General features: G+C 65.5%; 51 protein-coding genes and 1 pseudogene (1 of these 52 running past the window's edge). 19 read left to right on the top strand and 33 right to left on the bottom strand.

The window, feature by feature from the left end:
* The 3 genes from SPR01S_RS09445 to SPR01S_RS09435 form a co-directional block, all read right to left on the bottom strand.
* On the bottom strand, window positions 1-173 hold the 5' portion of the coding sequence (locus tag SPR01S_RS09445) for a GMC family oxidoreductase (RefSeq protein WP_066588520.1). The gene continues 1,420 nt to the left of window position 1, outside the view; the window shows 173 of its 1,593 coding nt (coding positions 1-173); it begins with the start codon at window positions 171-173; its stop codon lies off the left edge, out of view.
* Window positions 174-283: 110 nt separating this feature from the next.
* The gene (locus SPR01S_RS09440; protein ID WP_066588514.1) at window positions 284-1,285 is read right to left on the bottom strand and encodes a catalase; all 1,002 of its coding nucleotides are present in this window, start codon (window positions 1,283-1,285) and stop codon (window positions 284-286) included.
* Window positions 1,286-1,437: 152 nt separating this feature from the next.
* A complete protein-coding gene (locus SPR01S_RS09435; RefSeq protein WP_066588512.1) occupies window positions 1,438-1,797 on the bottom strand; it encodes a hypothetical protein in 360 nt (119 codons plus the stop codon).
* Between the two features lie 167 nt (window positions 1,798-1,964).
* Between SPR01S_RS09435 and SPR01S_RS09430 the strand changes: the two genes are divergently transcribed.
* Window positions 1,965-4,991, top strand: coding sequence for a sensor histidine kinase (locus SPR01S_RS09430; protein WP_157082120.1), 3,027 nt, complete (start codon window positions 1,965-1,967; stop codon window positions 4,989-4,991).
* Window positions 4,984-5,616, top strand: a complete 633-nt coding sequence (locus SPR01S_RS09425) for a response regulator (RefSeq protein ID WP_066588506.1) — start codon at window positions 4,984-4,986, stop codon at window positions 5,614-5,616. Before SPR01S_RS09430 ends, SPR01S_RS09425 begins: the two co-directional genes overlap by 8 nt.
* Window positions 5,617-5,721: 105 nt before the next feature.
* Here SPR01S_RS09425 and SPR01S_RS09420 read toward each other — a convergent pair whose 3' ends face one another.
* From SPR01S_RS09420 to SPR01S_RS09405, 4 genes are read right to left on the bottom strand one after another with little or no spacing between them, the layout of a single operon-like run.
* Window positions 5,722-6,582, bottom strand: coding sequence for an NmrA family NAD(P)-binding protein (locus SPR01S_RS09420; protein ID WP_066588504.1), 861 nt, complete (start codon window positions 6,580-6,582; stop codon window positions 5,722-5,724).
* 21 nt (window positions 6,583-6,603) lie between these two features.
* Window positions 6,604-7,167, bottom strand: coding sequence for an O-methyltransferase (locus tag SPR01S_RS09415; protein ID WP_066588502.1), 564 nt, complete (start codon window positions 7,165-7,167; stop codon window positions 6,604-6,606).
* Complete coding sequence (locus SPR01S_RS09410; RefSeq protein WP_066588500.1) at window positions 7,164-7,670, bottom strand: ester cyclase; 507 nt, start codon at window positions 7,668-7,670, stop codon at window positions 7,164-7,166. The genes SPR01S_RS09415 and SPR01S_RS09410 overlap by 4 nt, the downstream gene beginning before the upstream one ends.
* A 13-nt stretch (window positions 7,671-7,683) precedes the next feature.
* On the bottom strand, window positions 7,684-8,637 hold the full coding sequence (locus SPR01S_RS09405; RefSeq protein WP_169803410.1) for an alpha/beta hydrolase: 954 nt from the start codon (window positions 8,635-8,637) through the stop codon (window positions 7,684-7,686).
* Window positions 8,638-8,866: 229 nt separating this feature from the next.
* Here SPR01S_RS09405 and SPR01S_RS09400 point away from each other — a divergent pair, with 229 nt between their 5' ends.
* The 4 genes from SPR01S_RS09400 (at window position 8,867) to SPR01S_RS09385 (ending at window position 11,868) form a co-directional block, all read left to right on the top strand.
* Complete coding sequence (locus tag SPR01S_RS09400; RefSeq protein WP_066588495.1) at window positions 8,867-9,799, top strand: LysR family transcriptional regulator; 933 nt, start codon at window positions 8,867-8,869, stop codon at window positions 9,797-9,799.
* A gap of 217 nt (window positions 9,800-10,016) precedes the next feature.
* Window positions 10,017-10,799, top strand: coding sequence for an SDR family oxidoreductase (locus SPR01S_RS09395; protein ID WP_066588493.1), 783 nt, complete (start codon window positions 10,017-10,019; stop codon window positions 10,797-10,799).
* A complete protein-coding gene (gene gstA, locus SPR01S_RS09390) occupies window positions 10,799-11,404 on the top strand; it encodes a glutathione transferase GstA (RefSeq protein ID WP_066588492.1) in 606 nt (201 codons plus the stop codon). Before SPR01S_RS09395 ends, gstA begins: the two co-directional genes overlap by 1 nt.
* Complete coding sequence (locus SPR01S_RS09385) at window positions 11,401-11,868, top strand: SRPBCC family protein (RefSeq protein WP_066588489.1); 468 nt, start codon at window positions 11,401-11,403, stop codon at window positions 11,866-11,868. Before gstA ends, SPR01S_RS09385 begins: the two co-directional genes overlap by 4 nt.
* Here SPR01S_RS09385 and SPR01S_RS09380 read toward each other — a convergent pair.
* From SPR01S_RS09380 to SPR01S_RS09335, 10 genes are all read right to left on the bottom strand, one after another.
* Window positions 11,848-13,008 carry an iron-containing alcohol dehydrogenase gene (locus SPR01S_RS09380; RefSeq protein ID WP_066588487.1) on the bottom strand — a complete coding sequence of 387 codons (1,161 nt, stop codon included), beginning with the start codon at window positions 13,006-13,008 and terminating at the stop codon, window positions 11,848-11,850. The two genes, SPR01S_RS09385 and SPR01S_RS09380, sit on opposite strands and share 21 nt — an antisense overlap.
* On the bottom strand, window positions 13,005-14,078 hold the full coding sequence (locus SPR01S_RS09375) for a CaiB/BaiF CoA transferase family protein (RefSeq protein ID WP_066588486.1): 1,074 nt from the start codon (window positions 14,076-14,078) through the stop codon (window positions 13,005-13,007). Before SPR01S_RS09375 ends, SPR01S_RS09380 begins: the two co-directional genes overlap by 4 nt.
* Complete coding sequence (locus tag SPR01S_RS09370) at window positions 14,075-14,857, bottom strand: citryl-CoA lyase (protein ID WP_066588483.1); 783 nt, start codon at window positions 14,855-14,857, stop codon at window positions 14,075-14,077. The genes SPR01S_RS09375 and SPR01S_RS09370 overlap by 4 nt, the downstream gene beginning before the upstream one ends.
* Complete coding sequence (locus SPR01S_RS09365; RefSeq protein WP_066588529.1) at window positions 14,854-16,977, bottom strand: acetate--CoA ligase family protein; 2,124 nt, start codon at window positions 16,975-16,977, stop codon at window positions 14,854-14,856. Before SPR01S_RS09365 ends, SPR01S_RS09370 begins: the two co-directional genes overlap by 4 nt.
* Complete coding sequence (locus tag SPR01S_RS09360) at window positions 16,974-17,468, bottom strand: MaoC family dehydratase (RefSeq protein ID WP_218016734.1); 495 nt, start codon at window positions 17,466-17,468, stop codon at window positions 16,974-16,976. The genes SPR01S_RS09365 and SPR01S_RS09360 overlap by 4 nt, the downstream gene beginning before the upstream one ends.
* Window positions 17,465-18,616 (bottom strand): acyl-CoA dehydrogenase family protein, encoded by a 1,152-nt coding sequence (locus SPR01S_RS09355; RefSeq protein WP_066588481.1) that lies wholly within the window; start codon window positions 18,614-18,616, stop codon window positions 17,465-17,467. Before SPR01S_RS09355 ends, SPR01S_RS09360 begins: the two co-directional genes overlap by 4 nt.
* Complete coding sequence (locus SPR01S_RS09350) at window positions 18,613-19,332, bottom strand: SDR family NAD(P)-dependent oxidoreductase (RefSeq protein ID WP_218016733.1); 720 nt, start codon at window positions 19,330-19,332, stop codon at window positions 18,613-18,615. The genes SPR01S_RS09355 and SPR01S_RS09350 overlap by 4 nt, the downstream gene beginning before the upstream one ends.
* 131 nt (window positions 19,333-19,463) lie before the next feature.
* Window positions 19,464-20,594 (bottom strand): AraC family transcriptional regulator, encoded by a 1,131-nt coding sequence (locus SPR01S_RS09345; protein WP_066588475.1) that lies wholly within the window; start codon window positions 20,592-20,594, stop codon window positions 19,464-19,466.
* A 9-nt stretch (window positions 20,595-20,603) separates the two neighbouring features.
* Window positions 20,604-21,530, bottom strand: a complete 927-nt coding sequence (locus SPR01S_RS09340; protein ID WP_066588474.1) for an alpha/beta hydrolase — start codon at window positions 21,528-21,530, stop codon at window positions 20,604-20,606.
* Entirely contained in the window at window positions 21,517-23,742 is a 2,226-nt protein-coding gene (locus tag SPR01S_RS09335; RefSeq protein ID WP_084251070.1) for a TonB-dependent receptor, read from the bottom strand. Before SPR01S_RS09335 ends, SPR01S_RS09340 begins: the two co-directional genes overlap by 14 nt.
* Before the next feature lie 742 nt (window positions 23,743-24,484).
* On the opposite strand from SPR01S_RS09335, the gene SPR01S_RS09330 reads away from it, so the two are divergent.
* The 3 genes from SPR01S_RS09330 (at window position 24,485) to SPR01S_RS09320 (ending at window position 27,215) form a co-directional block, all read left to right on the top strand.
* Window positions 24,485-25,390 carry a HEPN domain-containing protein gene (locus tag SPR01S_RS09330; protein ID WP_066588526.1) on the top strand — a complete coding sequence of 302 codons (906 nt, stop codon included), beginning with the start codon at window positions 24,485-24,487 and terminating at the stop codon, window positions 25,388-25,390.
* 308 nt (window positions 25,391-25,698) lie between these two features.
* Complete coding sequence (locus SPR01S_RS09325) at window positions 25,699-26,274, top strand: RNA polymerase sigma factor (RefSeq protein ID WP_169803409.1); 576 nt, start codon at window positions 25,699-25,701, stop codon at window positions 26,272-26,274.
* Window positions 26,271-27,215, top strand: coding sequence for a FecR family protein (locus SPR01S_RS09320; protein WP_066588465.1), 945 nt, complete (start codon window positions 26,271-26,273; stop codon window positions 27,213-27,215). Before SPR01S_RS09325 ends, SPR01S_RS09320 begins: the two co-directional genes overlap by 4 nt.
* A gap of 217 nt (window positions 27,216-27,432) precedes the next feature.
* Here the strand turns inward: SPR01S_RS09320 and SPR01S_RS09315 are convergent, their stop codons facing one another.
* From SPR01S_RS09315 to SPR01S_RS09300, 4 genes are all read right to left on the bottom strand, one after another.
* Complete coding sequence (locus SPR01S_RS09315; protein ID WP_066588462.1) at window positions 27,433-29,943, bottom strand: AAA family ATPase; 2,511 nt, start codon at window positions 29,941-29,943, stop codon at window positions 27,433-27,435.
* Window positions 29,936-30,220 carry a hypothetical protein gene (locus SPR01S_RS09310; protein WP_157082118.1) on the bottom strand — a complete coding sequence of 95 codons (285 nt, stop codon included), beginning with the start codon at window positions 30,218-30,220 and terminating at the stop codon, window positions 29,936-29,938. Before SPR01S_RS09310 ends, SPR01S_RS09315 begins: the two co-directional genes overlap by 8 nt.
* Window positions 30,221-30,400: 180 nt before the next feature.
* A complete protein-coding gene (locus tag SPR01S_RS09305; RefSeq protein WP_066588455.1) occupies window positions 30,401-31,321 on the bottom strand; it encodes a hypothetical protein in 921 nt (306 codons plus the stop codon).
* Between the two features lie 68 nt (window positions 31,322-31,389).
* A complete protein-coding gene (locus SPR01S_RS09300) occupies window positions 31,390-32,001 on the bottom strand; it encodes a hypothetical protein (RefSeq protein WP_066588453.1) in 612 nt (203 codons plus the stop codon).
* 95 nt (window positions 32,002-32,096) lie between these two features.
* Here SPR01S_RS09300 and SPR01S_RS09295 point away from each other — a divergent pair, with 95 nt between their 5' ends.
* Window positions 32,097-34,442: an nSTAND3 domain-containing NTPase gene (locus SPR01S_RS09295; protein ID WP_066588451.1), complete on the top strand. Its 2,346-nt coding sequence runs from the start codon at window positions 32,097-32,099 to the stop codon at window positions 34,440-34,442.
* A 362-nt stretch (window positions 34,443-34,804) separates the two neighbouring features.
* Here SPR01S_RS09295 and SPR01S_RS09290 read toward each other — a convergent pair whose 3' ends face one another.
* From SPR01S_RS09290 to SPR01S_RS09280, 3 genes are all read right to left on the bottom strand, one after another.
* A complete protein-coding gene (locus SPR01S_RS09290) occupies window positions 34,805-35,341 on the bottom strand; it encodes a hypothetical protein (RefSeq protein ID WP_066588448.1) in 537 nt (178 codons plus the stop codon).
* A 92-nt stretch (window positions 35,342-35,433) separates the two neighbouring features.
* The gene (locus SPR01S_RS09285; protein ID WP_157082114.1) at window positions 35,434-35,694 is read right to left on the bottom strand and encodes a hypothetical protein; all 261 of its coding nucleotides are present in this window, start codon (window positions 35,692-35,694) and stop codon (window positions 35,434-35,436) included.
* Window positions 35,695-35,740: 46 nt separating this feature from the next.
* Complete coding sequence (locus SPR01S_RS09280; protein ID WP_066588442.1) at window positions 35,741-39,076, bottom strand: TM0106 family RecB-like putative nuclease; 3,336 nt, start codon at window positions 39,074-39,076, stop codon at window positions 35,741-35,743.
* Window positions 39,077-39,141: 65 nt separating this feature from the next.
* Between SPR01S_RS09280 and SPR01S_RS09275 the strand changes: the two genes are divergently transcribed.
* Window positions 39,142-40,134 carry a helix-turn-helix transcriptional regulator gene (locus tag SPR01S_RS09275; protein ID WP_066588439.1) on the top strand — a complete coding sequence of 331 codons (993 nt, stop codon included), beginning with the start codon at window positions 39,142-39,144 and terminating at the stop codon, window positions 40,132-40,134.
* Here SPR01S_RS09275 and SPR01S_RS09270 read toward each other — a convergent pair whose 3' ends face one another.
* Window positions 40,135-40,620 carry a hypothetical protein gene (locus SPR01S_RS09270; protein WP_066588437.1) on the bottom strand — a complete coding sequence of 162 codons (486 nt, stop codon included), beginning with the start codon at window positions 40,618-40,620 and terminating at the stop codon, window positions 40,135-40,137. It lies immediately after the preceding gene.
* A gap of 153 nt (window positions 40,621-40,773) precedes the next feature.
* Here SPR01S_RS09270 and SPR01S_RS09265 point away from each other — a divergent pair, with 153 nt between their 5' ends.
* The 4 genes from SPR01S_RS09265 to SPR01S_RS09250 all read left to right on the top strand — a co-directional run bounded on the left by SPR01S_RS09265 (window position 40,774) and on the right by SPR01S_RS09250 (window position 49,523).
* Entirely contained in the window at window positions 40,774-41,901 is a 1,128-nt protein-coding gene (locus tag SPR01S_RS09265; protein WP_245661932.1) for a metallophosphoesterase family protein, read from the top strand.
* Complete coding sequence (locus tag SPR01S_RS09260) at window positions 41,898-44,525, top strand: AAA family ATPase (RefSeq protein ID WP_066588434.1); 2,628 nt, start codon at window positions 41,898-41,900, stop codon at window positions 44,523-44,525. The genes SPR01S_RS09265 and SPR01S_RS09260 overlap by 4 nt, the downstream gene beginning before the upstream one ends.
* 319 nt (window positions 44,526-44,844) lie before the next feature.
* The gene (locus SPR01S_RS09255) at window positions 44,845-47,418 is read left to right on the top strand and encodes a TonB-dependent receptor (RefSeq protein ID WP_066588432.1); all 2,574 of its coding nucleotides are present in this window, start codon (window positions 44,845-44,847) and stop codon (window positions 47,416-47,418) included.
* Window positions 47,412-49,523 (top strand): Atxe2 family lasso peptide isopeptidase, encoded by a 2,112-nt coding sequence (locus tag SPR01S_RS09250; protein ID WP_066588431.1) that lies wholly within the window; start codon window positions 47,412-47,414, stop codon window positions 49,521-49,523. The genes SPR01S_RS09255 and SPR01S_RS09250 overlap by 7 nt, the downstream gene beginning before the upstream one ends.
* An 8-nt stretch (window positions 49,524-49,531) precedes the next feature.
* On the opposite strand, the gene SPR01S_RS09245 is transcribed toward SPR01S_RS09250, so the two are convergent.
* The 7 genes from SPR01S_RS09245 to SPR01S_RS09220 all read right to left on the bottom strand — a co-directional run bounded on the left by SPR01S_RS09245 (window position 49,532) and on the right by SPR01S_RS09220 (window position 55,165).
* Entirely contained in the window at window positions 49,532-51,271 is a 1,740-nt protein-coding gene (locus SPR01S_RS09245; protein WP_066588429.1) for an asparagine synthase-related protein, read from the bottom strand.
* Entirely contained in the window at window positions 51,271-51,882 is a 612-nt protein-coding gene (locus SPR01S_RS09240; protein ID WP_066588427.1) for a lasso peptide biosynthesis B2 protein, read from the bottom strand. The genes SPR01S_RS09245 and SPR01S_RS09240 overlap by 1 nt, the downstream gene beginning before the upstream one ends.
* A gap of 103 nt (window positions 51,883-51,985) precedes the next feature.
* Window positions 51,986-52,102 carry a benenodin family lasso peptide gene (locus SPR01S_RS21530; RefSeq protein ID WP_157082112.1) on the bottom strand — a complete coding sequence of 39 codons (117 nt, stop codon included), beginning with the start codon at window positions 52,100-52,102 and terminating at the stop codon, window positions 51,986-51,988.
* Window positions 52,103-52,212: 110 nt separating this feature from the next.
* Entirely contained in the window at window positions 52,213-52,782 is a 570-nt protein-coding gene (locus SPR01S_RS09235; protein ID WP_066588425.1) for a GntR family transcriptional regulator, read from the bottom strand.
* Between the two features lie 23 nt (window positions 52,783-52,805).
* Window positions 52,806-53,678, bottom strand: coding sequence for a phytanoyl-CoA dioxygenase family protein (locus tag SPR01S_RS09230; RefSeq protein ID WP_084251073.1), 873 nt, complete (start codon window positions 53,676-53,678; stop codon window positions 52,806-52,808).
* A gap of 11 nt (window positions 53,679-53,689) precedes the next feature.
* A complete protein-coding gene (locus tag SPR01S_RS09225; protein WP_066588419.1) occupies window positions 53,690-54,310 on the bottom strand; it encodes an acyl-homoserine-lactone synthase in 621 nt (206 codons plus the stop codon).
* A gap of 72 nt (window positions 54,311-54,382) precedes the next feature.
* The gene (locus SPR01S_RS09220) at window positions 54,383-55,165 is read right to left on the bottom strand and encodes a LuxR family transcriptional regulator (RefSeq protein ID WP_245661931.1); all 783 of its coding nucleotides are present in this window, start codon (window positions 55,163-55,165) and stop codon (window positions 54,383-54,385) included.
* A gap of 242 nt (window positions 55,166-55,407) precedes the next feature.
* Here SPR01S_RS09220 and SPR01S_RS22185 point away from each other — a divergent pair.
* From SPR01S_RS22185 to SPR01S_RS09210, 3 genes and pseudogenes are all read left to right on the top strand, one after another.
* Window positions 55,408-55,596 (top strand): annotated as a pseudogene (locus SPR01S_RS22185) (transcriptional regulator domain-containing protein); the annotation flags it as partial.
* 160 nt (window positions 55,597-55,756) lie between these two features.
* Window positions 55,757-56,200 (top strand): DNA -binding domain-containing protein, encoded by a 444-nt coding sequence (locus SPR01S_RS09215; protein ID WP_169803408.1) that lies wholly within the window; start codon window positions 55,757-55,759, stop codon window positions 56,198-56,200.
* A 110-nt stretch (window positions 56,201-56,310) separates the two neighbouring features.
* On the top strand, window positions 56,311-56,676 hold the full coding sequence (locus SPR01S_RS09210; RefSeq protein WP_066588409.1) for a hypothetical protein: 366 nt from the start codon (window positions 56,311-56,313) through the stop codon (window positions 56,674-56,676).
* A 605-nt stretch (window positions 56,677-57,281) separates the two neighbouring features.
* Here SPR01S_RS09210 and SPR01S_RS22180 read toward each other — a convergent pair.
* The gene (locus SPR01S_RS22180) at window positions 57,282-57,521 is read right to left on the bottom strand and encodes a barstar family protein (RefSeq protein WP_369405265.1); all 240 of its coding nucleotides are present in this window, start codon (window positions 57,519-57,521) and stop codon (window positions 57,282-57,284) included.
* Between SPR01S_RS22180 and SPR01S_RS22035 the strand changes: the two genes are divergently transcribed.
* Window positions 57,432-57,671, top strand: a 240-nt coding sequence (locus tag SPR01S_RS22035; protein ID WP_245661930.1) for a hypothetical protein, incomplete at its 3' end; no start/stop codon positions are given. The two genes, SPR01S_RS22180 and SPR01S_RS22035, sit on opposite strands and share 90 nt — an antisense overlap.

Genomic DNA, 57,671 nt, shown 5'->3' with positions numbered 1-57,671 from the left:
GCCGATGGGCCGGTGACCTCGGCGACCAGATCGCTGCCGCCGGCTTCGATGAGGAGCACGCGCACGCCGTCCTGTTCCGCGAGCCGGCGCGCCACCACGGAACCCGATGAACCGGCGCCGCACACGATATAATCGTAGGTCGATGACAAGGGATCGGTTGTACGAAGGATCATGGTCACAAACTCCTGCGAGAAGCGCCGGGCGGCGGAGGGGGCGGGTCGGCCGCCCGGCGCAGGCTGCGTCCGGTTTCGGAGAGGGGGGGCTTCCGGACGCGCCTAGGGTTTCATTGCCGACCGCCGAGCGAGATCGGATAGGCGGTGTTGCGCATCACCAGCATCGGATCGGCGACTTCCACCCCCGGGTGGGGCTGGCCGGGCAGGAACAGCAAGGTCTTGGCGACCGCAACGGGATCGCTCGGCTGGCGCGTCAGCCGGAACGTACCGAGCTTCACCATCCGCCTCGTCTCGGGCCAGGCGACCGACGGATCGTCGATCTTGTCGCCGGGGCCAGCAATCTGCGCATAGAGGTCGAAGACGACGGGGGCTGCCGCAACACGCTTGACGATCTCGTCGCCGAGATAGGTCGGCGTCTGTGCCTTGCGCTCGGGGGCGGTGAGGTAACGCTCGCCGGCGCGCGGCACGAAACGATAGCGGATGTAGCTCGCCTTACCCTGCGCGTTGATGAATTTGAGCGCGTTGATCCCGAAGAACGTCGCGGTCGCGTAGGAGGCCGGATAGGTCCGGCTGGCAAGGAACGCCCGCGATTCGGGGTGCGCGGCGAGAAACGCCTCGAGCGGGGCCTTGTCGCCTTTGCCGGCGCTGCCGACGGCGCGCAGGAAAACAGCGAACTCGTCGAACGTCTTGACGATGAAATTGTTGTGCTGGTTGGCCTCGATGTCGAAGTCGTCGCCGTTCGGCGCGATCATCTTCACCGCGAAGCCCGCGGGCGATGCGCCATCGTCCGTATCCGGCAGGGTCGGCACGCCGGCGAACAGCGAGAAGCGGGCGATCACCGGCACCGTACCGCCGGCGAAAATCGGCTCGATCGTCAGCGTCCTTGCCTCGGGTGCAGGAATGAACTCGCCCTCGAAGATCACGCCCTTGGTGTGGACGGCGCGGTCGTGATGATCGCCGAACGCCGTGTGGAGCGCCTCGACCATCGATAGTGGCGTTTCCTTGGTAGGTGCGGGCGAAGACGAGAACGATTGCGCGACGAGCGGGGTCGCGAGCGCCAGCGACAAGCCGCCGCCTAATAGAGCGGCCACACGATGAAGCGATTTTGACATCACGGATCTCCCTCTTTCCGCCGCATGCCGCCGGTTTGCGGCCTGCGGTCGACAGGGGAGAACATCGTCCCGAACGCTCGGCGGCGTCAGACCGAAGCGGGGGATTCTCCGATCGCACGATCGGGTAATGATCTGATCACCTTGGTCGCCGATCATCGCGGAAGACTGATCGTCCGACGGCCGAAGAGACGGGCATCTACCGACCAGGCACCCGGCCCAACCAGTGCGACCGCCGCCGCGCCCATCACGTGGCTGGCAAGCAGCCAGGCCGAGCAGGTATCGCCTTGGGCAATAACGATGACGTCGATGAGCACGCACGCGGCCGCGGCGGCGCGTGTCATCAGGCCGATCGCGAGGAACGGGATCGTCAGTGCAGCCGCCATCCACAGCCATGGTCCGACGCTAGTGAAGAAGGGCGCCAATCCCACGTTCGTTGCGATCGCCGCTGCGCGCAATAATCCGAGCGCCAAGCCGGCATTGCCCGCGGGATAGATGGAGAAAGCTGATTTCACAGAATCTTGGCTACCGGAGGGAAATGCTGCGGATAACCACCGAATGGGCTATGATCGTCTTACCCGTTCGGGGCTGCGCTTCGGCAACCGTTGACGCAACCTGCAAGGGCTGGTGCGGCCGGTAAAGATGGGGAACTGGCTTGGCGAGGTTGGGGCGCCTGACTTGGTTGATCGTATTGCTGAGCGGCGTGTGGCTCGCAGCCCCTGCCGCCGCGCTCGACCCGCGTCTGTCGATCGGTCAGCTCAAGCATACGCGGTGGACGGTCGAGGACGGTGCGCCGCCCGATATCATTGCCATTGCCCAGTCGAAGGACGGCTTTCTCTGGCTGGGGGCGGGCAACGGGCTCTATCGCTTTGACGGCATAAGCTTCGAGGCGATCCCCGCGATAGCGGGCGACCGTACCCGATCCGCCCAGATCACGGCGCTATTCTTCGATCGGTCGGGAGCGCTCTGGGTCGGGTACCGGCGGGGAGGCTTGGCGGTGTATCGGAACGGCCGATGGTTGCCGCTCGCGCTCCCGGACGTAGCCCGGCCTGTAATCGGCTTCGCGCAAACGCCGGACGGCGCGGTCTGGGTGCTGAGCAGTCGCCTGAACAAACCCATAACGCGCTACAAGGACGGCAAGTGGACGGCGATCGACAGTAGCTGGGGCATGCCTGACCAGATCGTCAGCAGCATCGCCACGACGCGCGACGGATCGCTTTGGGCCGTTGGCTGGAAGGGGATTTCGCGCCTCGCCCGAGATGCGCGGCACTTCGAGCATGTAAAGGACGGCGAGGATCTGGAGACCGGCGAGCACAATCGAGCGCTTTCGCTTGACCGCTCGGGGCGACTTTGGATGCTGTCGGCTGACGGATTGAGGCTGGTGTTCGACGGCAGGAATTTCGTTCCAGCGGCAGAGGGGGCGTTCTCCAACTTCACGATGCCAGCTCGCTACTTGCCGCGCCTCGTGGCCGATCGTGACGGCGGATTCTGGGCGAGCCCGCAGCAGGGCGGCATCACTCGGCTGAGCCTGCCCGGGGACGCAAGCCATCGGTTTGAGCAGCGCGATCTCGAGCCGTTCGGGATGAAGGAGGGGTTGAGCGCCGACAATGCGAGCGCCTTGTTCGAAGGGCGCAGTGGAGAAATCTGGGTGGGCACAGCAAGCGGCCTGGATCGCTTCCGCTCAACCTCGGTCATTCCCATGCCCACTTTGGCGATGGAGGGTGGTCTCGCCACCTTGGCGCTCGCGGACGGTAACCTTTATCTGGAGAGTAGGGATGCGCTGTATATTGTTCCGCGGGGAGGGAGTGCCGAGCGACTGGTCGCAGGGGTCGGCTACATTGGAGCGGCATGCGCTGCACCCGACGGATCGGTAAAGCTGCTCATTAACGGCGAACTGCTCACGGTGCGTCGCGGTTCAATCGATCGCACAACCGCACCCGCCGAACTGGCAAATCGCGCTAAGGAGTGTCTGTTCGATGGCGCTGGTCGCCTTCTGGTGGCCGGCGCCGATGCTGGCATATGGAGCTATGCAGGAAATAAATGGGTCCGGCTGCCGATCGCCGGCATCAACTTCAACAACAATTGGGCTACAACCATTCAGTCGGGGCCCAACGGTCGCATTTTCGTGACGCTAGGGGGTCTCGGACTCTACGAACTTACCGGAGAGCATCTGAAGCCCATCTGGGATGCCGCGCAAATCGGCTCGATCTCCGCAATCGACAGCTTGGACGGCCAGCTTGTGATGGGAGGGCGTTTCGGCCTCGCCCGCTACGACGGCAAGAAGATCAGCGTGATTTCCGCAGACGAGCAACCGTACCTCGCGGGCGCGAACAGCCTCACCCACACGGCAACCGACCTCTGGATGTTCACCGATCGCGGCCTGGTCCGCATACCTCACACGATGCTCTTTGCGGCATTCGATCATCGAGCGAAAGCGCAGCCGCGCCTGTACGGTCTGCTCGACGGTCTTCCAGCGGTATTGTTCGATCCCAACAGTCACTCGATTGCTGCCGGCGCGGACGGCCGCGTCTGGATGTCCGCGCCCGGCGGTGTGGCACTATTCGATGGGAGTCGCCCCGACTTGCCGCGAGAGGCGGTGCAACCCGTCATCCTGTCGCTCGCAACGGAAGGGAGATCGTACGACGCGGATGCTGGACCAGTCAGGCTGGCGCAGGGGACTTCACGTTTCTCGATCGCCTTCACCGCTCCGGCCTTGCAACGACCAGATCTGGTTAGATTTCGCTATCGACTATCTGGCGTTGACGCGAACTGGGTCGACGCCGGCTCAACCCGCACGGCCGCCTATACGAACCTGGGGCCTGGCGATTACCGTTTCGACCTGTCTTCGTCGAACGGTGCGGGCTGGACCCCGTCAGTGTCCATGGCCATCAAAATTCCTCCCACCTTCGTCCAGTCGATCTGGTTCAAGCTCGTCATTGCCCTCTTAATCGCAGGGCTGATCTGGTTCGCCTATATTTTCAGGCTGCGTCGGGTCACTGATCGGGTTCGTGCGTCTCTAGAGGCGCGCTTGGCCGAGCGAGAACGCATCGCCCGCGAACTGCATGATACCTTGCTGCAGGGTTTCCACGGGCTGATCTACCGGTTCCAGTCTATCGCAGACCGTATCGGCGACAATGAGCCGGTCAAACCGCTGATCAATCAGGCACTCGACCAAGCCGACGCCGTTCTCGTCGAAGGGCGCGAGAGCGTTGGCCGATTACGCGGCCGTGGAAGTCCGTGCGACCTCGCCGAAGCGCTCACCGAGACCGCGCGAGAGGCTCCAACCGAACGCGCTGCCCAGTTCAACCTGACCGTAGAGGGGCAAGCGGTCGCCTTACACCCCGCAGCGCACGACGAGGTGCTGCGGATCGCGCAGGAAGCGATTCGAAATGCATTCAGGCACGCCGAGGCGAAGAGCATTTCGGCGTCCCTCATCTATCTCCCCGGTGAATTACGCTTCGGCCTCAGTGACGATGGCATCGGGATACCGGAAACGGTCGCCAAGGATGGAGAACGCGCCGGCCATTTCGGGCTGGTCGGAATGCGCGAGCGCGCATCTCGCATCGGTGGTACGCTGACGATCTCGAGCCGTGCGGGTAGTGGGACCGAGATCACGCTTTCCGTGCCAGGCCGAACCGCCTATTTTTCAGTCAGGAAACGGTGGCTCGATTGGGTCTCGGGCCGTGTCGCGGGAATTGACGATGGCTGATTTGTCCCGGCCGATCCGCATCCTGTTGGTGGACGACCATCCAATTTTGCGTGACGGTATTGCGGCCATTCTCGACGTTCAGTCCGACATGGTCGTGGTCGGAGAGGCCGCCGACGGCACTGGAGCGGTCGCCTCCTGGCGCAACCTTCGCCCCGACGTGACTTTAATGGATCTCCAGATGCCCGGTGGAGATGGTGTTACGGCCATCAGGGCGATCCGGGCGGAACATAGTGCTGCCCGGATTCTCGTGCTGACGACCTATGGCGGAGACGCGCAGGCGCTCGATGCCATCAAGGCGGGCGCGTCGGGCTATCTGCTGAAAAGCGCCGTACGCAAGGAGCTCCTGGACACGATCCGCGCGATCCACGCCGGGCGTCGACACATTCCCCCCGAAATAGCGCAGGAGATCGCCTTTCATGCCGGCGACGATCCGCTCAGCGAGCGGGAAATAGAGGTCTTGCGTCTCGTCGCCGAGGGGAAAGCCAACAAGGAGATTGCTTGGCAATTGTCGCTTTCCGAAGACACCGTGAAGGCTCATCTCCGGAGCATTTTCGCCAAGCTCGATGTCGCCGACCGGACCCATGCGGTTACCGCCGCACTCCGGCGCGGAATCATAAGGCTGTAGTTGTCGTTCCTATTCAGGTCGGAATGGCACCGACCGCCCGCTTTTAAATGCTCGACCCCGCAGAACAGACGCTTCTCCGGCCGCAAACGCGCGTGGGAAAGGCCTTCAGATCAGTGCTGCCAAGGCGCCGCGCAGATCGATCGTGCCGCGCCTTGTTACGCCGGTGCCGTCGAACGCGATCAGCCCATTGTTGAAGCCGCGATACATATCACAGAAGGCATCGACGGCGGACGCCGAGAATCCGCTACCTCGGAATGCGCTTGGCCATTCGGATTCAGGGACCGGCTTTGCCGAAACCGGACGGTCTAACAGTTCCGACAGGGCAATCGCGGCGTCGTCGGGCGAATAGTCCGACGGTCCGTGAAGCTCGACGAGACTTGCTGCCGCGGGCCCTTCCATCAGGAGATCGGCGGCGACCCGCCCGATGTCCGCGGCCGCGACCATAGGGATGGGCCGGCGCGTCGGGAGCAGCATCGAGGGCAGTTCGCCGGTCGTGCGCGTCGCGCCGATCGCCCAAGCCCAATTGTCGATGAAGTTCGCGGCGCGCAGCCGCGTCGAGGGGAGGTCGGACCTCGCCAGTTGCGCTTCGAGATCGTGCGTCGTGAGGATGTTGCCGGTGCCTTGGGCATATTGAGCCCCGACGGATGACAGGGCGACCACATGAGCGACCTTCGCTCGCCCGGCGGCATGGATCAGCGATCCGTGCACCGCGCGTGCCCGCGCCAAGATATCGGGCGCCATGTAGGCCGGCGGATTCATCAGATAGGCGCCATCGGACCCCGCGAACGCCGCCGACATCGCGGTCGCGTTCGCCAAATCTGCGACGACCGCCTCCGCGCCGAGTGCGCGCCAGGACGCAGCCTGCTCTTCTCGCCGCACGACGGCGCGGACGGGTTGGCCGCGTTCAAGCAGTCGCCGCATGACCGCCGTGCCAGTCTGGCCACTGGCGCCGGTTACTACGAACATTTTCGATGTCCTTCTCGCTGATCATATCGCGACGCTGATGGTCGTCCGGCCGTCTTCGAGCACCGGGGCCGTACGCCAGCGCGCTTCGTCGGCCAGCGCCGCGCGCACGGCGCTGCCGCCCTCGAGGTCGAGGTTCGCGGCGATCAGAACGCCGCGGGGCCGAAGCAGCGCGCGTATCGCGACGACGTCGCCAGGCGTCGGCGCATACCCGTCGAAAAAGGCCAGATCGTAGCCCGCTTCCAGGGATGGCAGTATCTCGTCGAACGAGCCCGCGTGGACCGTCACCCGGCCGCTCAATCCAGCATCGATGATATTCCTTTTGGCGAGCATGATGTGTTCGGGATCGCGCTCGACCGTGTCGACGCGCGCTTGCGGACTGCCGTAAGCCAGCCAGCAGGCGGTATAGCCGAGCGCCGTGCCGAGTTCGAGAATGCGGGCGGCCCCGACGGCGCGAGCAAGCGTTCCAAGCGCCGGCCCGTCGCCGAACGGGTAGGCCCAGCAGCCGTGCTGGCGCCGGTGACGCTCGGTCTGCTCGCAAATTGCACGAAAGGGATCGGCGCCGGATTGGCGATCGAGCGCCGTCATCTGGGCGGCAGCCCGCCCATCTGGAACAGGCCGCTCAGCCAGTCCTCGACATGCCACGTCTCGACGATCCGCCCGTTGCAGATGCGGTGGATGTCGATCGCCATCACCGATATGCGCTTTCCGGTCGCGGCGACGCCGGCAAACGCTCCGCGCTGTGTCGCGGTGATCGTCGACCGGACCACGACCTTGTCACCCGAGGCGATGAAGTCGTCGTTGGTGGGCGTGAAGTCCGGAAAGGAGGCGTAATAGCCGTCCATCGCCGCCTTCATGCCGGCAAGCCCCGGTTTCTGGCCTGGCGCCAGCGGCACGTCGATCCAGTCGGCGGCCAGGACAGAATCAAGCCGGTCCTTGGCATGGCTGGCCAAGGCTTGGTAAAAGCCTTTGGCGAGGGCGATGTTCTTGGCCGGGGTGCCGATATCGGCGCACTGGCCGGACGGCTGCGCCGCAGCCGGCACGGCCACGCAGGCAGCCAGAACGCCGATAATGGTCGCAAATGTTCGCATTGGTGCGGTCCTGTCAGTTGAGGTGCGACCTGAACCAGTCCGCGACCCTTGTCGCGGCAGGCTCGATCACGAGCGGATCATCGTAGAAGCGGGTGTGGAAGACGTCGGCGATGACGTCCATGTGCTTGTCGGTGGCGGGGATGCGATCGAAAACATGGGTCACCGCGGCCACGAGCCCGTCGGACTGCTCGCCGTGGATGAGGAGTGTCGGCACCTTGACCTGGGCGGCGTACGGATCGACGTCGAATGTCCAGACCTCGGCGTCGCTCATCGTCGCGTAGCGGTTTTCCCACCGGCTCGGCTCGCCCCATTTCGGCGTCGTCCATGGTTGATACCAGGCGTTGATGGGCGGCCAGGGCAGCCCGGCTGCCTTGTCGAGGGGATCGACGACTGCGGTGTATTCGACCACGCCTGATGTCTCGAACGCAGCCTTGGCCTTTCGGCCACGCGCGATGCGCTCGTCGAGCGTCGGGCCACCGCCGCCGAAAAAGCCTTCGAGGTTCTCGCGGTAGAGATACTGGCCCGAGACTGTCGCCAGGACCTTCACCCGCGGGTCCGACGCGGCGACCGCGATCATCTCGGAGGAGCCCTGACAAATGCCCAACGCCGCGAGCTTGTTGGTGGCGAGATCGGTGCGCGTCATCAGAAAGTCGATTGCGGCACCGACGTCGGCGATCTTGGCAGTCGGGCTTTCCAGCCGTCGCGGGGTGCCGCCGCTCTCTCCGCTGAACCGCGGATCGAAGATCAGCGCGGCGAAGCCGGCGCGGGCCAGCCGCGTGGCATATTCCATCGGCGACATCTCCTTCACGAAGCCGAACGGCCCGAGGATCACGACGCAAGGGGGAGGGGTGGGGGTCGAGATCGGGGTGAACAGGGTACCGGCCAGCGATACGCCGTGGCTCTGGAAGTTGACTGCCTCTGTTCGGTAGGCGCGGGCGGCCAGCGCGCTTTCGGCGATCGTCCTCATCTTGTCTGCTCCTTTTGCGCGCAAGTGCGTCGGCGCGATCCCGGCGAGCAGGAGCGGCGTTGCCGAGAGAAACTTGAGCATGGTGCGCCGGCCGCGAGGACCGCCCATCGTCGATTGCATATAGTTGCTTCCTGATCGGGGACGTCGCGCCTCGCGGTCCAAACCATCGATGGACAGCCGGATATGCCTTCACCTATGATGCGTCCAATGCATTGGACTAATAATCGATATGTCTAATTCGCTATTACGCCGTCTCGACCTGAACCTGCTGGTCATCCTGCGGACGGTTCTGGAGACGCGAAACGTGACCGCGGCGGCCGAGCGTCTGCACATGAGCCAGCCGGCCGTCAGTCGTTCCATCGCGCGCCTGCGCGAGGTGTTTCAGGATCCGCTGTTCGTTAAAGGTGCCCGCGGCGTTATCGCGACGCCTCGCGCGGAGGCCTTGTCCGCCTCCGTCGCGTCCCTGGTCGCCGACATCGACGCCTTGGTCGACTTCCCCGGCTTCGATCCACAATCGACGAAACGCATATTCCGTGTGGCGACGACCGATTACGGCGCGATCGCGGTCATGCCCGATCTTGTCGCCGCCGTTGCCCGCGAAGCGCCGCTTGCGAAGATCGAGGTCGTCCCCTTTTCGGCGGAAATGTTCCGGCGCCTGACAGCGGGAGATGTCGATCTTGCACTTTACAGCGATGAGCCTGTCCCCAGCGGCTTGCTGACGAAAAGGCTCTTCCAGGAGAAATATGTCAGTCTCCTACGGACTGGGCACCCACTCCAATCGTCAATGAAACCCGGCAGACTCTCGCTGCAGCAGTTCGTCGCCTATCCGCATATCCTGGTGTCGATCTTCGGTGGCGCCACCGGAGACGTTGACGCTGCGCTGGCTGTCCACGGCCTTGAGCGCAGGGTTGCGGTGGTGCTGCCATACTTCGCGACGGCGGCTCTGCTGGCGGCAAAGACCGACCTGATCCTGACGCTTCCGGAACGCGCATCCCGTCAGCTCGCGGACGCGCACGAGCTCGTAGCGATGTCGCCGCCGGTTGAGGTGGAGGGATTTGGCTATCAGATGGTCTGGCACGACCGGACCGACCGGGACGCGAGCTGCGGATGGCTGCGCGACAAGCTGAGCGAGCCATTTTCTGAAGCGCTGAGATCGCGATAGCTGATCGGCTGTCCTACCGGCGCGGTGGAGCCGTCGCTGATCACCCGCCGCCCGCTGAATCGCCCGACCTGGGGCGCCCTGCCGATACGCCCACATGGGCCCCTTAACCGGTCACGGTAGCCGGCGCGGGGCCCAGCCGATCTTGAGCGCAAGGGTCCGCGTCAGTGCGATCCCCGTGGTCCTCCTTGCCCCACGTCTGGTCGGCTAGGTTTTCGCGATGGATGTCTCGTCCCTCTTCGATCTCACCGGCAAGGCTGCCCTTGTCACCGGTGCCTCCCGCGGCATCGGAAGGATGATCGCGGAGGGGCTGCTCTCGGCGGGCGTGACAGTCCACATCTGCGCGCCCGATGAGGTCGAACTCGACGAGGCGCGTCACGCGCTGTCGACCTTCGGGCAATGCCACGCGGTCGTCGCGGATGTCTCGCAGGGCGCGGACGCCGAGCGGCTCGCCGCGCACGTCGCCGGGCATGGCGGCCGGCTCGACATCCTCGTCAACAACGCCGCGATCGCGCGCGCCATGCCGTTCGAGGATTTCGATCAAAAGGCCTTCGAAGACGTCCTGACCGTCAATCTGGCGGCGCCGTTCGATATCGCGCGGCGGCTCGTTTCAGCGCTGCGAGCGGCGTCGCGACCGGGAGACCCATCTCGCATCATCAACATCGCCTCGGTCGAGGGGATGCGACCGCCTGCGTGGGAATCCTATCCCTACGCGGCGAGCAAGGCCGGCCTGATCCTGATGACCCGGCACCTCGCGGCGCACCTTGCGCCGGATATCACCGTCAACGCCATCGCGCCCGGTCTCTTCCGCACTGCCATGACAGAGCCGCTGTTCGCGCGACCGGATGCTGCCGCTTCGCTTGCGCATATGGTGCCGATGGGCCGCGAGGGGACAGCCGAAGAGATCGCCGGCGCGGCCATCTATCTGGCCTCCAGGGCTGGAGCTTATCTCACGGGCGCGCTGATCCCGGTCTCGGGCGGAGTCGCGACGGCGGACGGCTGATGAAACTGTACGCGACACCAGGCACTGCCTCGCTCGCGCCGCACATCATCCTGCGGGAGGCCGCGCTGCCCTTTGAAACCGTCAGGCTTGGGGTGAAGGCGAAGGTTCTGCCCGATGGACGACCCTTCACCTCGATCTGCCCGAAAGGATATGTGCCGGCACTCGAGCTCGACGATGGCTCGATCCTCACCGAGGGTCCCGCGATCCTGCTGTATCTCGCTGACCTGCGTCCAGAGCTGGGATTGGCGCCCGTGCACGGCACCATGGCGCGATATCGCACGATCGAATGGCTGAGCTTCACCGCGAGCGAGCTCCACAAGTCGTACACGCCGTTGTTCGTGCGCGGGCCATCCGACGACTGGAAAGCGGCCGCGCAGGCATCGATCGAGCGGCGGCTGGCATGGATCGACATGGAACTCACGGATCGCGAGTATTTGGGCGAGCACTTCGGCGTCGCCGACGCCTATCTGTTCACGGTCCTGAACTGGACCCAGTTCACGCTTATTCCGATCGACCGCTGGCCATCGCTCGAGGCCTATCTCCGGCGGGTGGCGGCCCGGCCCGCCGTCAGGGCAGCCCTTCGCGCTGACGGCTTGATACAGTGAGTGCGCGGCAGATCGAACTCACCGGCGAGCGGTTCATCGACGCAGCGCCCGCCGACATATTCGCGATGCTCATCGAGCCCGCGCACCAGCTTGCCTGGAACAGCCTCTACCTCTCGGCCTCGCTGTCGCCGGCAGGTCCTGTCGCCGAAGGAAGCGTCATGACCGGCCGGTTCAAGGGCGCGGGGCGGGCGACCGTGACGTTTGCTAACGTCGTACCAGGCAGCAGCTTCACGCACGTTTCCCGTTTGCTGGCTGGCGGCTTCCTGCCGCTGGGTGACTTTCGGCATCGCTACGATGTCGCGCCAGTCGGCAACGGCGCCCTGGTGCGCCAGACGGTTCGCGTCGACCTGAACTGGGTCGGCCGGTTGCTTCGCGGAACGATCTCCTCCGGGTTCAGGCGCCGGTTGCCTGAGAGCTTCGACGAATTCTACCGCTACGCCACCTCACCACATCGAGGCGAGTAGAGCTTCGATCTCCCCGGCATCGCGCGGTCGACGCGGGTTGGTTCGCATCGGTGGATCGTGAAGCGCGCGGGCGGCAAGGTTCGGGAGGAGCGACCGCTCGACTCCGATGTCGCGCAGTCGCGTCGGAAGGCCCAGCGCGCGGACCAGCGTCTCGACGGCGTCGCCCGCGCTGCCACTGCCGCCAAGTGCCTGCGATATGGCCGACTGGCGATCAGCGTTCACGGCCTCGTTCCAGCGCATGACCGGGGCCAGACACACGCAGGAGGTATCGCCGTGAAGCGCTCCCGTCGCGCCCCCGATGACGTGCCCGAGCGCATGGCTCGCGCCGACCTGGGCGCCGGCCTGCACACCGGCCATCGAAAGCCACGCGCCCATCTGGCAATCGAGCCGGGCATCAAGGTCGCCCGAATCGGCCCTGACCCGGGGCAATGCCGAGGAGAGCAATGCGAGCGCCTTTAGGGAGACCGCGTCGCTATAGGGACAGACCGTCAGCGCCGCCAACCGTTCGGCGGCATGGTCGATCGCCTTGACGCCGGTGGCGAGGAACACCCGCATCGGCACGTCGCGCGTCAGCACCGGATCGTACACGATACTCCTCGGCATCAGCCCGGCGGCCGACACCGCCGCCTTCGTGCCGGTTGCCGGATTCGTGACCCCGCCGAACCAGCTGCATTCTGCGGCGGACAATGTGGTCGGGATGGCGATGATCCGTATCGCGGGAAGGGTGTCCCAGGCACTCGGCTCGACACCGCGCCGGGTGCGCGCAAGGAGGTCCTGGAGTGCCGGCTCGTCGTCAACGCCCGCCTCTACGCATGCGAGAATGGCCTTCGCAGCGTCGATCACGGACCCGCCGCCGAGAGCGATCAGGCAATCCGGCCGCGCGTTGCGCGCGATAGCCGCGCCGCGCGAAATGCCGGCGAGCGGGACGTGCGGAGCGATGTCGGCAATCTCGCCGACAAGCCGTCCGCCCAGACGCTCTCGGAGCAACGCCGCCTCGGGCGTCGCCGCCTGTCGGCTCGATGAGACGAGAACGATGCGCGTGTCACCGGCAAGGGCCAGTTCGTCGTCGATCGCGTCCAGGAAGGGCGTGCCGTAGCGCACCCGCTGCTGGGCGAACTGGCGATGGACGAATGGCGTCATCCGAGACTGTCGAGCGGCGCCGTCGACGACAGCGCATCCGCCATCCCGGCCAGTCGTACCGGGAACCGTGCCAGACCCTCATGATACAGTCTTCGCGCGGCGAACTGCTTATGTGCGCAAAGCCCGGCAGGCGCGACCACCTCAGCGACGGGTACGTCTGCGGCGCGCAGGCGATCGACGAGCTCCGGCGCGCTCAGGCGCCGCGTCTCCTCCGCCAGCCGCGCGTTGATCGCGGCGGCCGAGGCGATGCGCGCCGCGAACGTGGCAAAAGTCGGTCCGTTAAACGGCGTGAGGTCGAGCACCCCGTTGAGCCGGCCCCAGAAATGGTCCTCGAGCGCGCCGATCGTAACGATCGCGCCGTCGGCGCAGGAAAAGGCGCCGTAGGCTGGCTTTACCAGTGCGTCGTCGCGCTGCGCCGAAAGCGTGGACAGGCCGGCGTCGTCGAACTGGGCGACACGGGGATTCATCCAGTGCGCGACGCAGTCCGCCATCGCGACGTCAATATGCTGGCCCGCTCCCGTTCGCCCCCGCTGGACGAGTGCCGCCAGGACGGCGGCGAGCGCATAGGTTGCAGCGCACAGGTCGGCGGCGGGCAGGCCGAAGGCATGGGCCGGCGGGTCGGCGGCCTGGCCGGAGAGCGCGATCGCGCCTCCCGTCGCGAGATAATTGACGTCGTGCCCGGGCAGCGGCGCCATCGGGCCGGTCTGCCCATAGCCGGTCAGCGAAACGTAGATGAGGCGCGGCATTGCGTCTGCGAGCGCCGCATAGTCCAGGCCGAGCCGTTTCATCACGCCGGGCCTGAAGCCCTCGACCACGATATCCGCGCGGGATATCGTCGCCCGCGCCTTCTCTGCTTGTGCCGGGTCCTTGAGGTCGGAGAGAATGCTCGCCTTCCCACGGTTCACGGCTCGGAACACGCCCGGCGCGAGCCTGCGGGTGGGGTCACCGTGCGGCGGACGCTCCACCTTGATGACATGGGCGCCCAGCTCGGCCAGGCTCTGCGTCAGGAACGGGCCCGGCAGCAGCTCGCTGAAATCTGCCACCACGATGCCTTCGAGCGGCGGGGTCATCGGACAGGCGGCCTTGCGTTACGCTCGTCCTGTGCGGTCACCAGGTCCCAGATGCGTTGGCCCTGTGGCGACGCCTTCTCGTCGGCGATATGGGCGACCAGTCCTGCGGCCCGTCCGATCAGCGCCAGGCCGCGGCCCATCATCGGATCCATTCCCATGTCCGCCAGGATCGCGCCGTTCGCGCCGGCCGCATTGAGCGGCAACGCGCGGCCAGTGTGCGCGGCGACCGCCCGCGGGATCGCAATCGCCAGCCGCCAGTGCTTGCCAAAATACCCGTTCTCCTCGGAGATGCGGCGGAGGGTCGGCACGCGCGGATCGCCGTCGATATGGATCGGGTGGCCGATCCCCGAGATCGGACGGCGTTCGGCTCGCCGGACCGCGGCCAGCGCGGCCGCGCATTCCGCGATCGCGCCATCGTCGGCATCCTCCGGCAGGTCGGCGGCAGCATCCATCAGCATTTGCGCCACGTTCTGGACGGTCCCGAGGAAATTGTTGCCAGCGCCGAGCAGTCCGGCGGCGACCGCGCCCTGCAGCGATTCGGGGGCGCCAAGCCATGTGAGCCGTGCCGTGATCGCGCTGGGCGTCAGGCCGTGGTCGGCAGCGGTCACGAGCAGCATGTTGATCATGGTCTTCTCGCGCGGCTCGGGCAGCCTCGCGAAGGTCACCCACCAAATCATGTCGACGAAGTCGAACGACCCCAATATCTCGGTGGAGAGGTTCCTGCCGCGCACCATGATGGCATCGCGGGTTGAGTAGCCGATCTCGGTCGCGACGGTCATGACAGTCCTTCGTTCAGGCGGCGCACGACCATGGCATCGAGCGGCAGCGCTCCCTCCGGCCCAACCCATACCGGGTTCAGGTCGAGCTCCTCGATCGCCGCACCCTGCACGCACACGAAGTCCGAGACGCCGACGAGCAGGCGCTCGAGGGCGGCGACATCGCATCTGGGCCGGCCGCGTGCACCATCGAGCAGCGCAAAGGACCTGACCTCGCGCAGCATCGCGGCGGCTTCCCGCGCGGTGAGTGGCAGGAGCCGGCGTGCGACATCCTGGAAAATCTCGACGTGGATGCCGCCAAGGCCGCAGGTCATCACCGGGCCGAACACCGGGTCGCGGTGGACGCCGACGAACATCTCGACGCCGCCGGGCGGCGCCATCCGCTCGATGAGCAGACCATCGATCCGAGCCTCGGGCCGCTGCCGCGCCACGGCCGCCATGATGCGGCGCCAGGCTCCGGCCACGGCATCGGCATCCGCGAGACCGAGCGCCACGCCGCCGATATCGGACTTGTGCAAGATGTCGGCGCTCGCGATCTTGGCGACGACAGGATAGCCCATCGCGTCGGCTATGCTGCGTGCCTCGTCGATGGTCGTCGCGACCGTCGCCGGCATGACCCCGATACCATGTTCGCGCAGCCATGCCTTCGCGTCGAGCTCGCTCATCGCCACGGTTCGCGAACCCTGGGTGACCGGACCGGGGATACCGACCGGCATCCAGTCCGCCTCGCGCGTCGCCAGCCAGCGACCGTGATCGGCCCAGCGGCGGACCGCGGTCACCGCCTTGCCGACGCTGCGCACCGGCGCGAGCCCCGCATCCGCCAGGTCGCGATATCCCTCGCCGATGCGATCGCTGATCCAGACCGGCAGGAGCGGGGTCGCGGTCGCCGACTGCACGGCGACGACGCTTTCGGCAGCCCGCGTCGTGGCAGCGCCGTACTCCATGGGAAAGGGATGGAGCACGATGCCGACCCCGGGGTCGGACGCTACTGCTGCAAGCGTCCGGTCGATCACCGTCATGTCCGCAAGCACGTCTGCCGTCGTATCCACCGGATTGGCGATCGAGGCGAACGACGGCAGCAGCTCCCGCAGCGTTGCTTCCGTATCGGGCGCGAAGGTCGCGAGCGTCAGTCCGGCGGTCCCGACCATGTCGGCGGTCAGGGCGGCAGTGCCGCCCGACGAGCAGTAAACCGCAACCCGTTCGTCGGCGCCCGGTCGCTTGCGCGCCAGGAGCCAAGCCGTGTCGATCAGCTCGTCGATATCGTCGACCTCGACGACGCCCAGTTGCCTGAAGGCGGCGCTGTTGACCTCCGCCGAACCGGAAATCGCCGCGGTATGCGACATCGCGGCTTTCGCACCATAAGCGGATCGCCCGACCTTCAAGGCGACGATCGGCTTTCCGCGTTCGGCCGCGTGCCGGACCGCCGCCACGAATTTCGCACCATCGCGAATACCCTCGATGAGGGTCGCGATCACGGTGATGTCGGGTGCGTCCGCCATATAATGGATGAAGTCGCTGACCTCGAGATCGACCTCGTTCCCCGCCGAGCACCACAAGCCGACGCCGACGCCGCGGTCCATCGACTGCAGGACGGTGCGCCCGAGGCCGCCGCCCTGCGTCGCGACACCGAGCGGCCCGGACCGCAGATCGAGCCTGAAGGCGGGCGAGAAGGTGAAGCCGAGCCTGGCGTTGACGTTCGACAGGCCCGGGCAGTTGGGGCCGTAGATCCGCATCCCGGTCGTGCGGACGATGTCGCGCATCTCGGCCTCGGCTGCCTTGCCGGGCTCTCCGGTTTCGCCAAAGCCCGAGGTCAGCACGATGGCGAAGCGCGTGCCGCGATCCGCGCAGCCGCGCAGCGCCTCGATCACGCCTTCGGCCGGGATCGCGATGACGGCCAGATCCGGCGCCTCCGGCAGCAATGCCGGCGTCGCGACGCAGGGCCGGCCGCCCACCGTGTCGCGCCCGGGGTTCACGAGATGGAGTCGCCCGGTAAAGTGGGATTCCTCGACCAAGTTGTAGAAGACCCGGCCGCCTATCCGGTCGCGACGATCGGACGCGCCGACGATGGCGACCGACTCGGGCCTGACCAGGCCGGTCAGGTCGGGAAACGCGTAACCCGTCATTCGGCCGGCCGGCACATGACCAGCATCGCGGCGGTGCATTCGACCGTCACCTCGCCGGTCTGCGTCACCGCCCGGCGACGGAAGGTCAGCACTCCTCGATCGGGCCGCGAGGTCAAACGCGCCTCGACGACCTCGATGTCGACATGGATGGTGTCGCCGATGAAGGTCGGCTTCAGGAAACGGCACCCGACCTCCATCAGGGCAAGCTGCGACGGCTCGAGCAGCTGGTTGACGATCGTTCGGGTGTTGAGACCAGACATGTAGGACGCGACCAGCATCCCGTGCGCGATACGGCGACCGAACGGCGCGGCGGCGGCAAATTCGGCATCGACATGCGCCCGGTTGAGGTCCCCGGTCAGGCTCGCGAACCCGACCACATCCGCGTCGGTGATCGTGCGCGACGACGTCGAATAGGCAAAGCCCACCGGCAGGTCCTCGAACCAATAGCGCATGGCCGCCAGCTCGGAAGCGGCAGGGGCGGTGATGCTCACGCTATGGCACTCATGCCGAGGATTTCGCGGCCGATGATAAGGGTCTGAATCTCGGTCGTGCCCTCCGGGATCATGCCGCCGCGCGTGTCCCTGAAGATGCGCTCGATCGGGTATCCCGTCGCATAGCCCAGCCCGCCATGGACCTGGAGCGCCATGCTGGCGACTTCGTGCGAGACTTCCGTCGCATAGAGCTTGGCGATCGAGCAGGCCATGCGCGCGTCGCCGCCGCCTTGAAGCGCGTCCGCCGCGCGCCGGACGAGCGCGCGGGCCGCCTCGACCCGTATCTGCATATCGACGATGTGCTTCTGGACCAGCTGGAACTGTCCGATCGGGCGACCGAACTGCTTGCGTGTCTTGGCATGATCGATCGCGAGGTCGAGTGCCGCCTGCGCAGCCCCGACGGCGCCGGCCGCGACGTTGAGTCGCCCCGGATCGAGTCCGCCCATGACCAGCCGGAGCGCCGATCCTTCCTCGCCGAGCAGGTTCTCGGCAGGAACCGCGACATCGGCGAAGCCCAGTTCGGCGGTCCCTGTGCTGCGCAGTACCATCATGTCGACGTGCCGCACCTCGAACGGCGATATGTCGCGCTCGACGAGGAAAAGTGAAAGCTTGCCATCGCAGTCGGCGCTGAACGTGCGCGCGACCACGATCCCGAAATCCGCCCAGGCCCCGTTGGTGATCCACAGCTTGCGTCCGTTCAGGACATAGTGATCGCCCTTGCGGTCGGCGCGGGTCTGGATGCCGGCGACGTTCGACCCGACGTCGGGCTCGGTGATCGCGGAGAAGACTTGCCGCGTCCCCTCGAACAGGGGCGTCAGGAAGCGGTCGCGCTGCCCGGGGCTCGCGTGGTTCGCGAGCAGCAGCATCGGAATATTATGGGTGTTGAGGAGCGTGCGCAGCGACGACCAATGGTATCCGGCCTCCTCGATCATCATGCTCCAGGTCGGATAGTCGATGCCGTAGCCGCCCTGGTCCTCGCTCAGCCAGCCACCCAGATAGCCGAACTGGCGCAGCTCGCCGAGCAGTTCGAGCGGGAAGGTCCGCGCCTCGTCATGCGCGGCCACGATCGGCGAGACTTCCGCCCGCAGGTAGCGGCGGATATTGTCGCGCAGCTGGACCTGCTCGGGTGTGGCGTCGTTTCCGCTCATGACGAGTAGCGTCCGCCGGTGACGAAGACCGTCGTCCCGGAAATGTAGCGCGCGCGCTCGGACGCGAGGAATAAAACGGTGTCGGAGACGTCGCGCGGCTCGCCCAGAAAGCCGACCGGGTTCTTGGCGATCGCCGCCTCGCGGAGTCTCTCGAAATGCGGCAGGCTTTGGATGCCCTCGGTCATGATGAACCCCGGGGCCACCGCGTTCACCGTTATGCCGAATCGGCCAGCCTCCTGCGACAAGGCCCGCGTGAAGCCGATCAGGCCGGCCTTGGCCGCCGAGTAATTGGCCTGGCCAGGGTTGCCGAAGATCGATCGCGACGAGATGTTCACGATCCGCCCGTTCTTGCGCGCCATCATCCCGGGAAGGACCGCGCGCGAGCACAGAAAGGTACCCTTGAGGATGATGTCGATCACCGACTCCCAGGCCGCAAGAGGCATCTTCGCGAGGTAGCCGTCCTTCAGATAGCCGGCATTGTTGACCAGGATATCCACTGCGCCGAACGCGCTTTCGGCGGCCTCGATCAGGTGTGCCGCGGAGGCCTCGTCGGTGACGTCGCACGGTATCGCGACGGCCTCATGCCCATCGGCCACAAGCCTGCCAGCGGTGGCAGCGGCCGTGTCGGGGTCGATGTCGGAGACGACGACGCGGCAGCCCTCCTGGGCGAAGGCGCGCGCGGTGTCGGCACCGATGCCGCGACCGGATCCGGTCACCAGCGCTACCTTGCCATCAAGCCCTAAATCCAAGCCTTCCTCCCAGACGTCGTTGCGCCAGGGACATGGATGACGGCAGCACGAGCGCGCTCAAAGGGCAGCGCCGATCTTTGCCGGGCGGACGTATTCGCTCAGCCGGGCGCGCCGCCATGGCCGGCGACAGACCGGCGCAGGGACCGCCGGACCTCGGAAGGGGGCACGCCGAACCAGCCGTTGCACGCGCGCCGGAAGCAGCGCGAGTCGGACATGCCGAGCTCCTCGGCGATGTCGCCGGCCGGCTTGTCTCCCAGCAGGAGCATCTCGGCGGCTTCGCGTCGCAGATCGCTCGATATGCGGCGGAACGACAGTCCGGACTCGGCGAGGCGGCGGCGCAGCGTCGGCACGCTCATGCCGAGGCGACGCGCGACGGCGGTCTGGCTGGCAGCCTCGTCGAGGAGACAGGCCCGAACGCGGGCCAGCAGTCCCGATGCGACCTCGGCATCGCTGCGGGCGTGGTCGAGCCGGCGCAGCTCGACCAGTCGGACATATTCCCCGAACGCCGCTTCGTGCCATCGCTGGAAGGCGGAGACGTGGAACGAGGCTTCCACATCCTCGGCGCGGTACACGATCTGCGCCTCGTCGCCCTGCCGCTGGACCGGGGTGCCGAGCACGCCCAGCAGCGAACATCCGAAGGGCTGCACCATGGCGGGACCGCGCAGCCGGCGTGGCTCGATCGCATGCTCCATAGCCCATTGCAGCGCGCAGTGGATGACGACGAGCATGGCCTCGACATAGATGGCGGCCGCCGCTCCATCCGCACCCCTAAGCCCGATCGTCAGCGTCGCCTCGCCATTGCGCATGCTGACGCCGATCATCAGATCCGGACGAACGATCTGCGCGCCGGCGGCAAGCCGCCTGAGACCATCGCCCAGCGTCTCGCCCTGGATCATGGACGCCATCAGAAGTTCGAAATTGCCGTTGGGCACGGGCGCCGAGCCCAGACGGTGGGTCTCGTCATTGCTGAGCGTGACGTTGGCGTGAAGGAGCTTCCAGGCGGTGATGAAGTCGATGCGGGCGGCGGCCGGCTGCGCGAGGATGTTCGTATTGCAGTCGGGATCGCCGATCATCTCAAGGAGATGCTGAGCCGTCGGGCGACCGATGAGTGCCGCGACATAGTCGAACGAGACGCCGGGGCACTCGGCCGGCGAAATCGACTGGTCCTCCAACATCGAGGTCACCGAAACATCCTCCACGACGACCGACCCGTTTTCGAGCTTGGCCACCTTTTTAGCCTAGGACCGGCCGCCCAGGAAGTCCGCCACCTCGTCCAGCGCCGCGGGAGCCTCGGGCAGCAACGAGGTGAATGCGTGCCATACGTGCGGCAGGTCGGGCCAGATGCTGAGCACCGCACGGCCGCGCGCTTCAGTCAGGCGCGCCATGAAACGCTGCGCGTCGCCGAGCAGATATTCGGCGCCGCTCGCCTGAATCAAGGTCGGCGGGAAGCGGCGCAGCGTATCCGTCGTCGCGTTGACGGGCGAAAGCTCAACCCGCTCGAGCGATTCCGCGCCCGGCGCGTAGAGCGACATCATCATCGCCACACCCGCCGCATCGACATTACCATCGCCGGCCGCCACCGACTTGGGCGGTGCGACGTCGAGCGCGGCGCACAGGAGCGCGAGGCGGTCCGGCAGGGGCTCTCCCGCCGCAATCAGACGGACGCAGGCGGCGGCAGCCAGGTTGCCGCCCGCCGAGTCCCCGGCAAGGGCGAGGTGCTGCGCCGCCCCGGGGCCGTCGGGGCCGTTGCGTGCCGCCCATCGGATCGCGGCAAGACTGTCGTCGAGCCCGGCGGGAAAGGGATGCTCCGGCGCCAGGCGGTAATCCACCGACAGCACCGCACAGCGCGACCGACGCGCGAGATGCGCGCAGATGCTCCGGTGGCTGTAGAGGCCGCCGGCGACCCATCCGCCGCCATGCAGGTAGACGAGACGATGATCCGGACGCGCGTCCCCGGCCAGGAGCCATTCAGCGCGAACCCCGTCCGCGTCGGCAGGGTTCACGTCCACGTCGAGGAGCGGCGCCCGGGGCTCGACGTCGCCGTAGCGGTCGACACCGTCGCGCATGGCCTGGATAGGATCCGCGCCGGGCGGCGGCGTCATCGTCGCGGCGAGGTGATCGAGCGCGCGCGCGATGTCCGGCCGACCGGTTTCAGAAATTGACATTGGCACCGATCCCGAATGTGCGTGGTGGAAGCAAGTTGACGATGCGGACCGAGCCCAGGAGCGGCGAGACGATCGCCATGCTGCCGATGACGTTGCGGTCGGTGGCGTTGCGGACGAACGCGTAGAGGCGGAACCGCTTGTCGCCGGGCTCGAGCGTCAGCGAAAAGTCGAGCAGGCCGTATCCGCGCTGACGCGCGTCGGCGGTGTTGAACTCGCTGAAATAATAGCTGCTGCGATAGGCGTAGTTCACGCCCGGCGTGAGCACGAAGCGGCCGATCCGCGCCGCATATTCGGCCCCGAGCGAGAATTGCACCTTCGACGTCAGCGGAAGGCGATTGCCCGACACATCGACGGCGAGCTGGCCGTGGCGGATGTCGTCGGTGACGAACTCGCGATACTTGGCGTCGAGGACGCTGACATTGCCGGTCAAGGTGAGCCCGGCAACCGGCTTGAGCACACCCTCGATCTCCAACCCTGAAATCCGTGCTTTCGCGGCGTTCGACAGGATTTGCGTCAGGGCACCGATCTGCAGCACCTGCAGGTCGCGATAGTTGCTCGTGAAGACGTCAATGTTGAGCTGCGCGCGGCGATCGAGGAAATTGCTCTTCAGGCCAACCTCGAAATTGTCGACGGTCTCGGGGCGGACCGGACTCGTCAGCGCGCCCAGGTTGATGGCGCCCGATTTGAACCCGCGCGCGGCACTTGCGTACAGGAGCAGCCCGTCGCTTGCCTGATAGTCGAGCCCGATCTTGCCGCTGGCGCGCGACCAGCGGTCCGACGGGGTCGCGCTTTGAATGCCGAGGAAGTTGACGAATTCGTCGGCCGCCTTCTTGTCGCTCGTGTAGCGGATGCCGCCCGACAGCTTCAGCTTGTCGGTGATCGAGAAATGACCGTCCGCATAGCCGGCGATCGAGGTGGAACGGACCTCGCCACCGGCGCTGAAGTTGACCGGGAACGGGATGTTCAGAGGGGCGCCGGGCGCGACGAACCCGAGCGGGATCGCGTCGAACACATAGGTGACACGGTTCTGGCGGAAATCGACATAGGTCGCCCCAATCAGCCAGTCGAACCGGCGCTTGCCGGTCGACGCCAGGCGGGCGTCGACGCTGATGTCGCGGCTGGTGGTGACCAGCCGGGTCGTCGACTGATCCGCTTCCGTCCCGTCCTGGTCGTAGGACAGTTCGTGCTGGCTGTGGCGATAACTCCCGAGCAGCGTGAATTCGGTCGAGCCGATCGGGGCGGTGAAGGTGGCGAGGCCGCCATAGACCTTGCGGTAGTTGCCCCCGAAATTGCTCTTGAGAGACCGCTTGTCGGCGCTGGGTCGAACGCCGAAGAGGAGCTCGGCTGGCTGCGGGAACGGATCGGGCAGCACCTTTTCGGCCGGGCCGTTGTCCCGTTCGCGCAGATAGAAGCCGGTCAGATGCAGGTTGGCGGCGCCGATCGCGGTCGACGTCTGGGCGCGGAGCGCGACGGACTTGAGGTCGTCGAAGCGGGAGAGGGCGCCGGGCTGCCCGGCCAGCTCGTTGCGAGTGAAGCCGGAGTTGCGCTTGATCTCGACCGACAGGCGCGCGTTGGTCGACGCGAAACCGAGCGGACCCGACAGAAAGCCGGTCGCTTCGACGCGCCCATAGTCGCCGACGACGACACCGGCTTGACCCTTGAACGTACCCGTCGGCGCCGCCGAGATCACGTTGATCGCCCCGCCCGTGGCGTTGCGGCCGTAAAGCGCTCCTTGCGGACCGCGCAGGACCTCGACGCGCTCGACATCGAACAGCGCGACGTCCGTCGCCTCCTGGTCCGAAACATAGGCGCCGTCATTGTAGAAGGCGACGCCGGGGTCGCCGCCGGGCGTGTAGAAATTGTTGCCGATGCCGCGGATGAAGATCTGCGAGATGCCGAAGTTGCTGCTGAACGAAAGATTGGGCACCGCGCTTGTCAGGTCGGCCAGCCGATCGGCGCCCTTGCTCGCCAGCGCGTCGCCGCTCAACGCCGTGATTGCGTCCGGCGTCCGCTGCAGGATCGTTTCGCGCTTGAGCGCGGTCACGACGATGTCGCCGATCGCGGCCTCATCGCCCGCGGGCGACGGCTGCGTCGCGGTGCCGGTGCTCGGAGGGGCCGACTGGGCGAGGACGGGCGATGGCAGGGCGGCGAGGCCCGCCAATCCCAGGCCCCAGCCTTTCAGACGCAATGCGCCACGCGCCGACCGTCGCATATGATCCTCCCCAGCTACATTTTTATGGGTCGAGCCTAGACGGCAGCCGGGCTGGGCAAAGGTCGGGACGGCTCAATGACAAGCGGACATATTCGCTCAACGGTCGCATTTCCAAGTGGCGGCGAAGTCTGGCGCACGAAAGTCGCCGAGCGAATTTGTCCTCCACAATTCGCGACCATTGGTCCTCCTACCGGTGCGTGACCCTCGCTAGCCTTGCGCGCGAAACCGCCTCGGAGCCCGGAGCGCAGCGCTATCTGCGGCCACGAGACGAGCGACAGATCATGGATTTCGCGCGCGTGATGCGACCGAACGAACTAAGCGAGGAATGCGGATCGTGCCGGGTGTGCGATGCCAGCGCCTGACCGCCCGGCCATCGCGGTCCTTCTGCGCGCGCGGCCAAGTCTGCGGCCGATCCTGTCGGGCGAGGCGGGCCCTTGACCCCCTCGGCCGGGTGGCTGACGCGCATGTCCAGGCTTCGGCTAAAACCGTCAGCGCGCGCCCTCAAGCGCGAGCACAACGCCCGGCTTTCGATGTTCGCAAGCGCTTGGGCCATAATTGCCTCTCTTGCGAAGAGAGCGGTGTCCGACGGCCTCGGAGCTGAGAAACGCGCCAAGCACGCGCCGTTGCTTCCAGGAAGCGCCGGCCATCCGAAGCCGCCGAACGATTGGGCTTCTGGCGCAACTCGCGTGGGTCATCAAGCGAATGCCTTGCAATGGCCGGTGCGCTCGGGAAGAGTCTGAGCATGCGCCGCGACATCGATCATCTGCCTGAGACGCAGCGGGAAGAACTGGAACGCGTCCAGCGCGTCCTCATGGAGGAATTCGAAACCGCGGTCTCCCGCGCGACGTCGCCGTCTCGGAGAAACGGCAAGATCTACAAGATCATCCTGTTCGGAAGCTACGCGCGCGACGACTGGGTCGACGATCCGAAGGGCGGCTACCAGTCGGACTTCGATCTCCTCATCATCGTCAACGACGAGGACCTGACCGACATCGCGCATTATTGGTATGTCGCCGAGGACAAGATTCTTCGCGATGCCAGTGTCGGTCGACTGGTCAACATCATCGTCCACTCGCTCAATGAGGTGAACGCGGCGCTCAGCCGAGGCGAGTATTTCTGGGTCGATATCGCCCGCGACGGAATCATGCTCTACGAACTGCCGGGCCATCCATTGGTTCGGCCTATGCCGCTCACGCCGGTGGATGCCTATTCCATGGCGACCGGATATTTCGAGCACTGGATGCCCAGTGCCGAACAGTTCCTGTCTCAGGGCGAGGAAGCGGTTGCTCGCGGTTGGAACAACAACGCCGCGTTCCAACTCCACCAAGCCACGGAACGGCTCTACATTTGCTTCTTACTAGTTCGAAAATTGTACTTTCCAAAATCCCATAACATAAAATTTCTTCGATCACTGGCTGAAGATAACGAACCGCGGCTGATTGCTGCATGGCCCCGCGACAGTCGTATCGATCGCCGTCGATTCCAGCTGCTCAAGCGTGCCTATGTCGAGGCACGATATTCCGAGGCCTACGCCATCGAGCGGGAGGACCTTGACGCCATCCTGGCCTCGGTGAAGGTGCTGCGGAATCTTGTCGACGAGGTCTCGCGCGAATGTCTCGCCGAGCGGAAAGCTGCCGCGGCGCAATAGGCGTCAGGTCCGAAAAGCTACCGCCTACCGCTTGCTTTTGTCTTCGGCCGAGGTCTAGATTCTTCGAACGTCGCAGCAGCGATGTCGGAGCCTGAGAACTCTGCCCAAGCATGGACCGGCGCGTGTTTCGTCGCGCGTCCGCTCCATCGAGCGTTGGCTGCCGTCGCGGTGGCCGGCGCTCTCCGCGCTCGCGCGTTCTCGACACTGGCATAGCCTCCTGCCGCGGAAAGAGGCAGGTGACCTATGCGTGGATTTGGAAGGTTCGAGTGGCGCGAGGGCGCCGTCGGGTTCGCTCGATGCGCTTGATCTTGGCGCTCGACGATTGCGGGTCGCCCCGCGAACCCTTGAGCGAGGGCGATCCGCTGCCGCCCGAGGACCGGGTTGTGGCACCGCGCCCGACGGTTGAGCGGCTCTATCGAAGCCAGGCTCCGAAATTGCTGCGGTTCTTCGCCCGGCGTGGTCATCGTGACGAGGCCGAGGATCTAACGAACGACAGCTTCGTGCGGCTCATGACCGCGCCGGCAGTGCGGGACGACCGGGTCGGCAACGCGGAGTCCTACCTCCAGGAGGTGGCGAAGAACGTCCTTCGCAATCGTGCCCGCGCTGCGTTCCATCGGTCGATCGTCGACCTTGATCTGGACCCGGAAACGGTGACTGACGGCAACGATCCTACGGCACTTATGGAAGCGCGGGACATGCTGACCCGCACCGAAGCCGCGCTTGCGAGACTTCCCGCCAAAACGCGCTCAATTTTCATGGCGCATCGGCTGGAGGGCGCTACCTATGCCGACCTGGCCAAGACTCACGGCCTGTCGGTGAAGGGGATTGACTGGCACATGACCAAGGCAATCGCGCATCTCCACCGGTTTGCGGGCAAACGATGAACGACATCCATGACGACGCGCCCTTGAGCTCGGCAGAGCAGGAAGCCGTCGAATGGCTTTCGCGGCTGCGCGAGGGAGGCGGCCGGTATCAGGCGGCGTTTGAGGAATGGTATAGCGCCCATCCGGCTAACGCCGATGCCTTTGATAGGGTGCTGGAAACGTACCAGGCCTCGGGGCGACCGGCTGCCGCCGCTGCTCAGTCCCGTCGCCGCCGTTATTGGGGCGTTGCGATCGCTGCCGTTGCCGCAGTTTTCGTGTGTTTCGCTTATCTGGGCGTGGCCAAGAAGCCGTTCTCGAGCACCGAAAACAGGGCATTCGCCGCAGCTACCAGGACCGGTGAAATTAAGACCGTCGCGCTGGTCGATGGCACGAAAGTGACGCTCGACACCCAAAGCGCGATACGCGCCAATTTCAATACGGCCGCGCGGCAGATTCACTTGCTGCGCGGTCGCGCACATTTCGAAGTGGCGGCCGAGCCGCGGCCGTTCATTGTCTCGACCGATGGCGGGTCGGTCACGACCGGCGGAGCGGTGCTCGACGTCGGCTATCTTGAGGGCAGCACGCAGGTGGGATTGCTGCGCGGAAGCGCCGACGTGACACCGTTGGGCCGTAAGGGAACACCGTTGCGGATGGTACCGGGCACCCGCCTGGTTGCAGCACGCGATGGCTCGATCGGATGGCAGCGGCGATTTGCCGCAAGCGATATGCGCTGGACTACGGGTATGCTCTCGTTCGAAGCGACGCCGGTCGCCGCAGTCGTTACCGCAGCCAACCGTTATAGCGCCGCTCGAATCGTCTTGGCCGATCCTTCGATCGGCAAACTTCGCTTCACCGGGACAATCGAGGCGAAAAACACGCTAGGTTTGGCGCGCATGCTAGCTGCCATGTTCAACCTGCGCCTCGACATGACTGACCCGCAGCGACTGACCCTCTCCCGCTAAATCGTGGTCTAGTAAGGGCGGTCGGTATGGGACGCAGCGACTGCTATTGTGCCTACGGCAGCTTCGCGCCCTATCTCGGCCATTGCGACCGAGCCGGCGAGCTCCTGAAAGCAGACATTGCTTTTGGAAAATTGATAGACCGGACTTGTTACGTTGCTGCCTTTGCAAGCGATGGATCGGAGGGCAACTTGCCCTGATCCAGCCGACCAGTCAGACGTCAGGCATTTCCGGCAGGGGCGGCTGCAGCGCGCCCTGCCGCGGCGAGCGGCCTGAAAGCGAACTGGGTCTCACACTTATCGTGTGCGCAGACCGGTTTGTTCAGGCCGTGCGGCCGCTGATATTTAGTGCGGCCACACACGCATTCGAATTGACCGCGGAATGCCTTGAATTCGTCCCAACGCGTCTTCTCGTCGCCAATCGACCCATCGCCATAGGGCGCGTCCTGAAAATGGCTCCCGAAGTTCTCGATGTCGCCCCTCACCAAGCTGGCGATAAAGCGGTTGTTGACGCCAGGCACACCGGCAGGCGTCAACTTGAGATCGCTTAGGAATCCGCCGAGTGCCGAGGCCAGCTCGGATCGCTCGTAGGAATATGCCTTTTCGAGCTGGCGTATGCGGACGCTGACGCCGAAGCCGCGGGCTATGTTGAGCAGCCATTCCTCCTCAGCTTGACGCATCTCGTTGGCCGCGGATTCACCCTTGGCCCAGCGATCAGCGATCATTTCGTCGGTCACCTTATGGTCGGCGAAGCGCGGCCCAAACGCGGGATCCAGCCCGATGATGCGCGTGAACTGCCAGTCTTTCGCCGCGAGCTGATCCTTGAGGTGATTGAAGAACCGCTCGTCATGGGTGACGAGGATGATCTGGCAGTCGGTGAACATCTTGGCGAGCAGCGCTCCGATCGCGCGGCGATGGTCGGCGTCATAGGAGGTAACAACATCGTCGAGCGCGATCACCGGGGCAGCGCTGTTGAACTTCTTGATTGCCGCGAGGCGCAGCGCCAGCGCCACCGAGTGAATCTGGGAGTCGCTCAGGTAGCCGCCCGGCGCAACGCCCTGACGATTGTCAGCGAAGTCGATGACCAGCTGCATGCGCTGCTGGTTGGTATCGTCCTCGCCGGGCAGTTCGAGCCGGATCGGCCTGGCCTTGTCGCCCTGGATTTCCTTGTAAATGGCGTTCATCGGCGCCTGGAGGGTGTCGAGCAGCGACTGGACCTTTTCCCTGATCTTGCCCGAGACGAGCGTCGCCTGGGTGCCGAGCGCCTCGTGCAGCGAGGTGAGTTCCTCAGTCGTACGCGTCGCCAGTGCGACATCCGTCTGGAGCTTCAGCAGTCGGTCGATGCTCGCTTTGGCTTTCACCCAGGTATGTTCGCCCTGCTTGTCCTCGATGTCGGCGATGTCCTGGTCGAGACCGGTGAGGCGCGCCTCCAGCTCGGCGGTGATCGCGGCGGACGCGGGGGCCGCGGCGCCCGGCCAGGCGGCAACCCCGGCCTGATACTCGATGAGTGCTGCCCTGAAGCCGTCCGGATCATCTTCGGACAGATGATCGATCATCGCGGGAAGCCGCGCGATCAGCTGGTTATGTGCCCTAGTGGCGGCTTTGTCGGCATCGTCCAGCGTGGTCTTGGCGTCGTTATAGCTTTGCAGATCGTCGAGATGGGTCTTCAGAAGATTGCGAATCGCTGGTACGCTTCCGGCAGCGGTATCGCCGATCACCGTCGCGCAGACCGGACATTCGTCCGGGAGCGTGGCATCGTCGGCGAACAGTTTCTCGGCCTCCTTCCACACCGACCGGAAGACCGTGCCCGCCGCCTTGTCTCGCTCGTCGGCTTCGGTGGCCGTGGCATCTGCCAGCACCGATCGCGCTTCGTCGAAGGCGGCAATGGCGCCCGAATATTCGGGGTCGCCGCCGTCCTCGGGCACGGTCTTCTGCCACAGCGCGATAACCGAGTTGCGGACCTGTCGCAGCCCGGCGAGGCCGACGCTCTTCTCCTCGGCCGCAACGCGTTTGCCGATGTCGACGTAGCCGGCGTCCGCGGCATCGAGCGCCGCCATCGTCAGTGTGGGATCGAGCGGCGCAATGACGTTCGTGTTGACGAAGTCGAGCACGGCCGCGTCCTCCCACACCTGCACGACCTGGGCGGTCTCGGCGCGCAGCTGCCCGGCGAGACGAACCTGTTCGGTCGTGCTCTCGGCAGCGGCCTTGACCTCGCGGCGCAGCAGCCGGAGATTCTTCTGGACCTCGACCAGCGGCGAGAGCTGTAGCCAGCTCACCACGTCGCTGTAGCGGGTCTCCGCTTTATGCTCCTCAACGAAGGTGCGCAGCGTATAACCGCGGATGATCGGCGCGACGACAAACCCGGCCTTCATCGCAGTAGCCGCTGCATGGATAGGACGCGGATTGCCGACCGCCGTGCGGCTTCCCGCGGTGGTGGCCTTGCCGGTGATGGTCGTGAACTTGACCACCGACGCGATCCCCGCCGCCTGCGCGCCATTATGGGCCAGCGCGGACGGGCCGGCCTGGTTGTTCAATGCACGCTGCCCGAGCCGATCGAGTGTACCATGTTCGGAGAAGAGGAATTCGAGCGCGTCGATGACACTCGACTTGCCAAGGCCATTGGGCGCGAAGATCGCCAAGCTCGGCTTCTTGCTGAAATCGAAGGTCTTGGGCTGGAGATAGGCGCGAAAGCCCTCGAGCGTCAGCGAGTGGAACAGCGTTGGATCAGCCATCGGCCTGCTCCTCGGTCGGGGCCGCGCGCTCGGCGGCCAGCGCCAGGATCGCCGCCTTGGCATTGGCGATGAGATTGTTGTGCGGCGTGATCGTCAGCAGATGATCCGACAGGATCGCAGCTAGCTCGGCATCGACATCATCGGAGGCCTTGAGCGCAGCGGCGACGCCGGTCAGGAACGCTTCGGGCGTTTCGACCACATCCGCCTCCGGCGCGGCAAGTGCCGCAATCATCTCGAACGCCAACGCCTCCTCCGGTGCTGCTGCTTCCTCGTTCACCAATCCCCCTCCTCCAGCCGGTCCACGAATCGGTCGCGCCAACGCCGTGCCGCCGGTTCATGTCGACCGGGAGACTAGCCAAGTACAATCGAAGCGAAAACGAGCGATCACGACATCAAGCCGGATCGGACTGAATATCAGCACACTAAAAGCGACAACGCGCCACGAGCGCACATGCACCTAAATCGACGGAATGCCCGCGTGGCTTAGCACGCGGTTCAGATCATCGAGGCAGCGCTGACGCAGGTCATCGAGATACCGCGCTAGGGCGGGTTGGCGAAGATCGAGGCAAGTGCCGACAGCGACGATCGTGCCGTCCTTCAAACCCTGCTCGAGCTGTGCGCGCAGGAGCTTCAGATTCTGGTCCACGTCGCGAAGGCCATTCCGCGCCGCGGCATCGTCGAGCTCGTGGTAGCCGCCGATCGCCTTGCGGATGACCTGGCGGCTTTCCCGATCGACCAGTTCGCCGGTGCGTAGCGCCTTTTGCGTGTCCTTCAACGCCTGGAAGAACTCGCTCGGGGTTTCGCAATGCAGCGGCACTTCGAAGGCCGGCCGGGCGAATGCCATCGCGATCGTTCGCAAGATAATCTCGTCGAGATCCTTGGGCGCGCGTACTTGGATGACGTCGCGATAATAGCGGCGCTGCAAGTCGGGATAGCTGTTAAGGTGGGAGATACACTCGTCCCAGGTCCAGACGATCGCGATGCGCTTGCGCCCCGCCTGTTCCCACTCGTAGTTGATCTCTTCGACCCAGGCCTGGACCTTGGTGTCACGCCGTGCGGTGGTGGCAAGGATCCACAGGCTGAGGTCGGGCGTGAAGCCGAGCGCCGCGTCCGCCTCGTCGCGCAGGAACGTGCGCGAGATCGGACCGCCCGGATACGGATTACCCTTCTCGTCGAGATCGGCGAGGCGTTTGCACTGGATGCCGATCCGGCCATAGCGGCTCGAAGTGCCAAAAACATCGACACCGTGCTGCGCCTGCCCCGGTCGGCCGACCTGCTGCGCATTGGGGACGTTGTAGACCTCGGTTAGCAATGCCGTGCACAGCTCTTCGAACTGCTGCCAGTAGAGTGGTGGCTGGAAGAATTGCCAGATACCCAAAGGTCACCCCCATCGCACAATCGCGGTCCAAGACAGCGAGCGCCGCAGGCCGCTGCGCATTGCTAGTGCTATTTCTCCGTCGGAAAGCGGAGGTATTTCTTCCCTGTCCAGCGGCGATAGACGAAGTCGCCATCGATCGCCGCGTTGATCGCCTTCAGCGTGGTCATCAAGGCGGGCTTGTTGAAACCATGATCGCATAACCGATTGTAGAGGATCGACCACGCCAGGCAGCAGTCGGAAAAGCTGACCTTCTCGGCGGTCGATCCAAACACCCAGCCGAAGACGACGCCAGCCGCGTCCAAGGCCGTGGTCAGTTCTCGATCGCCGCCGCCGCAAGTTGCCATGACCAACGCCTTGTCGGGTCCAGCGGCGGGTTTGATGAGCTCGACAAACGCCTTCCAGCTTAGCTTCTTTCCATTGGTAAGAAAAACGCCGGTGCCATTGCCGTGCGATGAGAAATGCAGGACCTGCGCCTTGCTTACCGCTGCCTCGGCGATGGCGCGCTCGACCAGCGGCTTGGTGAAGGCTATGCGGTATTCCGTCGTGACATCGAGTATTTTCAGGATCTCGTTTGCGGCATGGCCGTCCAAGCGACGCTCGAAGAAATCCTCTGGGTCGAGCGTTTCCAGAATATAGACACTGTCGAGCATGGCATCCCCCGTTACTACCGGCAGCACCATATGCACGACCTCGCAACGCGTATATGAGTTAGCCCGTGACTGGCTCTAGTAATGCCCAGCCGGATGTGATGGCAACGCGCGGGATCTGTCCCTAATTGACCTACAGTTTCGAGACCCTTTCCCCGGCCGATTTCGAAGATCTCGTACGCGATCTCATCGGTTGCGAACTTAGCGTCCGATTTGAAGCGTTCGGACCAGGTCCGGATGGCGGCGTCGATGGCCGACATGCGACCGGCGACGAGAAGGTGATCCTCCAGGCAAAGCATTATCGCCTGTCGGACATGGCGGCGCTCGTTCGCGTGATGAAGAAGGAACGCTGCGCGATCGACCGGCTCCATCCTGACCGATACATCCTTGCGACATCGCGACCGCTGACGCCGGACAACAAGGCCGTCCTCGCAGAAATCGTCGGACCATCGTTAAGATCGAGCGATGATATCTTCGGATGCGAAGATCTGAACGGCTTGGTCCGCAAATATCCCGACATAGAGCGCGGTCACGTCAAGCTTTGGCTGTCGGGGGCAGGTGCGCTCGATCGCGTCCTCAACGCAGCGTCGCACAACTTCACGACGATTACGCGCGAGGAGATCGAGGCTAAGCTCAAAGTTTATGCCGAGAACCCGAGTTTCAGGTCCGGGCGAGACATTCTGGAAGGTCAACGCGTCCTCATCGTTTCGGGTCCGCCCGGTGTCGGCAAAACAACACTCGCCGAGATGCTGTGCTACGCCTACATCGCGGAAGGATGGGAACTTGTCGCGATCCGCAATCTCGAAGAAGGGTTTGCGCGGATCGACGACAGCAAGCGGCAGATCTTCTTTTTCGATGATTTCCTTGGCAGGATCGCGCTCGACGAGCGCGCTTTGTCGACGCAGGACTCCGATCTCGCCCGCTTCATTAGCCGGGTCCGGCGAACGCCTGGTGCGCGATTCATACTGACGACGCGTGCCTATATCTACGAACAGGCGCGGCTTCTCTCGGAGGCGCTGTCCGATACCAAGCTGAACGTGTCGCGCTACGTCTTGGATGTGGGCGTCTACACCCGGCGTATTCGCGCCCGCATCCTCTATAATCATTTGGTGGTGGCAGGCGTGCCCGAAGCCCATATCGCAGCGCTGATTGAGCAGAAAGCGATCAAGAAGATCGTCGATCATAAGCACTATAATCCCCGTATAATCCAGTTCATGACCGAGGCCGATCGGATCGCCGATACCGATCCAACAAGTTATCCCAAAGCGTTTCTCGATACGCTCAAGGACCCCGATCTCATCTGGGACAAGGCGTTCCGCTCCCACATCACGCGGCGTTCGCAACATCTGCTCATCGCCCTGTTTCTGATATCAGAATACGGCTCTGAGCTCGAAGATCTCGAGGAAGTGTTCGCTGGGATTCATCCGGTTCTGTGCGCGAACTTCGGTGTGCCATACGACCCGAAGGACTTCGAAGGCGCGCTTCGCACAGTGGAAGGCAGCTTCGTCGCGATCTCCGGAACGACGGTGCGCTACGTCAACCCCTCTGTACGGGACTATCTCGCGCGCTATCTGAGTGACAAGGCATTGCTGTCCGTGCTTGCCGATGGCGTGCCCACGCTGCGAAGTGCGCGCAATCTCTTCGATCATTTCATGAAGCAACCCGGTCCTACCAATGAAGGGATCGCCACCTTTGTTTCCAGATTCGTCCGGCTCTGCGAGCGCTTCGTCACGGTGGAGGTGTGGAAGCGCATTCCGGGCGAAAAATATCTTTCGCGAATGTACGAGCTATCGAACTCGGACCGCATCGACCTTCTCGTGAACTGGTGGCGGCTTTCGCACGCCGAGCCTTTCATCGCGGCAGCGCAGACGATCGCCGATAAGGGTCGTGCCGCTCTTTCCGCGTGGGAAGACGGTAGGAAGCTGCCGGAGATTCTAGCGGGGCTGCGTGCAGCCCAAGCTCTGGGCGAACCGACACCGACCGAGCTGATCGACGCTGTCGAGGCCGGCGTATCCGGTCTGCTCGCGACCGATCTTGATCCGGACGACGTCTCCCGAATTCTCGCCGCTGCCGACGACCATGAAGGTAGTCTGCGGCCCGAGCTTTTCGCCGAGATCGAAGGCGCCGCGCGGCGGGTAATAGAGGAACTGCCGGATAATCTCGGCCATCTGGATTCGGAATCTACGCTGGAAGACTGGGGGAAAACGATCAACACGCTGGCCGCTCGTTTCAATGCCGATCCGCGCTTCGTCGAGCGCGCCCATGCCGCCCTCAAGCACCGAACTGAGCAATTGCGTGAGACGGAGGCCGAGGACACTGAAGCGAGTTTCACGGGGTCCGCGGATCTGCCGGGCGACAAATTCGACGACGCCGCGCTGGCGAGCCTATTCGGATCGCTTGGTGCGTCGACCTCCGCCATGATCGCATTGGAAGACGACGACGAACTGGGCGACCTCGACGATCTACCGTTTTAGCGCCGCGAGACTTCGGAAAGCCTGACTCACGCATCTATTCCACAATGAGCCAGCGACTCCTGGCAAGGAGCAGGGCCTCCCATTCGCCAAGAGGCCTGAATGAACGGCAGATTCCGGGTGCTCAGTTGCCGGCATCAATCCCCCCGCGCTTTGCCGTCCGCTTCGTGGCGCACGGTTGGCGGCGTCTACTAATGCAGACATTTGCAGCGTTGACCTGAGCAACCGCCTCTAGTCGTCAGCCGCCTGCGGCTAGGTCCGCCGAAACGTCCGCTTCGGCCTTACCACCCACTAGAAGCTGTCAGACAGCAATCGGAAAAATAACGGCCCATATTAAGGGTATGCCTTGCGACGCTGATGGCGTGTCACCGGGGAATGCGAAGAGTCAGTCCCGAATTCGGACCCGGCGGGAGGCCGAGCGCCGGTTCGACGCCCTGGGTGCGGCGGAGGTCCTCCAGCACTGTCGCAGGATCGACGAGCTGTCCGAGCTTGGCCAGCGAGGCGGGACGGGGCTCGGCAACGGCCTTCGCGCGATAGACCTCGAGGTTCACGACGCCTTCCTCGATCGCCCGTCTGCACAGTCCTCTGCAGTAGTAGCGGTTGAACTCGCCCTCGCCCATCGTCTCATGGGCGTTGTAAGGCACCGCCGCGGACGTGTAGCCGCCCTTTGGCTTCCGGCGGTCGTAGTGGGACTTCAAGCAACCGTCACCGCGTATCGCCGCCGCGAGGCTGTCGTCGTTCCCGTTGACCGCCGCATCGACGAGTAGCTGCGGCCAACTGTCGCATCCTCTCGGGTTGAGATAACTGCTGATGTAGATCGAGCCGTTCGCGATGTCCGCCTCGATCTCCTCGCGCATGAAACGGCGAGTGGACTCGTCGAGATTCTCGTATGCCAAACCCATTGTCCGTTCCTTCCGTATCCGAGATTGGTAATCTGCGGTGCCAGCGGCAAGTCAGGTGCGTCGACCGCGAGCCAGTCCGAGACATCGCTTCTTCAGGCAGCCAGACGCTGGGCCGCCTCGATCCGAGAGTCCGAGCCGGTCTCGAAGAAGAGCACTTCGTCGCGCGACAGGCGGAGAAGCTGGCGGGGCTGCACCCTGAAGCGCTCACCCGCCCGGACCATCCACAGCTGACGGTCGGCCGGCTGGTTCGCCTTCGCCAGCAGCGTCGCGGAATTTATCACTTCCGCATCGATCGCCAGAAGCTGGCTGTCCACGTCGACGATATGACGAAACCCGATATCCCAGTAAGCCATGAGCGTGTCCTCTTGTCCGATGAAAGCACTCTCGCACGCGCCGGCGTCAGAAGCTGTCACCCCCGTGCTCGCGCAGCAGACAAAGCGCGTTGACCAGCATCATCTCGGGCACCGTGCGGCAGGGAGTCTCGAGCAGGAGGGGGCTGGCGAAGACGACGGCGGAGGCCTGAGCACGCGACACCGCGACGTTGATGCGGTTCAGCGAGAACAGGAACGCGACGTCTCGCGGCAGCTCTTCGCCGCTGGAGGTGGTCATCGACACCAGGCAGACGGGAGCCTCCTGGCCCTGAAACCGATCGACTGTGCCGACGCGGACGCCGGCGGGCAGCGCCGCCCGAAGCGCGTTGACCTGCGCATTGTACGGCGCGACCACCAAAATGTCGGCGTGCCCGACGAGGCGCCCGACGCCATCGGGCGAGGTGTATGTCGCGCCGAGCACCGCCTCGATCTGCGCCTTGATGGCGGCGATCTCTTCGGGACTGACCTGAGACCGGCCGAAGTGCGAAACCGACCGCACGCCGGCGCCCACGATGGAGTTCCCTTCGACGGTCCTCAGGTCCTGACGTCCCGCCGCCTCGTCCGATTGGAGGCGGTCCTCGTAGACCGCGGCGGAGATGTAGCCGCAGACGGTCGGATGCATCCGGCGGCTGATCGGCATGAAGATGCCCCGATCGCCAGGCACGACCCGGTGGCCGTCGATCAGATACTCAAGGCATGATTCGCCGCTGCGGCCGGGATGGGTGCCCTGGAGGGGCTGGGGCAGCTGCATGGGGTCGCCAACCAGCACGAGGTTCCGGGCCGCGCGGGTCATCGCGAGGATGTTGGCGAGCGAGACCTGGCCCGCCTCGTCCACGAACATGTAGTCGTAGGCGGGCGCCGTGTATCGCGCAAAGTGCCACGCCGTCGCGCCCATGACGTGCGACGCCGCGATCTCGGGCGCGTCGTTGTCGGCCACGAGGACGATGCCGGGGTGAGCATCCTCGTCGCCGTCGTCCGCCGCCTTCTGCACCACGCGGCAGGCGAGGCCCTCGGCGGCGGCCCGGTCCGCAATCGCCTCCAGGAGGTTTCCGATAGCCTTGTGGCTGTTCGACGAGACTGCGACGCGCTTTCCAGCACGCACGAGGTCCACGATCGAAAGCGCGCTGACGTAAGTCTTGCCGGTGCCGGGCGGGCCCTGGATCGCGAGCGTGGTGCCGTCCATCTCACTGATCGCCGCGCTGGTCTGAGCCGGCAGGTCGCCCTCGGAATCGATGATGCCGCCGGGACGCTCACCGTCGCGGAACGTCGGGCGTGCGCGGGTCAGAAGCTGCTCGACCGTGCGCGCCTGCCCGGTTTCACCGATGATCTCCTCCGTCACGGCCGCCACCGCGGCCCGAAGCGCGCCATTCGCGATCGGCTTCGCCGGGATCAGGTCGAGGCGGTCGGGCAGGGGACCCTTCGCCGTCGAGCGGCGGAGCGTCAGCGTGCCGGCCTCGCCATCCATCTCGCGCAGGTCTACGTCCTCCGGCATCGCCGCCGGCTTGACGCAGGGCTTCTTGCCCGCGCGCAGTTTGGTCTCCTGCTGCGGGAAACGGTAGGTCCGCTCAAACGACTTAGCCGTGACCTTGACCGGCTCGCCCACGGCCTCGAGTCCCTGGATACACTCGAGGTCGTCCACCAGCTCCTCGCTCTCCTGCGCGAGGCGATCAAAGATCGCCCACCAGGCGGGCTTGTCCTCGCGCTTGTGGAAGAGGTTCAGATCGAGCAGCAGGTCAGCGGCCTCGCCGCCGAGCCGCGCGCGGACCGGCGCCAGCCGCGCCCGCAGCGCCCCCACCTCAGCATCCTCGGCGTCGATGTTGGAGAGTGCGCCCGCGGCGGGCAGCTCGCCGAGCTGCGGCCACGGCATCGGCGCGGGCCGCACGTCACGGACTAGCCAGTCGCGCAGGAGCTGGGTCGAGATGCAGTCGGTCCGGTTGTAGTCGTGGATCTTGGCGAGAAGCTCGTCGTCACCGGTCTCGCGCCAGTTCTCGTAAAACACCACGCTCGCCCCGGCGGTCGCGACGTCGGCGTCGCGCTTCTCCATGTAGAAGGCCTCGAGGTCCTTGATCGAATAGCCCTTCTCCGACGCGATGAGCGCGCCGGACACCACCTTGTAAAGATCTACGAATCGACGTTCGCGCTGCAGCTGGTCCATCGCGGCCTCGCCGACCCGGTGTTCTGCCGTGAGCCGGCGCAGGGCCGCGATTTCGTAGTTGGCGTAGTGGTAGATCCGTGCCTTCGGGTGGCGACGGAGATGATCGACGAAGAAGTCGAGCAGCTCTGCGACGGAGCGTCCCTCTGCCTCGCGGTCGTGCGCCCAGAAGGCTCGGAAGTCCCACTCGCCGTCCTTCAGGAACCAGACGCCATGCAGATACTCGAGGCCGCCCTCGTAATAGGGGTCGCCCTCGATGTCGTAGAAGAGATCGCCGGTATCCGGTTCCGGCAGCAGCCCGAACCCCTTGCCCGGCTGGAAGTCCCGCAGCTCGAAGCCGGGAGGACCGCCTGCCCGGCGGGCCATCTGGAGCCTGGCCTGCGTCTTCAGGCGGTCCTGGGTTTCCGGAGCCATCTTCGGGATGCGCGCGTCGAAGTGCGCGAGGCCGCAGAGCGTACCGACGCCAGCCGCCTCGATCTTGCCGCGCTGCGACTTGCTTATGCCGGCCACTAGCGAAAGGCTGTCGGTCGCCTCCCATTCCGCACGGCAGTGGTCCTTCCACCGGCACAGGCTGCACGCGGAAACGGGATCCGACCTCGTCTCCGGGCGGTCACGCAGGAAGGTCTCGAAGACCGTGCGGGCGTGACGGGCGTAGGACGCCACATCGGCGAGCCGGACGGTGAAGCGGCTGCCGTCGCCGAGCTGCAGGTGTGCGGCCTCGGGACGCACACCCTGCACGTCGGCGATCAGGTCGGAATACAGCGAGAGCTGGAGAACGTGCTTCGGGTCCGGCTTACGCTTCAGCTTCGTGTCGACGACCTCGTAGGACCAGTCGCCCAGCGCGGACGGTCGCTCCACGCGTTCCAGGAAGTCGGAATAGCCACCCCATGCGCCGCCGAGCAGGGCGCCCTGGAAGATCACCTCGGGTCCTTCGCGCATCGCCTCGACCGTCAGCTCGACCGACCGCTCGAGCGGTATCCCGTCCTTGGGGATCTCGACGATGGAGCGACCGGAGGCGCGCAGTTGCTCCAGAAAGGCCAGCTCGTGCGCGTCCCCCTGCCGCTGCAGCAGCTCGGCCTCCTCGCCATCGGCGGTAGGCGCGATGTCGCCGATCTCGATCAACCGCAGGTCGAGCGTGGTCGCGTGCCTGCAGCCCTTGAACCGCATCAGGTCCGAGGCGGAGAGGCGCAGCTGTCCATCGAGCAAGCGCATTCGAGATTCCCCTTTGCAATGTCATGTAGCATAGGTGGGTGACAAAATCTGTCGGGGAAATTCTGATGGCGTTCGCGAAGGCGCAGGAACTGCTGAGGCTGGCGACCATGGCGACCGCTCGACGCGGTGTGACGCTGGCCGAGATCATGGAGGAGTTCGACTGCACTGAGCGAACCGCGCAGCGCATGACCGGCGCGCTGCACGCGGCCTTCCCGCAGACCGAGCACTCGATCGGCGACGACCGGCGCGCGCGGTGGACGATCCCGGCCCGGCAGATCGCGCACCTGCTGACGCCGTCGAGCGATGAGCTCGTCGCCTTGGCCGAGGCCATCTCCCAGCTCGAACACGCTGGCATGAAGCAGGAAGCGGCGCGCGCCCGCGGCCTCGAGCGAAAGGTCCGGGCGCTGATCCCGCCCGAGCACGGCACAAGGCTGGACGTCGACAAGGAGGCCGTGCTCGAAGCGCTCGGACACGCCGCGCGTCCAGGCCCGCAGCCGGCGGCCGACGAGAAGGTCGTCGACGCCATCTACGAGGCGCTGAAGGGAACGAGCTTGCTGCGCATCCTCTATCGACGACGCGATGAGGACGAGCCTCGCGAGCGAGTCGTCGCGCCTCACGGGTTGTTGCTAGGCGTGCGGCGATATCTCGTGGCGCGCGACACGGCCAAGGCAAAAACGGAGAACCTGCGCCACTACCGGGTGGAGGAGATCTACGAGGCCGAGCTCCTCGACCAGTTCTTCGAGTTCGACCCCGAGTTCAACCTGCGGATGCATGCGGAAAAGGGTTTCGGGTCGTTCGAGAGCGAGAAGGAGCACGGGGAGGTGGTCTGGCGCTTTCGGCCGGACGCCGCCGCACACGCGCGGCGCTACACCTTCCACCCGACCCAGACGACCGAGGAGGAGGCGGACGGCTCGCTGCTCGTGCGCTTCCACGCCTCCGGTCACCTCGAGATGACCTGGCACCTCTACACTTGGGGCGACGCCGTGGAGGTGGTGTCGCCAGCGGCACTGCGCGACGAGGTCCATGCCTTTCGTAGGAAGTTCGTCGCGCTCCCCTGACTAGGCGCCCTGATCGAGGCTGTCGCGCCGATAGGTGAATAGCATGTGCGGCTCGTCAATCGGATCGCCGACCTCGATGCGCCAGTGCCGGAAGCCGGCGAAGCTGGCGTAGTCGACGTTGTCGAGGAGCGTGCCGTCCAACATCACTCCGACCTCCGAATGATCTGCGATCGCGAGGATGCCGGGGCCCTGCGGAGTGAGGAACAGCGTCCCCGCCTCAGGTTGGCTGTCGAAGCCGTTGAGCGCGCTCGCCGGATCGATGACGAAGCGCGGGTTCGCGATGCGCAGATACGGACCATGGGCGCCTTGCGCGTTCACGACGCGGAAGCCGCGCTCGCCACCGTCGATCGTCAATGCGTTGCGCGGACCGCCGCCGCCGATCGTCAGAAGGGCGGTGTAGTTCGGCGACATCGCCGCGTGGATCAGCAGCGATCCGGGCTGCGCGCTCGATGGCGCAGCGAATTCAAGTTGGTTAAGTTCGATCATAGGTTTCCTCTAGAAAGCCGCCGCATCGGATGTCAGCTCACCATGAGCCGACACCTTCTCCGCGGTCGGTGATCACATTCTACAGGGTTGGGGTGACAGAATCTGTCACCCAGAAGTGGGATGGTGCGTGAGGACCCGAAGGGGGAGTGAGTCGTGGCATCGATCAAGTTCATCCACACTGCGGATTGGCAGCTCGGCAAGCCGTTCCGGCGGTTCCCGCAGGAGGTCAGCGGTGCGCTCGGCGAGGCGCGGCTCGATGTCATCGACCGGCTTGCGGAGGTTGCGACTTCCAATGGGGCCGCGCATGTAATCGTCGCCGGCGACGTCTTCGACAACGTCGAGCCTGGCGACCGCGTCGTGACGCAGGCCCTAATGCGCATGCAGCGCGCCGCCGTCACCTGGTGGCTCATGCCGGGCAACCACGACCACGCCCGCCCCGGCGGCCTATGGGACCGCATCAGGGGCGCGGCGCCCGCCGGGGTTTGCATCGTGGATGCACCCATCGCGGTCGAGATGGAGGAGGGCGCATGGCTCCTGCCGGCACCTCTCGAGCATCGCCGGACGGTCGCTGACCCGACATCCGCCATGGCCGACATGTCCACGCCGCCAGGAGCCCTGCGCATCGGCCTGGCGCATGGCTCGATCACGGAGTTCGGAGCGACCGGCGAGAGCACGAACCTCATCCCGCCAGACCGCGCGCGCCTCTCCAACCTCGACTACCTCGCGCTGGGCGACTGGCACGGGCACATGACGATCGGCGAGCGCAGTGCGTACAGCGGTACGCCGGAAGTGGACCGTTTCGGTCGCGACGCGGCTGGCTCGTGCATCTGCGTGACGCTTCACCCAGGACAGGCGCCTCAGCTTGAGCGGGTGGAGACCGGCCGTTACCGCTGGCTGTCCCGGCGCTGGGAAGTGTCGAGCGTCGAGGACGTCGAGCGCGAGCTGGCCACCCTGCGCGGCGAGGCCCGCCTGTCGGACGTACTGCTCTCGCTCAAGCTGGTCGGCGCCGCCAGCCTGTCGGACCGGGTCGCCATTACCTCGAAAGTCGAGGGTCAGCTCGCGCACGAGCTCAGGCACCTCGACCTCGACGTCGCAAACCTCCTCGCAAGGCCCACGCCCGAGGACATCGCCGAGATCGACATCCAGGGTGCGCTGGCCGGAGCGGCGGCATCGCTCCAAGCCCGTATCGATGCCGAGGGCGTCGACGCCAGGGTCGCCAGCGCCGCCCTTGAACGGCTTTACGTCGAGTCGATGCGCTTCAACGCGGAGGATGCGCGATGATCATCGACTTCCTGGAGATCTCGAACTTCCGCAAATTCCGCGATCCACTCCGCATCGACGGGTTCACGAACGGCCTGAACATCGTCGTGGAACCGAACGAGACGGGCAAGTCCACGCTGCTCGAGGCGTTGCGGGCGGCCCTGTTCGTCCGTCATTCCGCCAACACCGAGCTGGTGCGGTCCTACGTTCCGATTGGCGACAGCGTCGCGCCCCGCGTGTCGGTCGGCTTCTCGGCAAAGGGAACCAGCTGGACGCTTGAGAAGCAATTCGTGCGCTCACCCTTCGCGAGGCTGAGCGGTGCGGGCAGCCGGCGCGAGAGCGACGCCGCGGAGGAGGCCCTGCAGGAACTCCTCGGCTTCGAGCGCGGGAACAACCGCGGTAGCGATCCGGAGACGCGCGGTCCACTGGGACTGCTCTGGGTCGAGCAGGCGAGCGCGCTAGCGGTGGAGGGTCCCAACCGGCTGGTTCGCGACTCGGTCCGAGGTGTCCTCGAGGCAGAGGTGGGCGCGGTCACGGGCGGCCGTCGCTTCGAGGCAATCCGCGCCAAGGTCGAGACCGACTACGGCGCCCTGCGAACGTCAACCGGCCGATCGCGCGGCGCCTTGGCGGCCGCCGAGGCCCGCATCGTCGAGACGGCGGAGGCACGGCAGCAGGCCGAGACATCCTTCCGCGAATACGAGCAGGCACTGAGCGAACTCGAGGCGGCCCGCGCCAGGCTCCGCATCGTGCAGCGCGACCTCGACGATCCCGAGCAGGCCGAACAGAGGCGCTCACTCGAGGAGAACCTGAGAACCGCCGAGACCGCGGCGTTGCGCGCGGCCGGCGCCGAGGCCGAGCACGGCCGCGCCGACGAGATCGCGAAGACCGCGGCGACCCGGATCGAACAACTCGACTCCGCGGAGCGACGTGTTTCGACGGCGGACGAGGCGCGCGGCGCCAAATCGAGCGCCTGCGGGGTCGCCAAGGGCGCATACGACGAAGCCGCCGTCGAGGAGAGAGACCTGAGGGGCGTGCACGAGGGCGCGAGGTCGGAGCGCGAGGCCCGCGAGGAGGCGCTCACCGCGGCGCGCGGACGCGCGCGTGACTTCGCTGCGGCGTCCGGCGCGCGTCGGGCGATCGAAGCACGTAACGCCCTGGCGGCGCTAGAGGAACGCGAGGGCGTTCTGGTATCCGAAGCGGCCGAGGCGATCGATGCCGGCCGCCTCGATCGCATACTGACGCTTGAACGGGCCGAGCTGGAGGCGCGAGCGCGCTTCGAGGCCGGCACCGTCAAGGTCGAGTTCGACCTGTCGGACGGCTTCGCGCTCCGCGTCGATGGAGAGGAGAGCCAGGCCAGCACCTTCGACCTCGTCGGACCTACGCGGTTCGACATCGGCTCGGCGGGTGGGTTGGTCGTCCGGCCTCCGGCCGGGTCCGGACGATCGCTGGAGGCTGACCTTGCCGCGTCGAACGACGCTCTCGCCGCCGCGCTCCGGGAACTGGGCATCGCGTCGCACACCGCCGGCGTCGCGAGGAACGAGCGGGCCGCCGCCGCTGCGCGTGAGCTTCACGCCCTGCGGCTGCAGATCGCGGTGGCATGCCCTGGCGATCCGACCATCGGTCTCGACGCGGGCGCCGATGCGCTCCGCGCCTTCGTCGCCGACATAGGCGACGAGATCCCTGTCGGTGCCGCCCCGGACGACGACATCGACGGACTGGAGCGGGCCTTGACCGAGGCTCGCCTCGCCGAGGTTTCGGCCGCCGGCAGGTACGACGAGAGCCGCGCGGCATTGTCGAAGTGCGAGACGGCTGCCGCGGCGGCCAACGCGGAGCTCGCTTCCGCTGAGCGCGAGGTCGAGGCGGCTGCGGCGCAGCTGCGCACGGCGCTGTCGCACGGGGAGCGTGCCGCGCTCGAGGAAACTCTCGCCGAGGCGCAGCGCGACCGGGCGGCGAGGGCGGAAGCGCTCGAGACCGCGCGGGCCAATGCGAGCGCGTTCGACGTAGATACGCTCCGTCGCCGTATCGCGAACCTCGATCGCGCCGCGAGTCAGGCAGAGTCGGAGCGACTCGATCTCACCGGGAGGGTCGCGGCGCTGGAAGCTACGATCGCCCGAGCCGGACCCACCGGCCCGGCGGGTCGGCTGGCGGAGGCCCTGGAGGACGAGCAGGCGGCGACCGCCGCTCGCGACAGGCTGGTCCTCGAGGCCGACACGCTCGGCATGCTGCGAACGGCGCTCGCCGATGCCGCGAGCGAGGCGTCGCGGACCTTCCTCGCCCCGGTCACGCGCCGCGCGGCCACCTATGTCCAGCAACTGCTTCCCGGCTGCGAGATCACGTTCGACGACGAACTGGGCCTCGCGTCGGTCACGAGGTCGGGCATCGACGAATCCTGTGGAGACCTGAGCCGCGGAACGCAGGAGCAGCTGGCGATCCTGACCAGGCTAGCCTTCGCGGATCTCCTGCTGGAGGACGGTGCGCCGATCTCCTTGATCCTCGACGACCCGCTGGTCTACTCGGACGACGTCAGGCTGGAGGTCATGACCAACATGCTGCAGGAGGCGTCGAAGCGCATGCAGGTCATCCTCTTGACCTGCCGGTCGCACGCCTTCCGTCACGTCGAGGCGAACCGCATCGCGCTTGCCTGATCGCATCGCCCTGCGGTTTCGGCTGGACAAACTGTTCGCACCAACCAGTCTTCGACCGAGATCACATCCGCTTTAGTCGGTTACAGTTCTGGAAGCAGACGGTCGGTTTACGGCCCCTAAACGGGCGTTTGGCAGGCGATGACCAATGTCTCTGTCCCAACCGATGTTCGCCGGTTGGCCCGGTGCACCGGGCGCGGTCGCTTTGTGGGCTCCTGCCCTTGGTTGGACCGGGCACCCTAAAAAATACCAGGAAACTCCGATGGTCGAGTGTCGCTGCCCCTGACCGATGCCGCTTCCGAGCATCGGCAGGGGAGAGGGTATGAAAGGCAAACGGGCAGCTTCACTGTTGGCGGCAACGTCGCCGCTGATCGCAATCGGCATGTGCCTGGAGGCGGTGCCGGCCGCGGCACAGGAGCAGATGCGGTACGATTTCCACTTGCCGGCGGGTTCGCTCGCAGCGGCGCTGCGCTCCGTGTCGAGGATTACGGGGCGCAGCATCGCGGGCGCGGCGGACCTCCTTGCCGGCAAATCGGCACCTGCCCTCAACGGCAGTTTCACGGTCGAGGCGGCCGTCGATCGGCTGCTCGCCGGGTCGGGATTGCGCGCGCGGGCCGTGGGCGACGGGCTCGTCATCGAGGCTGCGCCTACGGGGGGAGAGGGGGCATCGACGCCGACCTTCGATATTGTGGTGACCGGCTCGCGCATTCGTGGAGGCAAGGTGGCCTCGCCGGTGGTCACCGTCTCGCGCGATGACGCCCGCAACCAGGGGCAGGCGAGTCTCGGCGAGATCGCGCGCAGCATCCCGCAGAGCTTCGGCGGTGGTCAGAACCCCGGCATCGGCCTCAACGTGCCGGCGGCAAGCGGCTCGGATCTGACCGGCGGCTCTTCGATTAACCTTCGCGGGCTAGGTAGCGATGCGACGCTGACGCTGCTGAACGGGCACCGCCTGTCCTATAGCGGCTCCCGACAGAGCGTCGACGTCTCGGCCATTCCGCTGGGCGCGTTCGATCGCATCGAGGTGGTGGCCGACGGCGCGTCCGCCATCTACGGCTCGGACGCTGTCGGGGGCGTCGCCAACATCATCCTGCGGCGCGATATGCAAGGCGTCGAAACCCGCGCGCGGATCGGCGGATCGACCGACGGCGGGAGCTTCAGCCAGCAATATGGCCTGACCGCCGGCGCGCGCTGGCAAGGCGGCGGCTTCCTTACCGCGTATGAATTCAACCGTACGACGCCGGTCCAATGGTACCAGCGCGACTACGCCATCAACCGTTCGATCGGCCTGATGCTGATGCCGGCGCTGCGCAGCAACAATGTGCTGGTCAGCGGGCACCAATCGCTGGGCGGAGGCTTCGCGTTCACGATCGATGGCCTGTACAACAAGCGGCACGTTCTGCTCGTCTATCCCTACGATCCGTCCGGCAATCTCAACATCAGCAAGTTCGTCGCGCCGACCGATGACGAAAGCTGGGCGGTCGTGCCGGCGCTGAGCTGGTCGAGCGGCAATCGCCTCCACGTCGAACTGTCCGCAAGCTATGGCCGGGACCGCACCGACTACAGCGTATCGCTGGTGACCCCGGCGAACGATTCCAGGCTGGCGTTCGGCTGCTACTGCAACCGCGCCCTGTCGGTCGAATTGAGCGGCGACGGAAAGCTCTTCGACCTGCCTGGGGGGCCGGCCAAACTCGCGCTCGGCATCGGCTATCGTCGCACGGCCCTCGAATTGTTCAGCGGCGCCGGGAGCTACCGCAATTTCGATCGCGCCGACGTCAGTCACTATGCGTTCGGAGAGGTCGAACTGCCGTTGCTTTCGCCGGCGGGCCAGGGCGTCAGACTGAACGTCGACGCAGCGGTCCGCTACGAACGGTATCGCGACGAAGGTGCTGTCGCGACGCCCAAAGTTGGTATCGTCTTCGGTCCGGCCAAGTGGATCGATCTGAAGGCGAGCTGGGGCAGATCGTTCAAGGCGCCGACACTTCTGCAACGCTTCCAGGCCAATGTCGCCGTCCTCCTGCCGATCGCCGTTTTCGGCGGCACCGGCTATGCGGCAGGCTCGACCGGGCTCTACGTGACGGGCGGAAGCCCGTCGTTGCGGCCCGAGCGGGCGACCAGCTGGTCGCTGACGGCCGACCTCCATCCGGCCGCGCTGCGCGGCTTCGAGCTGCAGATCAGCTGGTTCCGGACGCGCTACGTCGATCGGATCGTTCAGCCGATTCCGGCGCCGTCGGCCGCGCTCACCAACCCGCTTTACGCCGCTTATGTCATACGCAATCCCTCGGCCGCGCTCGTCACCGGCACCGTCGCGAACGCGGGTATCTTCCAGGCGGGCAATGGGGCGGTCTACGATCCGGCAACGGTCGTCGCGCTGATCGACAATGAAAATCTGAATGCCGGCCGGCAGGTCATCCATGGCATCGACGCGCTGCTCGACTACCGCGTCGATCTCGGCACGGGCGATCGCCTGACCCTCGCAGTCAACGCGACCTACCTCGTCAGCAACCAGCAGATCGCGGCCAATCAACCGATCGCGCCGCTTGCGGGCACGATCTTCAATCCGCCGCACTGGCGGGGCCGATCCAGCATCGGCTGGCAGCACGGCCCCGTCACGCTCACGGGGACGTTGAACTATACGGGGTCGCTGCGCGACACGCGATCGACGCCGCCGGTGCGCGTCGGCGACCAGACGACGTTCGATCTCGCGCTTCGCTACCGCACGCCTGATGGCGCGACCGGCCTATGGCGCGGGTTCGATATCGTGCTGGCGGCGCAGAATCTCTTCAACGCCGCACCGCCCTTGATCGTGACAAGGGCTGTCACCGACACCCCTTACGATTCGACCAATTATCAGCCGATCGGTCGGTTCCTCAGCCTGTCGGTCAACAAGAAATGGTAAGGCCGGTCGCCAGGCCCGTCACGGCCATCCTCGCTGCCGGCCTGCTGGCAAGCGGATTGTTTGTCGCGTCGCCGGCTGCGGCCAGTTGCGCCGGGTGGAACCCGGTCGCGCTTTCCGCGACGGGGCGCGCGCGAGCGCCCACCGCGCGCGACCTGATCGAACTCGCAGGGTTCGGGCAGTCCGATGCCGAGCCGGTGGGCGGACCCTCGCCCCTGGGGCTGTCGCCCGACGGGCGGTTCGTCGCGACGGTTCTGCAGCGCGCCGACCTCGAGACGAACAGCTATTGCCAGTTGCTCGTCCTCATCGATCTCGATGGCAACCAGCCGCCGCGCATCCTCGACCGTGGTGGGGGTTTCATCATGACCAGCTACCCGTTTCGCGGGATCGACTATCCCAATGGTTTTCCCCGCCGCAACGTGGCGCGCTGGTCGTCCGACGGCCGCGCGATCGCCTTCCTCAAACACGAGAACGGCATCTCGCGCCTCTGGATCGCCGAGCCGGAGGGCAAGGCCGCTCGTCCGATCACACCCGAAGGTGTGGATGTCGCGCGCTGGGTGTGGAGCGAGGATGGCCGCGCCTTGTTGGTTGCGGCCAAGAAAGGGCGGGCGGCAGCCGAGGCCGCGATCGATCGTGAAGGCACAAAGGGCTGGCGCTACGATACGCGCTTCGACCCCGGGGTCGCGCTCCGGCCGCAGGTGAGCGCGCCGCTGCCCGAGACCGAGCTTGCCATCGACAGTGCGAGCGGCGCCACCCGATCGCCGTCGTCCGTAGAGCATGATCGTCTGAAGCTGGGCGGGGAACGACCGCTGGGCGTCCCGCGCACGACGGGCGCGGGCGCAACGGCGTCGGCACCCGTGACCGGGCCGACGCCCTTCGCGCCGCGGTTGCTCAAGGTGCGCGGTGCCGATGGCCGTGATCTGCCCTGCGATGACGCGGTCTGCAGGGGGAAGATCGTTGGCTTGTGGTGGGATGATGATGGCCGCGCGCTGATGTTCTTGCGCTACACCGGCTGGCACGACCGCTACATGACGCTCTTCCGCTGGATTTTGGGCAGCGCTCCACAGCCCGTTCTTCAGACAGACGACGACATCGAAGGATGCCTGCCGCGGCGGGATGCGCTCGTTTGCGTTCGCGAAGGCGCGGTTCGTCCACCGCGGATCGTCTCCATCGACCGGAAGACAGGAGCCAATCGGGATCTGTTCGACCCCAATCCTGGCCTGGCGTCCCTGACGTTCGGCCGCACCGAACGGATCGAATGGAAGAACGATATCGGTCATGAGGTCTATGGCGACCTTGCTCTCCCGCCGGGCTATCGTGGCGGCCGTCTCCCGCTGATCATCGTGCAATATAGTTCGCGCGGGTTTCTGCGGGGTGGGACCGGTAACGAGTTTCCAGCTCACCTCCTCGCCGCGCGCGGGTTCGCGGTGCTGATCATCGACAAGCCGGACATGGCGGCCGTCGATGTCCCGGGCATCGCGGTCTATGACGATGTCACGCGCGCCAACACCAGGGATTGGGCCGAACGCCGCAGCACCTTCTCGGCGATCATGGCCGGCGTGGACCTCCTCGTCGCTCGCGGCATCGTCGATCCCGCCCGCGTCGGCATCACCGGATTAAGCGACGGCGCTTCGTCGGCCCGCTTCGCGATCATCAATTCCCCGCGCTTCGCCGCCGCAGCCATCGCCAGCTGCTGCATCGACGAAGAGGCCGATGCGTCGGTCGGGCCAGCCTGGGAGGCCTATTCGAGATCTGTCGGCTACCCGCCGGCCTGGCCCGTCGATACCAGGTTCTGGAAGCCCTATGCTTTCGCGCTCAACGCGGATCACATGCGTACCCCGTTGCTGATGCAACTCGCCGATTCCGAAACTCTGATGGGGCTGCACGCCTTTACCGCGCTCAAGGCCGGCGGCGCGCCGGTCGATCTCTATGTCTTCCCGAACGAAACGCATGTAAAGTGGCAGCCGCTGCACCGGGCTGCCGCCTGGGAGCGCACGGTGGATTGGTTTGCGTTCTGGCTCCTGGGCGAGGAGGATCCCGATCCGGCCAAACGGACGCAATATGACGACTGGCGAGCGCTCCGTCCCAAAGCGGCAGCCGGCAAATAATCGAGCCATCACGGCCATGAAGCGACCCAAGCCTCGACGTCCGCAAACTCCAGCACGCGGGCATAGGCTAGGCCCCGTACCGGACCCGGCGCATCGATCGCGGCGAGCACCGCTTCGCGATCGATGATGCCTTCCCGGGCAAGACTGCCTTCGGCCAGCATTGTGCGAAGCAGCGGGCGATTGGCTTCGAATATCTCGACGACAAAGCTGTCCATCGCGCCCTTGGTCTGTCGCCACGCGGCGGCCGCTGGGAGCAGTGGCGCGAATGCGTGGCGCCCCATCGCGCGGTTGCGGCCGCGATCGAACCACAACCAGGTCGGGATCGCGAGGCAGGCCTCGACGATCGGCTGCGCCATCAGGATCGAGCGAGAGGAAATCCCGGTCGTGGCGCAGGGGCTCTGAACCTGGCTCATCGCGCCTACCACCAGTCCGATATGACCGGCTTTTCCCGACAATGCTCCAGGCGGCGGGACCAGCCAGGGATGTCGACGCGCCGCGCCCTCCAACGCCCGGGCAAGCGGCGTCAACATCGTGACGTCGGTCAGTGGGCGATAAGCTGGCGACCGACGGAAGAGCCGGCACAGCCCCTGTCGCACCACCGCCGACTGGCTGGCCTGCGCAATCGTCGCGATGTCTCGCGTCAGTCGAAGGGCGTCCCGCCCCGGGCCGCGGCGGCGCAGCAAGTCGGCGAGCGGCGCTGCGGACTGGAGTGAGCAGAAGATGTTGTCGCCACCGCCGCCGTCGAGGATGACGTCGGCACCGGTCTGCTTCGCCAGCGCGTTCGCAGCCGCGAGGGTCGATTGCCTGAAGCTGCGCTCGAGCGGATAGGGCAGCTCCGCGCAATGCGACGTGGTGATGTCGACCGCCGCCGGGTCACGCTCGACTTCGGTCAGTAACAGGTCGCAGTGATCGGCGACCAGTCGGGCATGGGCGCGCTCGTCGCCGCCCGCCGCACGCGTCACCATGTTCAGTGCGACGATGTCGCGGCCGGCTTGCCGCAGGCTGGCGGCGAGGATCGAGGAATCGAGCCCGCCGGAGAGCAGCAGCACGCTCTTTTGCGACGTGGCCGTCTCGGCAGCGACGGTGTCGCAAATCGTCTGTCGCAATCGCGCCGCGATGGCGTCGCGATCTCCTCGCGGCATGTCTGGTTCGATATGCTCCCATGGCGACCAGAACGACGCGACGTTCATCCCGGGACCACAGGTCAGCCGGGTGCCAGGAACGAGTTCGTCGAGGGACTTGAGACAGGTGCCGGGTCGGCTGATGTTGCGGGCGATCAGGTGCCGGGCGAGGGCCTCCCAGTCCGGCCGCAAGGCTTGCCCGCCGATATCGCGCAGGAGCAGCGGATCGGACGCAACGAGCGTCCCGGTGCCCGACCGCAGATAATAGCAGGCAAGATCGCCCATCGGCGCGCGCTGGACGAGCACCTCGCGTTCGTCTCGATAGAAGGCGATGTGCGGCCCCCAATAATGGTCGGCGAGCCTGTCGCCGAGTGTCGCCGCGCCGTCCCGATCGCGGGACGTCAGCTCCACGGCGGGCGCCCTGTCTCCGCGGCGAATGATCTGCCCGATGATCAGGCCGGGCGCGTCGCCGGTCACGGCGACGGGCGCACGTGCGGTCGCAGCGATAATCCAGGAGCGATCGGTGATCGTCCAGCCTTCGTCGCGTGAAAGCCCGGCCAGCCTTGCCCGCCACAAACCCATGTCGCTGCCGCGGTCGGGGATGAAGGCGAGATAGCGATCGCGCATCAGAGGATCAGGATCGGCGTGAACAGCTTGGCGGTGCTGGTCCGGTCAGTGAGTATCATGCCTTGGGCAGATACCCAGGCATGCGCTTGGAATGGCCGGGTCTTCACGCCGATGACGAGTTGCGCGTCATAATGGCGCCCGCGGCAGAAGCGCACCGTCGCGATGGCGATCGGCAGACATTGTTCGAAGGCGCCGGTCAGGCGGACGGCACGGGCAAATCGGGCGGCGATCCGGGTCGCCGCGTGAGGATCGAGCGATCGGGCGCCGCGTGGAGGCGGAGCGGCGGCGGCCACGCTGTCACACAATCGGGCAAAACCTCGCAACTTGAGCTCGATCGTCGCGCGTTGGATGCTCGCCGCACCCAGGACGGCGCCGATCAGCGGGGCGGCCAAATGCGGATCATCGTCCAGCGGCGACGTGTGAACGCTTATCGGTGGGCAGGGACGCGGGAAATCGCCGAATGGGTCTTCGACAAGGATGCCGGCCTCCACGAGCTTGGCCAGGCCGGCCTCCAGCGCTGCGCCCCGGCCGCTGCTTCCAAGACTATCGAAGGCGGCATCGGCCGTTTCGCCCAACGAGAAATAGCGATCGCGGTTGCGGTCGAGAAACACCCGGGTTTCATCAACTTCGCAAAAGGAAATGCCGGGGGCCAGCGACAGTGGCATCGTTCGACAGTGGCGCGCGGGGCTTCAGCAACCCCGCGCGGTCACCGGGTCAGTCGTCCGAAAGGCCGGCGACGAAATCGCCGATCTTCTCGTCGCCGGGCAGCGGCCCGAGGCCCTGGGTTTCGACACTGGCGACGCCGAGTTCGACCACGTCTTCGCGTTCCATGACATTCTCCTTTGCTTTCCGCCTGGATGGCGGCGACGGAGATTTTAGGAACGGCGCCCGGCTATCCGAAACTTATACTGGGAATATATCGCGAATGTTTGCTCGCTGGCTCAGCGGTACAGCGCGCGCACGATTGTTGCCGTCGCCTGCATTCGGCGACGGTGATAGGCCGCGACCAGCTTGATCAGTTCCCGGGTCGGTGCGTTGTCGAATGCGACCGCCAGGGTGCGAAGTTCCGACTCGAGATCCTCGAAGACGTCGCGCTCGGCAGCGCGTGGCGCTGCCAGCCGATCGTTCGCCAAATCCATCTGGTAGGCGTGTTCCCGACTGTCCCCCGGGACGACGAACAGCTCGAAGAATGCCCCGGTGGCGCGCCCGATATCGGCAGGAAGACTGTCGGCTTTCGGCAATGGGCGGTGAGCCGGCCAGCAACGTGCCAGCAATCGCACCAGCTGGGCATTCCAGGCGTAGAGATCGTACAGATCCGGCTCGGTGATGAAGGGCAAATAGAATCCCTCGCTCGCGCGCAGCTCGACCAGGCGCGTGCCCGCCAGCCGGTGCAAGGCGTCGCGAACGGGCGTTGCGCTGCTGTTGAGCTGCTCGGCCAATGCTGCCGGCTCGAGCTTGGTGCCCGGCGCCCGCTCCCCCGAGATGACCTCGCGCTTGAGGGCGTCGAACACCCGCTCCGATGTGGGACCCGGGTTCACGGGATCCGGCGCTGCGCGGCGACATAGCCAGCGACCACCGCGGCCTGATCCGGACGCAGCGCGTCGATCGCGGCGAGATGCTCGGGGACATCATCACCCAGGAGGATCGAGGGGCAGCGGCCTTCAAAATTGCCGAGGTTGGGGCGGTGTTGCCGATAGCCGACCAGCGCGGCAAGGGCCGGTTCGAACGACCGCGCGACACTGGGCGGATAGGCGAGCCACGGATTCTCATAGGGTTTGAGCCAGCCGAGCGAATAGCCGATGACGATCCCGCGGCGCTCGGCATCGGTGCTGTTGGCACCCGCGCCGTGCAGCGCGGATCCCAGAAAGACGAGCGCGTCGCCGGGAGCCATTATGGCGTCGATCGGCTCGCCATCGAATTCGGGCAGCAGGGCCGCGGCGCCGTGGGTGCGCGACCACATCCGTGTCGCCCCGTTTGCCGCCGTAAAGGGGGTTAGCGGCCAGATCACATTGACCAGATATTCGATCTCGCCGACTGGCCCGCGCCACATATCCTGGTCGCGGTGCGGTAGCTGCGATGGCGCGCCGGGATGGATGGCGATCGCTTGCGCGACGTTGATCTGGATGGTGTCGCACCACGGCGACAGGAAGTTCGAAACGACCCCGAGGATGAGGTCGTGCTGCGCGAGGACTGGCGCATGCGGCGAGCGCGCGATGACGCGCCCGAACCGTTTGGTCGTCTCGCCGTAGAAACCGCCCTGGCAAAAGGGCGTAGCGGCGAAGGTTTGATCGAGATCGGCGTTGAGCGCCGCGATGGTAGCAGCGGGAAGGGCGCCGGGAATGACGCACCAGCCCTCGCGGCGCAGCACCGCCGTCCAGTGATCGATGGCGTCGATCGTGTCGGTCATCATGCCCTCCCTCAGGCAGCCGCCAGTTCGTCGTTTTGCGCCACCCCGCGGTCCGGGCTGATGCCGGCGACTTCGAGCAGGCGCGGCGTGTCGCGATCGATCGCGATGCTCAGCGCGGCGAGCATGGTGCCGTCGATCCGCTGGGGCAGGCCGAGAGGCATGCAGCGCCAGCCAAAGGCAAGAATCTGCTGGAACCAGGTAAGTTCGGCGATTGCGGTGTAGCGGGTCACGCCGTGGGCGAGCGCATGGTCGACCAGCGCGTGAACCAGCGTGTCGCGCACCGCACGGCGCTCGGTGGCGCGCAAGCGACGGTCGAGGCAGAAGCGCGTTATCTCGTAGGTGGTCGGCCCTGTCGGCGCGCCATCCTCGCACAGAAACGGGTAAAGTCCGTCAAGGATGTGCGGGCGTGTCGTCGGGAGCAGGCGCGCCGAACCGAGATGGCCGCCCTGTTTATCTGCGAGGATGATATAAACCGCGTGATCGTCGTCGAACTGGTCGACCTCGTACCTGCCGTCCAGGACCGGAACGTCCCATTTAAGGAGGTCGACGAACACCGACTTGCGCGCGGCGAACATCGCCCTGAAGACGTGGTCGGGGACGGGCAGGGCGGTCGCATGACGGACGTGAAGCATGGGGGCCTCCGTGGCTGAGGTCCCCAGGATCGCGCCCCTGAGACGGGACGGATATTCCAGAAAAGTGGTATATCAGCCGGGCAGAAAATCTTCGAGGGTGAGCGTTCCGTCCGCCAACGTCCGGATGAACAGCAATGCTCGTTTGTTTACCCCGTACCGGCCGCAGCCATGCGTAATATGCCGCGTGACCGTCTCCTCGCTGACATCGAGAATGCGGCTGATTTCCCAGTCGCCCTTGCCGCGGCCCGCCCACAGCACGCAATCACGCTGGCGGTCGGTAAGGCTGGGCGGCGGGTTCACGTTGAGGGAGCGAACGCCCCAGATCCGTCGCGCCGCCTCGAACGCGAAGCCGCCGATCAACTCGGCGACCGGCAGCATATCAACCGGCAGCGGACGACCGGTTGCGTTCACGAACGATACCGACCCCCGCGCTTCACCCGGCACATTGGCGGGGATCGTAAAACCGTCGCCGATCCCCTGGTCGCGGCCGAGCGACAGCATGAGTTTGTCGTTGCGCGTCAGCGGAATTCTGTCGGGTATGATCGACCATTGAAAACCCACGCGAGTGGTATGGCTCATGCGATGTACCGGATCGCTCACGCCGAGCGCGCGACTGTCATAATAGTCGGCCCAGCGGTTCGGATAATTATGCAGCCGGATGGCACGCGCGCCCGCTCGCAAGATATCGACATGATGGGTCAGCGCGAAATACTGGAACCCGAGTTCGATGCAGATCTGCACCAGCGCGGACTCGAGATCGCCGGCAGATTGAGCCGAATTGATGAGCGTAACGAACCGGCTCAACAGCGACAAGATGCCCATCGGGCACAATTCCGGCCGCAGGCGGCGCCCCAAGTCGCCGTTGTCCCTGCGGACGCCCTTTCCCTGACATTCCATGATCGCGTGCCGGAGCGACAAGCCGGCAGCCGACCATCGACAGAAAGTGACGCACGCGGCGTTGACTGTCGTCCAATCTGCCACGCGGCCGGTGCTGAGTCGAATATATTCTCAATATATTCCGGCACGTTACTTCGTCTAATTCAAGCCGATCTGGATCGATTCCGTGAGGTCCGTCGGGCGCCGTTCGACATCCGTCCATGACGAGCGGCGAAGGGTGGCGCGATAGCCGCACTTATGCTCGCCTGCGCGGGGTCGATCGGGCAGGGCTGATGTGGGAATGGCTCCGCCGCGATCCCGGGTACATCGCCTGGTACGCGCAGGCGAGCGCCGTGACACGTGGTTCGGCCGGGCTCAATCCGGCGGTCGAGGACCCACATCTCTGGGGGGTGCACTTTCGCCGAAAATCCGGAGGCCGAGGCCCCGGACGCCCGGATCATTTGGCATGCCGATTTCGATCCGGGAACGCTGGTCATTCATTTGGCGCAAGCATCCCGTGCGCATCCGGACGCGATAGATCCGGCGCTGCTCGCGCAGTGGATGACGTTGGTGGTCGACAAAGCTGGCCTCGAGCACGCCGTTCTGTCGGATGGCCGACGGCATATCCGTCTCGACATCGAGCAAGGGAGTCTTCGAGCCGGCGCACCCGTCATCATGCACTATCGACTGGCTGGCCTCGCCAGCGCCGAGACGCGCATCTTTCCGTTGCGGCGCCTGCTGTTCCTCTGCCGGCACCGGCGGTTTCCGATCTCATTGTTTCCAGCGGACGCCGCCATCGGCCGCGGTCTGCTAACGCTTCGCGTGTCGGACGCGCTTGGCGCAGGGGCGAGCCAGCGAGATATCGTTCGCGCGCTCTTCGAGACGGAGAGGTCGAATGTCACGAGCGTTGACGCGGCGGACTCGCTGAGATCGCGCGTTCGTCGCCTGATCCGCGAAGCGCGGCGCATGGCGAGTGGCGGCTATCGCGACCTGATGATCGGGCGTCGCCATTGATCGGTAGCCGGCGATGGCTTGCGCCGGCGCCGCCCTGTGATGGGCCCGACAAGAGCTAGTTACGTGTCGGCTATGGATTTCCTCCCGCTTGGCGCGTTGGCCTCCGGCTGGTGGGACGCTACACCGGGCGGATGGGGAAGGGTGATTCTGCCGGTCGTTCGGTCGACGACGGAACATGGCTGATCGATGCCGGGCACGAGATCATCGAAAAGCGTCGCCGCGATGGTGACGATATGCTCACGCCGCGCGAGCGGCTGATCCGTGCACTCTGGACGGTCGATTACAGCATGCGCAACGCCGGCGACCTCGCCACGGCGCGCGACCTCGATGCACAGTTCCGCGAAATCGGTCGCGCGGCGGCCGAAACGCTGGGTCTGCCAAGCGCTCTGGAAGCGTTTTCGCTCAGCGATGGCGAGCTTGAGCGCCGCTATTTCGATCTGTTCGACGGCATTTGCGCAGAGCTCCGGGGACGCTGACTGCCGTCCCTGCCGGGAGTCGTTTTTGCCTATACGCGTTTTCGACCCTGCACGGCGGTGGGTTTGAGCCCTCAGAGGTCCCGATGCGGCTGTTTATCCTGTTGCGTCGAAACGACCGCTAATTGCCGTATCGTTCGCCCTTTCGGGCTATCTTGATGGCATTTCTGGCATAGGAGACTGCGCCGACGACGCACAAAGTGGCTCCCACGCCCAATGCGAAAAACGTTCCGGGTCCAGGAGCGAGCAGCTGAAACGTCCCGACCGCAAATCCTGCGGACAGGAGAGGGATCAGCGAAGCGGCCCAGATGCGTTGGCGTGCCATAGGATTGCCGTTTCTAGTAAGGTCGATTTATGAGTTGTATTGCGCAGCGGTCGTCCGCCAGTGCGTAGCGGATGCAATCAAACCCGCAACAGAAAGTTGGATGATCAGGGCCCTTCGGCAAGCTCGCTGCGGTTTGACGGTTAAGCGCCCTAAAGTCGGTTATTTGTACGCCGGCTGCGCACGCCCGAAACCTGCCATTCAATTGAGCGAGCGGCCAATGTCCGAATTGGGTGGATTTGCGACGGTCGGCCTTCGGACGAGAAGAGAGGAAGGCTGACGATGCTTAGGCCAGTTCGATCTGCGTTTGGGTTGCTTCGTTTGCTATCCGGCGAAGTCCCTCCAAGAGGGATAATCCGCTACCGACCTCAAGCGCAGCCAGTCTCGATGAGCTTCTAAAAACGAGCTTTGCTTCTCCCGGCCAACCGGGGCCGCCATGTTCAATAGCATCCCAAAACGCATCGAGGTTGCGACCGAACAAACCTGCACCTGCAGGCTTGGCAGCGTCGATGTAACGCTGCCACACTTCGGCTACCGATTTCGCGCCATCGCAGTCAATGACGATAGTCTGCATTTGAGAGTGCTCGCCTATCTGCGGGATGACCGCAAGCGGGTCGTTAGCCGCCCGACCGCTTCTGGCGAGAGTTCGTCACCGTTGAGCGTCGGACAATGGGTG

It is taken from the genome of Sphingomonas pruni NBRC 15498 (assembly GCF_001598455.1).
Classification (GTDB): Bacteria; Pseudomonadota; Alphaproteobacteria; order Sphingomonadales; family Sphingomonadaceae; genus Sphingomonas; species Sphingomonas pruni.
This window is presented reverse-complemented; position numbering and strand designations above follow the sequence as displayed.

Excerpts from the sequence above, each read along its gene's own strand:
- SPR01S_RS09440 (WP_066588514.1), bottom strand. The coding sequence starts at position 1,285 with ATGTCAAAATCGCTTCATCGTGTGGCCGCTCTATTAGGCGGCGGCTTG.
- SPR01S_RS09425 (WP_066588506.1), top strand. The coding sequence starts at position 4,984 with ATGGCTGATTTGTCCCGGCCGATCCGCATCCTGTTGGTGGACGACCAT.
- SPR01S_RS09420 (WP_066588504.1), bottom strand. The coding sequence starts at position 6,582 with ATGTTCGTAGTAACCGGCGCCAGTGGCCAGACTGGCACGGCGGTCATG.
- SPR01S_RS09415 (WP_066588502.1), bottom strand. The coding sequence starts at position 7,167 with ATGACGGCGCTCGATCGCCAATCCGGCGCCGATCCCTTTCGTGCAATT.
- SPR01S_RS09410 (WP_066588500.1), bottom strand. The coding sequence starts at position 7,670 with ATGCGAACATTTGCGACCATTATCGGCGTTCTGGCTGCCTGCGTGGCC.
- SPR01S_RS09405 (WP_169803410.1), bottom strand. The coding sequence starts at position 8,637 with ATGAGGACGATCGCCGAAAGCGCGCTGGCCGCCCGCGCCTACCGAACA.
- SPR01S_RS09400 (WP_066588495.1), top strand. The coding sequence starts at position 8,867 with ATGTCTAATTCGCTATTACGCCGTCTCGACCTGAACCTGCTGGTCATC.
- SPR01S_RS09395 (WP_066588493.1), top strand. The coding sequence starts at position 10,017 with ATGGATGTCTCGTCCCTCTTCGATCTCACCGGCAAGGCTGCCCTTGTC.
- gstA (WP_066588492.1), top strand. The coding sequence starts at position 10,799 with ATGAAACTGTACGCGACACCAGGCACTGCCTCGCTCGCGCCGCACATC.
- SPR01S_RS09380 (WP_066588487.1), bottom strand. The coding sequence starts at position 13,008 with ATGACGCCATTCGTCCATCGCCAGTTCGCCCAGCAGCGGGTGCGCTAC.
- SPR01S_RS09375 (WP_066588486.1), bottom strand. The coding sequence starts at position 14,078 with ATGACCCCGCCGCTCGAAGGCATCGTGGTGGCAGATTTCAGCGAGCTG.
- SPR01S_RS09370 (WP_066588483.1), bottom strand. The coding sequence starts at position 14,857 with ATGACCGTCGCGACCGAGATCGGCTACTCAACCCGCGATGCCATCATG.
- SPR01S_RS09365 (WP_066588529.1), bottom strand. The coding sequence starts at position 16,977 with ATGACGGGTTACGCGTTTCCCGACCTGACCGGCCTGGTCAGGCCCGAG.
- SPR01S_RS09355 (WP_066588481.1), bottom strand. The coding sequence starts at position 18,616 with ATGAGCGGAAACGACGCCACACCCGAGCAGGTCCAGCTGCGCGACAAT.
- SPR01S_RS09340 (WP_066588474.1), bottom strand. The coding sequence starts at position 21,530 with ATGTCAATTTCTGAAACCGGTCGGCCGGACATCGCGCGCGCGCTCGAT.
- SPR01S_RS09335 (WP_084251070.1), bottom strand. The coding sequence starts at position 23,742 with ATGCGACGGTCGGCGCGTGGCGCATTGCGTCTGAAAGGCTGGGGCCTG.
- SPR01S_RS09330 (WP_066588526.1), top strand. The coding sequence starts at position 24,485 with ATGCGCCGCGACATCGATCATCTGCCTGAGACGCAGCGGGAAGAACTG.
- SPR01S_RS09320 (WP_066588465.1), top strand. The coding sequence starts at position 26,271 with ATGAACGACATCCATGACGACGCGCCCTTGAGCTCGGCAGAGCAGGAA.
- SPR01S_RS09315 (WP_066588462.1), bottom strand. The coding sequence starts at position 29,943 with ATGGCTGATCCAACGCTGTTCCACTCGCTGACGCTCGAGGGCTTTCGC.
- SPR01S_RS09300 (WP_066588453.1), bottom strand. The coding sequence starts at position 32,001 with ATGGTGCTGCCGGTAGTAACGGGGGATGCCATGCTCGACAGTGTCTAT.
- SPR01S_RS09290 (WP_066588448.1), bottom strand. The coding sequence starts at position 35,341 with ATGGGTTTGGCATACGAGAATCTCGACGAGTCCACTCGCCGTTTCATG.
- SPR01S_RS09285 (WP_157082114.1), bottom strand. The coding sequence starts at position 35,694 with ATGGCTTACTGGGATATCGGGTTTCGTCATATCGTCGACGTGGACAGC.
- SPR01S_RS09280 (WP_066588442.1), bottom strand. The coding sequence starts at position 39,076 with ATGCGCTTGCTCGATGGACAGCTGCGCCTCTCCGCCTCGGACCTGATG.
- SPR01S_RS09275 (WP_066588439.1), top strand. The coding sequence starts at position 39,142 with ATGGCGTTCGCGAAGGCGCAGGAACTGCTGAGGCTGGCGACCATGGCG.
- SPR01S_RS09270 (WP_066588437.1), bottom strand. The coding sequence starts at position 40,620 with ATGATCGAACTTAACCAACTTGAATTCGCTGCGCCATCGAGCGCGCAG.
- SPR01S_RS09260 (WP_066588434.1), top strand. The coding sequence starts at position 41,898 with ATGATCATCGACTTCCTGGAGATCTCGAACTTCCGCAAATTCCGCGAT.
- SPR01S_RS09255 (WP_066588432.1), top strand. The coding sequence starts at position 44,845 with ATGAAAGGCAAACGGGCAGCTTCACTGTTGGCGGCAACGTCGCCGCTG.
- SPR01S_RS09250 (WP_066588431.1), top strand. The coding sequence starts at position 47,412 with ATGGTAAGGCCGGTCGCCAGGCCCGTCACGGCCATCCTCGCTGCCGGC.
- SPR01S_RS09245 (WP_066588429.1), bottom strand. The coding sequence starts at position 51,271 with ATGCGCGATCGCTATCTCGCCTTCATCCCCGACCGCGGCAGCGACATG.
- SPR01S_RS21530 (WP_157082112.1), bottom strand. The coding sequence starts at position 52,102 with ATGGAACGCGAAGACGTGGTCGAACTCGGCGTCGCCAGTGTCGAAACC.
- SPR01S_RS09230 (WP_084251073.1), bottom strand. The coding sequence starts at position 53,678 with ATGACCGACACGATCGACGCCATCGATCACTGGACGGCGGTGCTGCGC.
- SPR01S_RS09225 (WP_066588419.1), bottom strand. The coding sequence starts at position 54,310 with ATGCTTCACGTCCGTCATGCGACCGCCCTGCCCGTCCCCGACCACGTC.